The organism is Candidatus Margulisiibacteriota bacterium (genome assembly GCA_003242895.1).
GTDB lineage: Bacteria > Margulisbacteria > Riflemargulisbacteria > GWF2-39-127 > GWF2-39-127 > GWF2-39-127.
In genome coordinates this window covers 1-57,671 of sequence record QKMY01000045.1, presented here as the reverse complement: position 1 = coordinate 57,671, position 57,671 = coordinate 1, and the positions used below count along the sequence as shown (strand labels likewise).

The following is a 57,671-nucleotide window of genomic DNA, read 5'->3' as shown; positions in this document are numbered from 1 at the left end:
GACTCCAGCGCCTTCAGTGTATACTCTTCTTACTAAATGGCCTGGTCCTTTTGGAGCAGCCATAACTACATCGACATCTTTCGGTGGGACAATCTGGTTATAATGGATATTAAACCCATGAGCAAAAGCCAGTATATTTCCAGCTTTTAGATTTGGAGCGATGCTGTTCTTATAGATAGATGCTGCTGATTCATCCGGAACAAGCATCATAATGAGGTCCGCTGCCGCAGCAGCTTTATCAGTATCCATAACTTTAAGTCCGGCGGACGTCGCTTTATCTCGAGATTGGGAGGTAGGAGACAATCCTACGATTACGTTAACTCCGCTTTCTTTTAAATTTAATGCGTGGGCATGGCCTTGACTTCCAAAACCAATAATTGCTACGGTTTTGTTTTTTAATAAATCCAAATTCGCGTCTTGATCATAATACATCTTAACTGCCATAATTTTTCTCTCCTTCATTTTTTTTTATAAAGCTAATAATAGCTACTTCATTCCTCTGTTGAGAGCAATTTTTCCGGTCCTGACGATTTCAATGATACCGAACTTTTTAAATAAATCTATCAGTGCTTCGATTTTACCTTCACTGCCGGTTGTCTCAAGTGTAATCGATTTTGCAGCGACATCAACAACTTTTGCCCTAAAAATGTCTGCTATTTCTAATATTTCTGATCGAGATTGAGAACTGGACGAAACTTTAATTAAGACAAGCTCTCTTTCGACGAAATCTTGTGCTGCGGTCAGATCGATAATCTTTATTACGTCTATGAGCTTATTGAGCTGTTTGGTAATCTGTTCAAGAATTATATCATCGCCTTTTACCACGATTGTCATCCTTGATATAGATGTGTCGGTTGTTGGCCCAACTGCAAGGCTGTCAATGTTGTAACCTCTACGGCTAAATAATCCTGCTACTCGCGCGAGAACTCCGGGCTTGTTTTCAACTAAAATTGAAAGTACATGTCTCATAGGTATGTCCCTTTCTTGCTTTCTTCTAAGATCATTTTGTTCAATACTCCGCCAGCTGGTACCATAGGGAAAACATTTTCACCTCTGGCCGTCCTGAAGTCTACTATTACCGGACCGTTATGGGAGAAAGCTTTTTCTAACGTTTTTCTAACTTCTGACGGTTTGTCACAGTACAGGCCGAGTATCCCGTAGGCATCTGCCAGTTTGACAAAATCAGGCTGCATACCTTCAAGGTTGGTAAATGAGTAACGTTCTTTATAGAATAGCTGTTGCCATTGACGAACCATGCCAAGATGCTGATTATTAAGTATGATTATTTTTACCGGCAAATTATAATAAGCTGCCGTTGATAATTCTTGTATGTTCATTTGAATACTGCCGTCACCCGCAATATCGATAACTAATTTGCCGGGATTGGCAACTTGTGCTCCAATTGCAGCAGGGAATCCGTAACCCATTGTTCCAAGCCCGCCTGATGATGCGAAGGTCCTGGGCTTTGTATAATCAATGTATTGAGCCGCCCACATCTGGTTCTCTCCGACTTCAGTTGTAATAATTGCGGTGTCATCTATTAGCTTGTTTATCTCCTGAACAACAAATTGAGGTTTAATAACGTCGGCACTGTACTCGTAAGCCAATGGATAACTTATTTTTAGTCCGCTAACATGGCTTAGCCAGTCTTTCTTGTTTTCAGTAAGATCAAGCGCTTCTTCTTTGATTTTGGATATTAAATCATGGAGTACTGATTTAATATCTCCGACAATCGGAACATTTACCGGTACACATTTTCCAATTTCTGCCGGATCGATATCAATGTGTATTATTTTCGCATGTTTTCCAAACTCAGAGAGTTTTCCAGTAATTCTATCATCAAATCTCATTCCAATTGCGAGGATAAGGTCTGATTCGTATATTGAATAATTCGCATAGGCTGTTCCGTGCATCCCTGGCATTTTAAGGCTTAATGTATGTGTGTCAGGGAACGAGCCAAGGCCCATCAGTGTAACGGCAACAGGACTTTGGATCATTTCGGCAAATTCTAATAGCTCCGTTGAAGCCCCGGAAGCAATAACTCCCCCTCCGGCAAGTATGACCGGTTTTTTTGAAGATTGAATTAACGCTATTGCGTCTTTAATCTGCTTTGGATTTCCTTTATAAGTAGGTTTATAACTTTGAATGTTTGGCTCTGGCTCCGGGTTGTAATCAGCTTGCAGGAGCGTGACATCTTTCGGTATGTCAACGAGCACTGGTCCGGGCCGTCCTGACCGTGCAATATAAAAAGCTTCTTTTATTGTACGCGCAAGGTCTTCTACATCTTTTACGAGATAGTTATGCTTGGTGATCGGGAGTGTAATCCCTGTCATATCTGCTTCTTGAAAGGCGTCTTTGCCAATAAACGGAGTGCCCACTTGCCCGGTAAACGCCACCATTGGGATAGAGTCCATATATGCTGTAGCTATTCCAGTTACTAAATTCGTAGCACCTGGACCAGATGTAGCCAGACAGACACCTACTTTGCCGCTGGAACGTGCATAGCCGTCTGCTGCATGGGCAGCGGCCTGTTCATGGCGGACGAGGTAGTGTTTTATATCGCTATCGTATAATTCGTCATAAATTTCAAGTACAGACCCGCCGGGATAGCCGAAAATGTGCTCAACATTTTCCGCTTTTAATGATTCTATAAATATTTTTGCGCCCTTATATTTCATAACCGAATATCCCCTTTATGGTTGTCGTAGCACAGCCCCTGTGTTCGCAGAGGTAACAAGAGAAGCATATCGTCCGATAACTCCGTCTTTAATCGGACATTCCGGATGCTGTACTTGTTGTAATCGTTCTTGTATTTCGCTATCACTTAATTTAACATTCAGTGTTTTTTCCTTGATATTAATAGAAATAATATCTCCGTTTCTTATTGCCGCGATCGGTCCATTTTCTTTGGCCTCCGGCGATACATGTCCAATCGACGCCCCGCGTGTTGCGCCTGAGAACCGTCCGTCGGTTATTAAAGCAACATCTTTGTCGAGTTCCATTCCTGCTATCACTGCTGTTGGCGTGAGCATTTCGCGCATGCCAGGGCCACCTTTTGGTCCCTCATAACGGATAATAACAACGTCGCCTTTTACTATTTTCCGGTCGAGAATAGCTTTAACTGCCTCCTCTTCGGAATTAAATACTTTTGCCGGACCTTCGTGTATAAGCATGGCATTATCTACTGCTGCAGCCTTAACCACAGATCCGTCGGGAGCAAGGTTTCCGAAAAGAGCTACCAGTCCACCTGTTTGATGATAGGCATTTTCCAGCGGTCTAATGACATCTGTATTAAATGTTTTAACGTTGGAAATGTTTTCCTCAATGGTTTTCCCAGTGACGGTCAAACAGTCAATGTTAATGATGTTTTTTCTGCTTAGTTCTTTCACTAATGCGGGGATGCCTCCGGCAGTATCAAGATCTTGTATATGGTAATGTCCTGCGGGACTAAGAGAACAAAGGTGAGGGGTAGTTTCGCTTACCTCGTTAATGGCTTTCATCGAGATTTCTATTCCTGCTTCGTGGGCTATCGCGGGCAAATGAAGTGCAGTATTTGTAGAACAACCCAGTGCCATATCTACTGTAAGTGCGTTTTGAAAAGCTTTTTTCGTAAGTATGTCACGTGGCTTGATATTTTTTTCAAGAAGTTCCATGATTTTCATGCCTGAGTGTTTTGCTAATCGAATTCGGTCTGCATAGACTGCCGGAATAGTTCCATTACCAGGAAGAGCTATTCCTAAAGATTCAACGAGGCAATTCATGGAATTCGCAGTAAACATTCCCGAGCAAGAACCGCATCCTGGACAGGCTTTCTGTTCTATTTCGCAAAGTTCGGTATCTGATATTTTCCCGACGCTATGTGCGCCGACAGCTTCAAATACGTTATCAAGCCCTATGTTTTTCCCTTTGTAATTACCGGCAAGCATAGGTCCTCCGGAAATTACTATGGCCGGAATATTTACCCTTGCAGCTGCCATTAGCATGCCGGGAATAATCTTGTCGCAGTTCGGGACCAATACGATAGCATCGAACGCATGTGCGTTAGCAACGATCTCAACAGAATCAGCAATGATTTCTCTGGATACCAGGGAATACTTCATCCCTTTATGACCCATGGCAATCCCGTCACAAACCCCGATTGTTGAGAATTCTACCGGCGTTCCGCCAGCCATTCTGATGCCGGTTTTTACCGCCTCAACGATTTTATCAAGATGAATGTGCCCCGGAATGATTTCATTAGCTGAATTAGCTATCCCGATCAAAGGACGTCTGATCTCTTCATCTGTATATCCCATAGCATAGAAAAGTGACCGGTGTGGAGCTTTCTCCGGTCCTTTTTTTACTATATCACTTCTCATAATCCCCACCTCTTTTATTGCCAAAATATTTGTTTGAAACGTGGTTTGTGGTTCCCATGAAATCTATTATAGATAATTTAAATCGAAAAATATTTATTCGAAAAGGAAAATAAGAAAAAGTATAGTATATTCAATAATGTTCGTCAATTGCCTAGAAACATTCTGAATAAATCTCCTGTTTAATTTTTTGAAAAATTTACCTGATGAAATTTATAATAATATATTACGATAAAAACTATGAATATCATGTAAAATTCATTTTTTATCATCTTAAATATATGAGAATTATAATTAAAGAAAGCGGACATTATGAAGAAAAAAATAATTCATCTAAATAAGTTGAATCAAATAAGGGTACTCGGAGAACAATCCTACGCAAAGGATTTTTATGTTTTTGTTGATAAGCACTATAGAGATCTTGATAGTAAGACTTTAGAAAATCTTATCAAGCTGGAGCCTTTTATTTATGACTTTAATCGAAAATTCACATCATTTTTGGATATAAATAAAAAAGCTCCTCTTGAAACGAATAGCAAGTTTTATAATAGATTAGAAGAAATATATGCTGGGATTATTGACCATGCAGATAATTTTGAAAGCCTTGTGTTCTGGCTTTTAGAACAACGAGTTGAGAGACCTGGGCAGTTAATATTCCCTTTTAAACCTTATAATGATGATTATGACCGTATTTCTAGGGGATTAGAAGTCTTAACGAGTCTCATTAAGACTATTGAACTTGAGAGCAAAGAAGTCTATGAAAGATTACTCGAACATGTAAGAACTATTTTGATGCCTACTATTAATGAGGAATTAAATCAGCTGGCTAAGAGATTAGCCGATGAGTTACTGGTAGTACTTGATAAGAATAATCCAGTGCCGATGAAGGAACTAAAAGAGAAAATTGCCGGCTTAAATAAAATGTTAAAAGACGAATTTATCGGGACGAACAATTTCCTTTTGATAAACCAGTATGTTAAAACAATTAATGAAAGATACAAGCTTGATTTGCCGTTATTAGAAAAAGGTAAGCAGCCGGAGTTTATTCGTATACACGCCTTTGAATGCATTACAAAACTTCAATTGCGAAATGAGAAAGCGATTAAATTAGCACTACAGTTCATGAATGGGTTTGAGTCAGAAATAGTAAGGAAAGAGGCAGCGAATGTTCTTCAACGGAGCATGAAAGAAGTGAAACAATATTTCTATAAATGCATAAAACTGGAACCTGACTATAAACAGAAACTCATTATTTCGGCCAAACATGACGAGATATTTGGTAATGTAAATGCAGATGAGTTAGTTAATATCCTTGGTTATGATTATAATGAAGCCCTTCATGAACTTAACAGTATTTTAAACAATAATACCATTAACCTAAGCGGGTTTCTCCGGTCAGCTTATCTGAAAATGTCTACAAAGCCTTTAAATAAAAAAGATTTTCCCAGTAAATATTCAGCGGAACTGTTTAAGAAATTAGAGGAAAAAGGGTATGTTGAGCTTGTCGGCAATAAAAAAGATAAAATCATAGTAACCGAAAAAGTTGGGTTGGAATATAGCTCTTTTGGTAATGAACTGGAAGAAATATTTAACCAAATCATTACATTGAAAACAAATAATGCACATATACTACAAGATAGCGCTGTTATATATTGGGAGACCCCCAAAATGAGCGATATTAAAGATATCAAAGAAAGATTGTTTGAACATTACGAGATTCAAAGAATTCAGCAAATAAAACATTTCAGCAAAGTTAATGCTAGTATTAACAATTTTAAAGATTTTATTGAAGGTATAAGTCCGGGTACATTTGAAAACCTTTTTCAAAAATGGGGAATAGAAGCAATTGTAGCCTGGGCAGTCTCTGATTATGAAAAAGAGGAAAGACTTTTTCAGCTTATAGTTCAGACGGCGATTGATAATGTTCAAAGTATTGGTAAGTCAAGCCAGGTTTCGATGAACGATATTATCTCGATATTGCTCCAAGAGCCAGATGCTAAAAATCTCATCGGAAAGTTCATGGAACTTCTCTTAAATTCTAAAATATCTTTTAGTTATGAAATTTTTCGTTCTTTATTGCAAGTTGTCGCCCAACGGGAGCTGCAATTACGAGGGGGAGCAAAAATCGTTGATGGGTTCCAACTTAAGATGGTATCCTTTACCGATGAGAATGTCTTTGAGCATAATGAGAGTAAAGTTCAAGGTAAATTTCCACTCAATGACCCGGATCTGTTTAGGCCAATATACGTTTTTCTTATAACTGCACTTAACCTCAAATTAATTGAAATACCACCGAGTGCTTTTGTTGAGACAGATATTAGTTTTTTTATAAACTCGCTGGCTCTTCATAAAAAACGAGATTTGGGATATAAAATGTATCTCGCGCACAAGCTTATTGAGAGCATCCCGCATTCCATAGTATGGAATAAACATGAGAATTTTATCAGGAAAACGATAGCTGATTTGGACGGAGATTTTTCTGAGGAAAACACTTTAATTCACTATTTGCGCATAAAAATACACCGATATCCATCAAAGGTGGACTTGCCGTATTGTTTAACTATTCTTGAAGGGTTATCATCGCAAAACACTGAACAGCTATTAGAAGAGCTGAAGCAGTTAATGAAAGGTGTAGGAGAAAAAGCTATACCTGACCTGGAGAACTTTTTTAATCAAAATAGCAATAAACTTAAAGAATGGGGAGCAGCATTAAACCTGTTCAAAGATTATTACCCGAATGTTGCCTGGCAAGATATTGCGGAGCAACCGGACCTAAAAGAGAAAATTAAGCTGGCGGCAGGAAACAATGGGGTGGCACATAAAGTAATAGAGGCATTGGTTAACCTTGCCAATGGACTTGCTAATCATTGGACATATAGAGCGAACGAAGACTTTATTAAATCACAATTTAATAATGAAAACTGGATTGTTTGGCAGCAATCAGATTTGCGTACACAATTGCGCATGGTAAGAGAAAGGCGAGAAAGTATTGCGACTAATTTGTTTCGTTACGATGAGAATCTTTCTCCTTATGAATATATTTTTTTGAAACGGCATGTTGCGATGACAGACTGGGAATTCCAGGTGTTCGGTTTTTGGCCTGTCTACAAAGAACGGAAATTCGAACTTTATAATAATGATAGGCAATTAGCTCTCTTAGAGAGAAAATTACTAGAAGAGTCTGTCGCGAAAATTACTGCAAAGAACGACATAGAGTCATTCGGGGTTTTTATCAAAGAGCCGGAAATAAATTTATTACCTTTATTAAGAGAGAATATGAAATGTCTTGCTGACATAATGGTTCATGCCTCCGATGAGGGACTTGCACCATCTCAGGTTTTTATTGATGCAATTGATATTTTGAAAAAAGATCAATTAACGGTTTCTCAGCTTCGGGATATTGTTCGTATGCTTTCTAATCGGGAACTCTATAATATTGATTCGTTTTTAGCCGGAACGTTTGCAGACCTCCCTTCAAAAGTAGCGAAAATACTTGGAAAGGATAATTTAGATTACGGCGTTAACGATCTTAAAACTATTGATAACTCATTATTTTATCACCATATTCAAGAGAAAATGATTGGTGATTTCAGGGCCACAGCCCATCCTCTCCCGCTTTTAGAAATGCAAATAAACAATATGCAAGAGTTGCTTAACGAAATTATTCTCTCTGCTCGAGGAAACAATTTGAGTATCGAATCTATGGCGATTTTTCCCGAAGGAGTTCGTCCGGGGCGTGAAGACTCTCCAATCAGTAGAGGGACTAAGGCGAATAACCTTTTTCACTCTCTGGAAAATGGGCTTAATGTGCCTCCATTTATTAACTTGAGCACTAATTTTTTTGCTTCCCGGCGTGAGTTGCTGGACCCCCAAAATCATAATCTTCTAAAGAATGAACTTATTGAGCATCTGTTAAAACTGGAAGAAAAAACTTCGCAGTTATTCCCATTTAAGAAAGAAAAATTAACTGAAGAACAATGGAATTTAATACAAGATCGCAGAAGTAGCTTTAAATTTGATATCTCAAAGGCTCGAGAGCTCGTAATATCTGTAAGAAGTGGATCATATTTTTCAATGCCGGGTATTTTAGGTACGATCATCAATGTAGGCTTCGATGATATTGCGATGCTGAATAAGTCAGGCAATACTCCTGAACAGGTCCATTTTACTCTGGATAGCTATCGAATGTTCTTGACGACCTTCGGGAATGTTGTGTTCAACATTGACGAAACAGAATTTTCTAAAAAAATTGATGAATTTAAGCAACAGTGTTCGCAAGGACTAAAAAGGTCAGCAAAATGGAAAGATCTGACTAATGAAGATTTAATGAGATTGATAAATGAATTCAAAGTTATCATTGAAAAAGCTAATCAAAAAACCGAACGGAAAAACGAATTAATACTGGATTGGGACGACCCATTGAGTCTGGTGGCACATGGAGTGAGAGGCGTGAGAGAATCCTGGGATACTGCGCCTGCAATCAGACTTCGGGAACAGACGAATGTTTCTGGTGATTGGGGTACCCCGGTGACTTTGCAGGTTATGAAGTTTGGCAATTTAAATGCGGAGTCTTTTAGTGCAATTTTTGTCGCTGAAGCTGACAAAACTGTTGGTGATGTTTTGTTTGGCCGTGCTGGAGAAGATATTGCATCTGGTCTGGCATCAAAAGGAATTCCTTTTGAATATCTAGAGAAGATATCCCCTACACTTTTTTATCAGATCAAAGATATGATAAAAAACGTAAAGGAAAATCTTGGTGGTATGGGTGTTGATATCGAGATCGTCGGAGAATACGATCCTAACAAAAAGCAGTACGATGTTTTTCTCTTACAAGATAGGCAGCTTGGCGGAGGGAAAAAGGGAGAAAGCGAAGATTTTGAGATCAATCCCTCTCCAAATGACAAACCAGTTACCAAGGGAAAGGGTATCGTCGGTGGAGCTCAGCATAATGTTTGTGTTGACGGTACTGTACCTTATGACGAGTTGCTTAAAACGGTTCAGCATGTTCGAGAAACCCTTGATACGGATAGTAACTATATAGGAAAAAATATTAAGATTCACTTATTGATGGAATACGTTACCCCGGAAGAAGCATTAAAAATTAATATTCCGGGAGTTGACGGAATATGGACTTCAAAAATAGGAACTTCAAGTCATGCATCAATCTCTGCAAGGCGAAAAGGAATTATGTTTTTGAGCGAAGTACAAATGAAAAAAGAAAATAGTTCTTGGACTATCGGGAACGGGCATATAAATTTAGCTACTGTGAACAACTTTGATGTTTTTACTACTGTCGGAAATTCTCCGATTTATGGCGGGAATATTTTCAAAGGAGAAATTCCACTTAAAAATCGTAAAAAACAAGAAGTCGACGAAGAAAACTAACAGGGGATATCCGAGGCTATTACTTTATACCAAAAGTAAGGGTTTTTTTATCTTGTGGCAACGTGAAGCTATGCAATCTTCCAATTCTTAATCTTGTTCCATAGAAAGCTGCTTTAATTAATTTTTTTTTCATACTATAATTTTTATCAGCAAATCAATAACATTATCGCTTGATATTGTCGGGAAATCTACCCTGGTTTCATAAATAAAAAAGTAAAAAGGTTAATTATGACGAGAATATTACTTGTTAATGACGACGGAATCAAAGCTCATGGAATTAGGGCGTTGTATGAAGTAGCGAAAGAATTCGGAGAAATAGTAATTGTGGCACCGCTTGAGCAGCAAAGTGCTACGTCTCATTCGATAACCATAGAAAAGCCGCTTGTCTATGAAAAGGTGGATTTTGATGGCAAGGTGGTGGCCGCATATGCAGTTAACGGAACTCCGGTTGATTGTGTGAAAATAGCTTTAAATATTATTTTGGAAGCAAAACCGGATATCGTTTTATCCGGTATAAACTGGGGGGCTAATCTCGGCGCCAGCGTTATTTATTCCGGGACAGTAGGTGCAGCCTTGGAGGCCAGTTTTCATGATCTGCCTGCGATTGCTTTTTCCCTTAAATCTGAAAAAAAAGAGGATTATACCTTTGCCCAAAAAGTCGTCAGAGAAATTCTTCGAACCTTCAAAATGAACGAATCATTTCATCCCGGAGTATTGAATGTTAATATCCCTTACATAAAAGAAAAAGATTTTAAAGGTTATCGTGTAACCCATCAAACTAATTCTTCCTGGCACGAAGAGTATATTATAAAAACATCTAATACCGGGGAGAGATTTCATGTGTTATCCGGCGAATTATTACCGATAAGTGATGATAAAAATGGCGATATTCTCGCACTGACCAACAACTATGTCTCCATTACGCCCATTACCCCTGATTTTACCGACTATAAGAGCCTGGAAAAATTAAAAGAGGTTTTCTGAATTGCACAGATCACTAAAGATCGCGATTATTCCATCATCCAATCCAATTCTGGAATGCATGGAGTTAGCTCTTCGTGACTTGGGCGTATCCCTTCTGGCTATCTCTGTCGTCAAAGAGAATAATTCCTTTGTAATCAACAATAGCGAAATAGAAAAATTAGTTCAGTTTAAACCGGACTTTGTTTTTTTTATTGCAAGGACAGGCTTGCTGCCCATAAATCGAGAAGGAGGGTTAACCAATCATCTCCTTGATGAACTTCAAATCCGTTATGTTATTTTCTATTTCGATTTTCCTCGCTGTATGCCTCAGCTTTGTGCGTATTCTCATAACTTTCTCCAGCATATCTTCACATGGGATAGGACCCATGTTGATATTTTTAAATATTATGGTTTTTCCCGGGTATCATTTCTTCCGCTCGCTTATTCTACTCAATACTTTAGTGCTCCTGCTAGTAGAGAAAAAACCTATGATATTTGCTTTATCGGATTTTTGTTCCCCCCCAAAGATATTACACAATTTTATAATTCGCTGAATGCAAGGTTAAAGCGAAAAGCTGATGAACTTCTAAACAAAAAAATTAAAGAGGAAGCCTATAAAATATTTGTGCTGGACAATATGCTTGCTTCAGAGCAATTGGATCAATTTACTCATTATTTTAATTACATAAACTATCGATACAATAATTATAAGAGAAAATCCTACATCTCTTATCTCTCGAAATCTAAAGATGTCCACGTGTTCGGGGACGAGCTTTGGCGCGAAGTAGCTGGCATAACAGTACATAGTCCGGTAAATTATAAAGAGGCTATTGTTTCAGTATTTGCGAACTCAAAGATCAATCTTAATTTTACTTCGGCGCATAATACTACTGCACTAACCCAACGCATCTTTGATTGCTTTGGAAGTGGCGAGTTTTTGCTTAGCGATCGCCAGGACGATAATGCGTATCTCTTTTCCGTAGATAATATAGAAATCCCAACATTTTCCTCAAAATCAGACCTGGTGGATAAGGTGAATTATTTTTTATCTCATCCGGAAGAAAGATTTGAGATTGTACAAAGAACCCAGAAGGTCGTTTTGGAAAAACATACCTGGGAATGCAGGATGAAGACAGCCTTAGATATCCTTCTGAAAAACTAAGGCTTATTTTCCCATTTATAATAAATCAGTTTTCATGTAAAATTGAATTGTAATTCAAAAAAATGTTCTAGCTAAGCAAATTTTAAGTATGGGAAATTGGGAAAGGATCTGACAATGGTTGTAGATAATCAAAAAATTACCTCATTACTCAATAACAAGCACTTCTGGAAGGTGCAGGAGATGTTGGTGAGCGAAAAGAATGCATTGAAAGATCAGCAGGAAATAGCCGCTATTCAGGCACGGATTGACGAAGTTTTTACGTTAATCAAGAAACAGGCGGAGACAAATAGTATGCCTGCTAAGTTAACCTTTGGAACTTCCGGGTGGAGGGCTATCATTGGAGAGGATTATACTGTATCGAATGTTGAGCGTGTTACCCAAGCGGTCGTTGATATGATGAAAACCGACGAGTTTCTTAAAGAAATCGGTGTAACTTCCTTCGAAGAAGTCCAGTCGATGGGCGGGCTCCTTGGATTCGATTCCAGGTTTATGGGGCATGAGTTCGCAACCGCAGCAGCTCAGGTGCTCGCCGGGAACGGGATAAAAATATACTACGCTGGTATGGCTACGACGCCGGAATTATCGGCTGCAGTTGTCGAGCTCAAGTGTGCCTTTTCTATTAACCTTACCCCAAGCCATAACCCATTCCAGTGGGCCGGATACAAATTTAATCCTTCTGACGGCGGTCCTGCAGGGCCGAACCTGACGGAAATTATCGAACAGAAGTATTCCCTGATTTTAGAAACTGCTAAGGTAATTGGCGACAAGCATTTTGCCTGGCAACAGGTTGATACAATCGACCTGTATAAACAATTTTTATTGAAAAGGAATAGCGTTGTCATCCTGGATGATTTGGTCAAAAAAATTAACAATAGCGATATCTTTCTGGCCTTTGATAATGTAAATGGTGCTACGAGAGGCAGGCTTGAACGGCTTCTTAATGGCGTTGATCCAAGAAAAATATCATATTTACGAACAAACACCGATTACCTTTTCGGTGGAGTGAAACCGGAACCATCCTCTGGGAATATGCAGCTGGTGATGAATGAACTTAAGCTTCATAGCAACAAGTTTAAGATTGGCGCGATAATGGACCCCGACGGAGATAGGGTGCGAGTGACTGACGGGGTGGAAGAGATCGAAATGAATTTTTTTGGCGCAATGGTGCTGTACTATCTCCATAAAGTAAAGGGTTTACAAGGAATCCTGGCCAAATCAGTCGCAACCTCGAATTTCGCAAATGCCGTAGCTGATCGTTTTGGTTTGGAAATAAGGGAGACTGCAGTCGGGTTCAAGGAGTTTCGTCCTTACCTTAAGGAAGATGCGAGGGAGAAAGCTATCGTTGCCTTCGAAGAGAGCGATGGCATTACCATGCAAAATCACACACTGGAAAAAGATGCCCTTATCGGTGCACTTCTGGCGATTATGATGGTCATAGATATAGGGAAAAGCTTGTCCGAAATTCGAAAAGAAGTACAGGATTTTGCTGGGACCTATTATCCGGGACGTGGCGGGAAGGAAGTCGATCGGTCGCTATCCGGCTTACCGCTTCAGGAGAAGCTTAGATTGTTGAATAAATACAAACCAGGGAAAACAGTTTTGGTAGATTCTAAAGAAAAAACAATTAAAAAAGATCTGACGCTCGATGGTTATAAATTTGTATTTGAAGATAATAGCTGGCTGCTGATCAGACCATCGGGAACAGAGCCTAAAGTCAGGTTTTATGTGGAAGGGCGCTCAGAAGCTGAAATGGAAAAGTTATTTCATACGGCCGAACATCTTCTTTCCGAGTGTCTTTCATCCTGAAATCATATGATTAAAAAAATTGATCACATCAATATAAGCGTAACGAATTTGGAATCGGCAACGGCATTTTTTTGTCAGCTGGGATTTTCTATTGAGCGGGAGCGAGTCCTGGAAGGTGAATGGATTGATCGAGTCGTTGGTATGGAAAACGTCAAAGCAGCGTTTGTAAGCCTTTGTTTGCCAGGAGCAGAGACCAAGATTGAGTTGCTTCAGTATATTTCTCCGAAAGGCGAGAGCAATCCGGAGATTGACAAGGCGAGTCAAATTGGTTTTAGACATGTCGCTTTTTCTGTTGATGATGTGCAGGAGTTGTACGATCAGCTAAAAGAAAAGAACATTAATTTTTTTAGTAATATCCAGACCAATCCATATGGAAAGAAAATGTGTTATTTTCATGGTCCGGATAATATTATTTTAGAGTTGGCAGAATTCTAACGTAATGTGAAAGTCTATGCATTTTTTATGATATGGTGTAGTATGAAGTCATGAATTTTAACAACAGTTTATTTGCGTTTATAAAAATAGTAGTTATCCTTATTACTATTTCGCTCATCAGTTCCTGCAGCTCGAAGAGCAATACGAATACCTTTTCTGTCTTCAAGAATACCATCCCCTCAAAAGAAAAGATGAATACTAATGGCAGCTTGATTATGACCCTGGCAGGAGATCCGACATACTTTAATCCTATATTATATACTGATAGCGAGTCTGGTTCGGTTGTAGGGCTCTTATTTAACGGGTTGATCAAAGTAAACGAAGACTTGGCGATAGTGCCCGATCTTGCTGAAAAATGGGAAACAAAGAACAATGGTAAAGAGTGGATTTTCCATCTGAAAAAAGGCGTTCTTTTCCATGACGGGATAGAGTTGACTGCTGATGATGTTGTCTATACCTTCCAGAAAATACTTGACACAACAACCAATACCGTGCGAAGAAGCGACTATGTAATCAATGGGAAACCGATTGCCTTTAAGAAAATAGATAAGTATACAGTTAGGTGCGTGCTTCCAGAGACGTTCGCACCCTTTCTTTTGAGCATGGGTATGGGTATTATTCCAAAACATTTGCTTGAAAAAGAGAACATCAACACTGCGGATTTTAATCGTAATCCTATCGGTACAGGGCCTTTTAAGTTCAAAACTTATAAAACTGCAGATAATGTTTTATTAGTCAGGAACGACACTTATTTTGGCAGAAAACCGTTGCTGGCGAAAATATATTTTAAGATTATTAGCGAGGCAAATGTTCGTTTGATTGCACTGCGAAAAGGTGAGATCGATTATGCTACGGTCCCACCCAAAGATTTTGAAAAAATTAAAGCAGAAAATAAAGTTAATGTGTTTGTTTATGATCAGCTTGCCTATACCTACCTAGGGTATAACTACCGTAAACCACCGTTTTCTGATGTTCGTGTTAGACAGGCAATTGCCTATGCTGTTGATAAAAGATGGCTTATTAAATCAATCATGAAAGATCTTGCTACTCCTGTTTACAGCCCATCGCATCCTCTTTTATGGTCGCATAATGATAATGTGAACAAATTTCTTTATAGTCCTGAGAAAGCAAAACAATTATTGAGTCAGGCTGGATGGAAGTTAAGTAATGGTATTTTGAAAAAAGACGGCAAGCCATTTGTTTTTGATATTTATATGTCCAAAGGCAGCACTACTGCCGAGAAAGCTGCCACCAAAATCCAGCAAGACCTGAAGAAAATGGGGATTACCATGAATTTGCGGGTTTTGGAGTGGAGTTCGTTGCTAAAAATTATTAATGCCCCAAAAGATCCGAAAGGGTATGATGCAGTTATGATGGCGTGGAGCCTCGGTCTTGATCCTGATAGCTATGGGATATGGCATTCTTCGGAATACCCTAAAGGATTTAATCATAACGGGTATAAGAACAAAGAAGTTGATAAACTCTTGGTGAAAGGGCGGCAAGTAATTGACCAGGCTGCTCGCAAGAAGGTATATGCTCGTATTTATGATTTGATCGCACAGGATCAACCTTACCTGTTCTTGTGGTCACCCAAAGATGTTGCCGGAGTATCAAGAAGAGTTGGCGGCTTATCAAAACCAGGACCCGCCGGATTATTTGTTAATATCGAAGATGTATTTGTTACGAAATGATAAAAGATATCCTTGTTAAGCGATTGCTACTTCTTTTTCCACTACTGCTTGGAATTACCTTAATATCTTATTTTCTCATGGTACTGGCACCTGGAGATCCTTCTTCCATGATGCTTGATCCTAAAATCAAACCCGCTGATTTAGTAAGAATTAAAGAAAACCTTGGACTCAACAAGCCGGTTATCGTGCAGTACTTTTATTGGTTAAAAAATGTTACCCAAGGTAATTTCGGCTATTCCTATATTAATGGACGTCCTGTTTTCCAGGTAATAGTTGAAAGATTGCCTGCTACCTTGATCCTTATGTCCGCGAGCTTATTTCTCACTTTAATCCTAACCGTGCCATTAGGAATTCTTGCCGCAGTCTATAACCGGAAACATATCGATAATGTGATAACAATTTTTACCTTTGTTGGTATGTCGATTCCTGCCTTTTGGCTTGGATTAATGTCCATCCTGTTTTTTTCCCTGATTTTAGGCTGGTTTCCTTCTTCCGGCATGCTTGATCCCATGAGGATCAATGATTCTATTATTGACCGGATCAAAGATATTTCGCTTCATTTAATACTACCTCTATTAACGATGACAGTCGGTAATCTGGCAGGCCTTACGAAATATATGAAGACAGGAATGCTTAATGTTCTGAATCAAGATTATATTTTAGCCGCACGATCCAGGGGGTTCAGTGAGTTTTTTATCCTTTGGAAATATGCATTCAAAAATGCGATTTTGCCAATTATAACGATTCTCGGATTATCATTGCCTAATCTTGTTGGCGGTTCTTTTATCATAGAATATATTTTTGCCTGGCCTGGAATGGGGCGGTTAGGGGTAGACTCTATTTTTATGCGCGATTTTCCGGTAATAATGGGCATTATTTTGGTATCCTCCGCCCTTATTATTTTAGGAAATTTGTTGGCAGACATTTCTTATTATTTAGTTGACCCGAGAATCTCTTATACAAAGAGAAGTTAAACGGTCCCGGAATACTTTTGAGAGAATAAAGATGTGGAACCATGAGAAGAACAGTTAAACAGATAAGCAAGGATCCATTTATTGTCGTTGGAATAATAATTGTCGGTATGGTATTGGCGATGGCATCTGTTGTGCCGCTTATTATTTCCGGCGATCCTAACCATATTGCTTATGTCAGTGAGCCGCAACCTCCATCCTTAACTCATCCGTTTGGGACGGATGATCTTGGCCGGGACACAATGCTGCGTATAATATTCGGCGCAAGAATCTCTTTGATAGTTGCTTTTGTCTCAGTGCTGATATCACTTTCGATTGGAACGCTGATAGGCTCTATCGCCGGATTCTATGGCGGGGTTGTCGACGAGATTATTATGCGGGTCATAGACGGCCTGATGGCGATCCCGACTATTTTTCTATTACTGACGATCCAGGTATTGCTTACGCCTAGTATATATAATGTCATAATAATTATCGGGGTCACCAGTTGGATGGGGGTGGCGCGGATCGTGAGGGCCGAGGTGTTGGCGCTTGCAGCACGTGATTTTGTAAAAGCTGCACGCTCCTTCGGGTTTGGTAATTCTACCATTATTTTTAAGTGTATTTTGCCAAATGCTTTAGGCCCGCTTTTTGTGACTGCTGTTCTTTCTATGGGAGGTGCGATACTCACAGAGTCTGCCCTGAGTTACTTCGGACTTGGAGTCCAGCCTCCTCAACCGAGTTGGGGCAATATGCTTTATAATGCCCAGGATTACTTGCTTGATGCCTGGTGGATGACTTTTTTCCCGGGAGTTTTTATTTTGCTGACGGTGTTGGCCTTAAATTTTATTGGAGATGGAATGTATCGGATATTTAATCCAAAAAGTTAAAAGGAGCAGATCATGCTGGAAGTATATGACCTAAGAGTGTCCTTTAAAGCCGGTAAAGATGTAGTTCAGGCGGTGGATGGGGTTACCTTAAAAGTGGATAAGCAACAGATTGTCGGGATTGTCGGCGAGTCAGGGTGTGGCAAAACCGTGACGGCTTTATCATTACTAAAATTACTTCCTCCTGATAGTGCAATCAGTGGAAAAATAGTGTGGAACGGGAATGATATTCTGGCTATGGCACCGAAAGAACTCCGTACAATAAGAGGTTCTCAGATTTCAATGATTTTTCAGAATCCGGTATCATCGCTTAATCCTGTATTCACCATTGGGAAACAGCTTATTGATGTGGTCCTTCTTCATCGTAAGCTATCAAAAGCGGATGCACAAAAAGAGGTTATCAAGCTATTACATTTAGTCAAAATACCTGCGGCAGAAAAACGCCTCAATGATTATCCGCATCAGTTCAGTGGGGGAATGTGCCAGCGAATAATGATTGCTATGGCGATTGCAGCCCGGCCTGATTTGTTGATTGCAGATGAATCAACCGCTTCTTTGGACGTTACCATCCAAGCCCAGATAATTGAGCTTCTCAAAGAGCTTAACGAAGAACTTGGGATGTCGATAATCATGATTTCTCACGATCTGGGAGTAATCTCTCAGATGTGCAATTATGTTGCCATAATGTATTTAGGCCGCATCGTTGAATATGGGCCTATAGACGCTGTTTTTCGCAATTCAGCGCATCCATATACGGAAGCATTACTTAATTCTATTCCGGTTACTGATCCCAGCAGAAGAAAAAAGATGGAGATACTTAAAGGCGATATTCCAAGCCCTATCAATCTGCCGGATGGATGCAGATTTTCTGGGAGATGCAAATATAAGCAGGCGCTATGCATAACTGAGTATCCTCCGATTCGCAGTAACAATGACGGGCATGAAGTCGCCTGTTTTTTCCCTGTTCATTAATTCCCCAATCGGGTTAACGTGAAAATCATTCATAGAAAAAAAGCATGTTTTAAAATCCTGCTAGAATAATAATGAATTATATGAGAATATACCTAAACATTGTTCAGGCAAGTTGATTTAGAAAGTTATAGTGTTTTCGGTATATTTCAGGGTTTCTGCGTTATTTGATTATGTATTATTGTGTAAGATGAGAAATATTAACTGTTGACACATTAATCACTTCATGATAGATTTTTACACTGTTTCGTGTGGAAGTCTTAATGCTTGAGTTCGAAGCATATATAAATAATTTTTGTAAACGAGGAGTGTTTACTTTGAAAGTTTTAGTAACGTTAGAATGTACAGAATGCAAAGAAAGAAATTATTCTACCAGCAAGAATAAAAAGAATACCACTGAAAGAATTGAGTTAAAGAAGTATTGTCCGCGATGTAGAGTACACAGAGCACACAAAGAAACAAAATAAAAGGTTCTTAGGTCTGTAGCTCCAACTGGTAGAGCGGCGGTCTCCAAAACCGTAGGTTGACGGTTCGAATCCGTCCAGGCCTGCCAAAATATAATAAAAATGACAAAAGCGAAAATAAATATAAATATGAAGAAAATAAATAAAAAAGATTTAGAAACAGTGCAAAAAGAGACCGTGACAAAAGAAAACAATTCTTCGCGACGTAAAGGTTTCGTTAAGTCATTTAATGAGTTTGTTGAAGAAACAAAGTCAGAGTTAAGTAAAGTAACTTGGCTCGACAGGAAAAAGCTTTTTGCTTATTTTGTTATTGTACTGATTATTACATTCGCAATAACTTTTTTTGTGTCCGCGATAGACGTTGTTATATCAGAAACATTTAAGCTTTTAAAATCTACAATTTAAGATGGAGTAATGTTCTACAATGAGTGAAGAAACTATTAATTCTGGAGAAGAAAAAGCAAATCAACCTAACCCTCAGACGGAAGAAATCAATAGAGATAAAGGGCAGTGGTTTATTTTGCAAACCTATTCGGGGCATGAGAAAAAGGTTAAGCAGTCTCTTCTGCAAAAAATAATTAAGCTAGAGCTGCAAGACAGAATCCATGAGGTCTTAATCCCTGAAGAAGAAACTATAGAAATAAAAGATAATAAACGAGTAGAAAAAATAAAGAAAATGTTTCCCGGGTACATTTTTATCCGTATGGATCTCGATGATGAAGTATGGTACCATGTGAAAGTTATTCCAGGTGTATCAAAATTCATATCATCGAAGACCAGGCCAACTCCAGTAACCGACAAAGAGATGCTTAGGGTCTTAAAGCAAGTTGGAGTGAAAACGCCGAAGATTGAAGTTGATTTTGAAATCGGCGAGGTGGTAAAAATCATTGCTGGACCTTTTAGAGGTTATTCTGGCCCTATACAGGAAATTACACCGGAGAGGGGTAAACTGAAATCGTTAATTGCGATATTTGGTCGAGAAACTCCTGTGGAACTTGATTTTGAACAAGTAGAAAAACAACGATAGTACGGGAGGTTGAACTAAATTGGCTAAGGAAGTTAAGACAGTAATAAAGTTACAAATCACAGCAGGTAAAGCAAACCCTTCACCACCAATAGGTCCTGCTTTAGGCCAGCATGGTGTGAATATTATGGAATTTTGTAAAGCTTATAATGAAAAAACAAAAGATAAAGGGGATCTGGTAATTCCTGTAGAAATAAGTGTTTACACAGATCGTTCATTTTCGTTTGTTCTAAAAACTCCACCTGCAGCAGTGTTAATTAAAAAGGCTGCGAATGTTGCGAAAGGTTCTGCGGAACCAAATAAGAACAAGATAGCAACTCTTACGAAAGATCAAATTAGAGAGATTGCTGAGGTGAAAATGCCTGATTTAAATACAAAGAATATAGAACAGGCAATGAAGATTATAGAAGGTTCTGCACGAAGCATGGGCATCATGGTAAAGTAAATGGAGGTAATTTCCGTGGGAAAGAATTATGATAATAAAAAACAGTTAATAGATAAAGAAAAAGATTATGATATAAAAGAAGCAATGACTCTGGTGCGCGATTTGAGCTATACCAAATTTGATGGAACAGTAGAAGCGTCTTTTAAGTTAGGAATTGATGTTCGGCACAGCGATCAGCAAGTCAGAGGGACATTGACACTGCCTCATGGATTAGGCAAGAAAATTCGAGTTGCAGTAATCACGAAGGAAGATAAAGTTGCTGAAGCGAATGAAGCTGGTGCTGATGTCGTAGGCGGAGATGATTTAATTGAAAACATTAAAAAAGGATTCCTGGATTTTGACGTCCTTATAGCAACTCCAAATATGATGAGCAAGACAGGTCCTCTAGGAAAGATATTAGGTCGAAGAGGTTTAATGCCGAATCCTAAAACCGGAACTGTAACAACTGATATTAAGAAGGCTGTAAAAGAATTTAAAGAAGGAAAAGTAGAATATAGAGCAGATAAATTTGGAATAATACATATGCCAATAGGCAAGGTTTCTTTTGCTGCTGAGAAATTACTTGATAATTTTCGAATTGTATATGATACTATTGTACGAGTTAAGCCTTCATCGTCAAAAGGGCAATATATGAGAAGTATAGCTTTAGCGCCTACAATGGGGCCAAGCGTAAAGGTAGATACGCAAAAAGTAAAATTTTAGATTTATATAAACCGAAGAAATAGGTGCCACAAAAGGCTTAATATCCTATGGAGGTTGGATACAGAGTGATGGATTATATGAACCATCGGTATTCAGCCGATGGTTTTTTTATTTTCAGATAGACTATGAGGAGGAGTTACTATGGTAAGACCGGAAAAAGTAAAGGTAGTTGACGAAACAAGAAGTATTATTGATGAGAGTTCAATAGCCATTGTTGCTGATTATCGAGGTACTAATGTTACGAAACTAAACGAACTGCGAAACAAATTGAGAGAAAGTGATACGGTATGTAAGGTATTAAAGAACACATTAGTGAAGATAGCTCTTACAGAAGCAAAAGTTCCGTTCAACGAAGAGTTGTTTGTCGGACCATCAATTTTTATTTTTGGAAAAAGCGATCCGGTAACTCCTGCAAAGGTTCTTGCCGATTTTGCTAAGAATAATGAATTCTTTAAGGTAAAAGGCGGGTTTTTAGATAAAAAGCAGATAACAATTGCTGATATTAAAAACTTAGCAAGCTTACCGAATAGAGAACAACTGATTGCCCAAGTAATTGGTACAATGAATGCACCGATACGTGGACTAGTTACTGTATTGTCTGGCCCTATGCGAAATTTCGCTAATGTAATAGAAGCGATAAGAAAGCAAAAGGAAGACGGTAATCAGTAATATTTTAAATAAATATAAAAAAAATTAGGAGGTGAAAAGAGTGTCAAATACTGAAATAATAGATCAAATTGAGAAAATGTCAGTGCTAGAGCTTTCACAGTTAGTAAAAGCATTAGAAGAAAAGTTCGGCGTAAGCGCAGCTGCCCCAATGGCCTTTGCTGCTGCTCCAACTGCTGCTCCTGCTGAAGAAGCTGTAGAGAAGACAGAATTTGAAGTGGTTCTTATAAGCGCTGGGGAGAAAAAGATCGGTGTTCTAAAAGTTCTAAGAGAGTTGACAGGGCTTGGATTAAAAGAAGCGAAAGCAATTGTTGATTCAGCACCGAAGTCTGTCAAAGAGAAAGCGACTAAAGAAGAAGCAGAAGATATGAAAAAGAAGCTTGAAGCAGAAGGCGCAACAATCGAAGTAAAATAAAGTTGTTGAAATATAATTATTATAGAGTATAATATTAGTTTGCGAATAGCAAGAGTAGTGTATGCTAACTCTTGCTATTCGCAATGTGCTTATTTCAAGCATGACAATTTAAAAACGAGGTGGTTTTTCTAGTGGCTATACACAACGCAACGAGAATTAATCTCCATCCAAATGCGAAACCCGATATACTACCAGTTCCTGATTTAGTTGAACTACAAAAAAGTTCGTATGAGCGATTTATTAAAGAAGGACTCAAAGAAGAGTTGAAAAGTATTTCGCCTATCATAGGATATAATGGCAGATATGAATTAGAATTTTTGGATGACTATTCTATTGGAGAACCTGAGTTCGATTTAGAGGAATGTAAAGTAAAAGAAATTACATACGCAGCTCCTTTGCGAGTATCCGTAAGGTTAATTGACAAGGAAACCGGTGAGGTTAAGGTTCAAGAAGTTTTTATGGGAGATATCCCGAAGATGACCGAAAAAGGGACCTTCCTAATCAATGGTGCAGAAAGAGTTGTTGTTAGTCAGTTTGTCAGATCTCCTGGTGTTTATTTTGGTGAAAAAATTGATAAACAAGGATTAAGAACTAGTCAGGCAACTGTTATTCCTAATCGTGGGGCATGGTTTGATGTAGAAATTGATAAGAACAAGGTTTTCTACGCGCATATTAACAAAATGAAAAAAATCCCGTTTTCTATTTTTCTTGGGGCAATCGGTATTAATGAAGCTGAGATGAAATCGGCCTGTAAAGAAGCAGAATTTATTGAAAATACACTTGAAAAGGGACCGGTAGAATCTCCAACAGATGCACTCTTAGAAATTTATAGAAAATTACGTCCAGGTGACCCTCTAACAATAGAGGGAGCAAAGTTATTACTAAGCAACCTGTTTTTTGATGACAAAAAATATGACCTTGGAAAAGTTGGAAGATATAAGCTAAATAAGAGACTCGGAGTTAGTATTGACAGGAATTGCTATGTATTAACCAAAGAAGATATTCTATCAATTATGAATGAATTGATAGATGTTTTTAATGGCGAGGGTTTCACAGATGATATTGATCATTTAGGGAATCGTCGTGTTAGATCAGTTGGAGAATTAATGCAGTTACAATTTCGAGTCGGGCTAGCTAGATTAGAGAGATTAATTAAAGAGCAGATGGCGATAAGTGAATCAGAAAAAATAGTTCCTCAGAATCTAATCAATATAAGGCCATTGGTTTCAGTAATGAGGGAATTTTTTGGATCCAGCCAGTTATCCCAGTTTATGGACCAGACAAATCCTTTGGCAGAGTTAACACACAGACGAAGGTTAAGTGCACTTGGTCCTGGCGGGCTTACAAAAGAGCGCGCAGGTTATGAAGTTCGTGATATACATCCGTCGCATTATGGTAGGATATGTGTTATTGAAACTCCTGAAGGACCAAATGCCGGATTAATTGGGCCATTGGGAACATACGCACGGACTAATGAATTTGGTTTTATCGAAACACCATATAGAAAAGTAGTAAATAAAAAAGTCACGAACGAGATAGAGTACTTAACTGCAGATATTGAAGACCGGTTTAGAATTGCACCTTGTGATGTACATATAGATGATAATAATAATTTAATTGATAAACAAGTGCCGGTCAGATACAAGAAAGAGTTTATTCTAGGGAAAGCTGAAGATGTAGATTATATTGGGGTATCTCCAAAGCAGCTTTTGGGTATAACAACAGCTTTAATCCCATTTCTTGAACACGATGATGCTAACAGAGCTCTTATGGGAGCAAACATGCAACGTCAAGCTACTCCACTGATCCGGCCTGATAGACCTTATGTTGGTACCGGTATGGAACGAGAAATTGCTCGATATGGTGGTGCTTTGGTTCTTGCGGAGGAAGAAGGATCTGTACAGAAGGTGACCTCAGATGAAATTGTTGTTGGCCGCGGAAAGAAGAAAAAAGTTTATTTATTGCATAAATATCAACGGTCTAATCAAAATACTTGCGTTAATCATAAACCTATCGTAAGAGTTGGTGATGAAGTTAAGGCTGGCGATGTATTAGCTGACGGGCCTTCATCCAAAGATGGCGAGCTTGCTTTAGGAAAAAATATTTTAGTTGCATTTATGCCATGGGAAGGCTTCAATTATGAGGATTCTGTCTTAATAAGCGAAAGAATGGTAATTGATGATACTTTTACTACGGTGCATATTAATCGATTTGAAGTAGATGTTAGGTCAACTAAACTTGGAGATGAAGAATTAACAAGAGAAGTTCCGAATGTATCCGAAGATGCGTTAAAGGAACTTGATGAAAAAGGTATCATTCGAATTGGTGCTGAAGTAAAAGCAGGAGATATCCTAGTTGGGAAAGTAACGCCGAAGGGTGAAACTGAGCCACCGGCAGAGGAAAAACTTTTACGCGCTATATTTGGAGATAAAGCTAGAGATATGAGAGATACTTCTCTAAGAGTGCCTTCAGGGGAAACCGGCAAAATAGTTGATGTTAGAGTATTTTCTAGAGAAAATGATGATAAATTACCCTCTGGTGTGAATGCTGTAGTGAGGATATATGTAGCTCAATTAAGGAAAATATCTATTGGGGATAAGGTAGCTGGAAGACATGGAAACAAGGGAGTTATTTCAAAGATACTTCCTGTCGAGGATATGCCAATGTTACCTGATGGAACTCACGTTGATATGGTTCTTAATCCATTAGGTGTTCCTTCACGTATGAATGTCGGTCAAATATACGAAACACTTCTTGGAAACGCTGCCTGGGCTAAGAATATACATTATGAAGTTTCACCTTTTGATGAATCCTTAGGAGAGGAAGCATCACGAAAGGCGATTGAACGAGAACTTAATGAATCAAGTAAAATACCTGGATTTGAATGGCTATCAAATGGCGGGAAAGTTAAATTAAGGGATGGTCGGACCGGTGAATATTTTGACAAGGAAATTACTGTTGGAAAAATGTATATGTTAAAACTTATTCACCTTGTTGATGATAAAATTCATGCACGATCTACAGGTCCTTACTCATTAGTAACTCAACAGCCACTTGGGGGAAAAGCCCAATTTGGTGGTCAGCGATTTGGTGAAATGGAAGTGTGGGCACTAGAAGCTTATGGCGCGGCACATTTACTTCAGGAATTGCTAACTATTAAGTCTGATGATGTAAGTGGTAGGGCTAAGGCGTATGAGGCTATTATTAAAGGTAAGCCAATCCAAAAATCTGGCACTCCAGAATCGTTTAAAGTTTTACTTCGTGAATTAAGAAGTATTGCTCTTGACGTAAGGGTGCTTGATGAAGACGGTACAGAGATTGATAACAGATAATTATCAATTTATAAAGAAAATATTGTTCCTAGTTGAAAGGGGATATAATTAATGTTAGCTACGAGTTCTAGCGGATTTAAAAAGATAAAAATCGGGGTTGCTTCGCCGGAAAGAATACGGTTTTGGTCTTATGGTGAAGTTGAAAAACCAGAAACGATTAACTATAGAACTTTTCGTCCTGAGAGAAAAGGACTTTTTTGTGAAAAAATATTCGGTCCGGTAAAAGATTGGGAATGTGCTTGCGGGAAATACAGGCGTGTTCGATATCGAGGGATTATTTGCGAAAGGTGCGGAGTTGAAGTTACCCATTCAAAAGTCCGAAGAGAGCGAATGGGGCATATTGAACTTGCTACTCCAGTATCGCATATATGGTATTTAAAGGGCATCCCAAGTTATATGGGTGTGCTGCTAAACATGACCGTCAGGACTTTAGAAGATGTAATCTATTATGATTCTTATATTGTAACGGATGTAGATGATGCAATTGCAGATCAATTACAAGAAAAGCAACTTTTATCAGAATCTGAATATTTGGAGTTAAAAGAAAAATTTGGAAATAAGTTCAAAGCGGATATTGGCGCAAAAGCAATTAGAGATTTGCTTGCGAAAATAGAGATCAATAAACTTATAGAAGAACTTCGTGAAGAGATCAAAAGTTCAAAAGGTCAAAAGAAAATAAAGGTTACTAAGAGATTAAGGATTGCTGAATCTTTCGGCAAAGCTGGGAATAAACCTGACTGGATGGTCATGGATGTTATTCCTGTAATGCCGCCAGATCTCAGACCAATGGTTCAGTTGGAAGGCGGTAGGTTTGCAACTTCGGATCTTAATGACCTGTATCGTCGAGTAGTAAACAGGAATAATCGACTAAAGAGGTTACTTGATCTTGGTGCACCAGGAATGATAATCAGGAACGAAAAACGAATGCTGCAAGAATCTGTCGATGTTTTGATTAATAATGGTAGTAGAGGCCGTTCCGTAACCGGATCTAATGGCAGGCCATTAAAGTCGTTAAGCGAAATCATCCAAGGTAAACAAGGCAGATTTAGACAAAACTTGCTCGGTAAGCGAGTCGATTATTCAGGTAGATCAGTAATTGTTGTTGGACCTCACCTCAAATTACATCAATGCGGTCTACCAAAAACTATGGCGCTGGAGTTATTTAAGCCATTTGTAATAAGAAGACTTGTTGAGAAAGATATTGTTCAGAATGTTAAGAGTGCGAAAAGAAAGATAGAAAGAAAAGATATTGTCGTTTGGGATGCATTAGAAGAGGTTATTGAGGGACATCCTGTATTGCTTAATCGTGCTCCAACGCTTCATCGACTTGGAATTCAAGCGTTTGAACCTGTATTAGTTGAAGGTAAGGCAATCCAAATTCCCCCACTTGTATGTTCAGCGTTTAATGCCGATTTTGATGGTGATCAGATGGCCATTCATATTCCTCTTTCAATAGAAGCACAAGCAGAAGCACGACTTTTAATGTTGGCAAGCAATAACATATTATCACCAGCAAATGGAAGATCAATTGTGACACCAACGCAGGATATGGTACTAGGCCTCTATTATTTAACTACCGCAAACAAACATTCTAAAAAAGGTGAAGGCATGGTTTTTATGAGCGATGAAGAAGCTATAAAAGCGTATGAGCTTAGAGCTGCAGATTTGCAAACAAAGATCACCGTGAGAAGACATGGGAAAAGAATAGAGTCAACCATCGGTAGAATAATTTTTAATGATTCAATAAATGTTATTATTCATGAAAAGAATGGGCTTCAGGAACATGATTTTATTAACGAAGTCGTTGGTAAAAAACAGATAGCTAATTTATTATTAAAATGGTTTAAGACATATGGTACCAAAGTTGCTGCAGAATTAGCTGATCAAATGAAAGATTTAGGTTTTAAATTTTCAACAACAGCCGGCTTCTCAATTTCTATTGATGATCTTGTAGTACCTGAAAGTAAAAAGGAAATCATTGCTCGATCAGAAGATGAGAGTGCACAAGTAGAAAAGCTTTATCAACAAGGCATCCTATCAAGCAGAGAAAAGAAGCAGAAAATTATTGAAATATGGAGAGGAACTTCAGAACGAGTAACTGAAGCAATGCTTGAAGGTTTCGATGAGTTAAATAATATTTTTGTTATGGCAAACTCTGGAGCTAGAGGAAGTGTTGACCAAGTTAAACAGTTAGCAGGAATGCGAGGTCTAATGGCTGATTCTCAAGGGAACACCGTAGATATTCCAATTAAGTCTAACTTTAGAGAAGGATTAACATTAACTGAATATTTTATTTCTTCGTACGGTGCTCGTAAGGGTTTGGTAGATACTGCTTTACGTACGGCAGACTCAGGTTATTTAACGAGAAGGCTTGTCGATGTTGCACAAGACGTAATTATCAATGAAGAAGATTGTCAGACAAAGAAAGGTATAATATTAACAGAAATTACTGGTATTATACCCTTAGCTGAAAGGCTTGAAGGAAGGACAACCCTTGATGATGTCATTAGCAGAAAAACAGGTCAGGTAATTTTAAAAGCCGATGAAGAAATTGATTATGATAAAGCAAAAGAGATTGTAGCTGCTGGCATAGAAGATGTACGAGTTCGCTCTGTTTTAACCTGTCGTGCAAAGGTAGGTATTTGTCAGAAGTGTTATGGCAGAGATTTATCATCTCATCAGTTGATAAGTTTAGGTGAAGCTGTTGGTATTATTGCAGCGCAGTCAATTGGAGAGCCTGGAACCCAGCTGACGATGAGAACCTTCCATACTGGTGGTGTTGATTTAAGTAAAGCATCTAAAATAGAATTAAAATCAACAAAGACAGGTACTGTGCGATTAAGCTCAGATATGCAGCTAAAGAAACTTAAAGATGAATTTGGAAGAGATATTGTTTTAGTTGTTAGAGAGGGTAAATTGCAGGTAAAAGGGAAAGAGCCAAACAATGAAGAAAGTATCGCAGTACCGAGGGGTGCGTTATTATTAATTACAAATAATCAGAAGGTTGATCCTGATACAGTATTAGCAGTTCACGATCAAACTTTTGAATACATTATTTCTGGTCATCGTGGGCAGGTGTATCTACTTAACTTAGACATTATTGAAAAGAAGGATAGTGCCGGTGCATTTGTAGGGTGGATATCTAAGAGCGATGGTGAAGTTTTATTAATTGATGTCAATAAAAAGTTAGATGTGGATATAGTAGAAGGTACCAAGATCAAAGTAAAAGTTGGCCAGTTACTAAAAAAAGGTGAGATACTTGCTGGTGAAGTTAAGTCTCCTATAGCAGGTGTTATATTTGATATAAATGCAAATAAAGTAATAATTAATCCTGGAGAATCATATCCAATTTCTGCTGGTTCCGATATTATGGTTAAAAATGGACAGGTAGTTGAAGTAAATGATATCTTGGCTCGTGAATCAGCCGGTTCAATGCTTATGCAAAGAGCAAGGGATATTGTTTCAGGTTTACCGAGAGTTGAAGAACTGTTTGAAGCAAGGAAACCTAAGTTGCAATCAATACTAAGTGAAATAGATGGTACTGTTGAAACTTCTGAAAAAGGTGGCTTGCGTCTTATTATTGTTCATGATCCTGTTACAAGTGAATCGAAAGAGTACAAAGTTCCATTAGGTACTAAGCTCAAGGTATATACAGGAAAAGAAGTTAAAAAGGGTGATTTGCTTACTGACGGCGTAATTAATCCTCATGACTTGATTATTATTTTAGGAGTACAGCAGGCACAAGAATATCTTCTAGAAGAAATTCAGAAGGTATACAGAAGCCAGGGTGTTACAATAAATGATAAGCATATTGAAGTAATTATGAGGCAAATGACAAAGCGTATCCAAATTGTCGAAATGGGAGATTCCGATCTGCTACCGGATGAAAAAATCGATATAATTGAGTTTGAGGAGATTAATAAACGCTTAAGAGGTGAAGGAAAACAACCAGCTCGAGGAACCAGGGTTCTTTTGGGTATTACCAAAGCATCTCTTAATACGGATAGTTTTATATCAGCCGCATCGTTTCAAGAAACCGCAAGAGTTTTGACTATGGCTGCTGTTCGAGGACAAATTGATGATATGGTCGCATTAAAAGAGAATGTAATAATTGGCAAATTGATACCGGCAGGTACAGGTTTCCCAAAATTCAGAAATATTGAGATCTCTATGAAAGATATTGTTGGTGAAGACAATGTTGTTGAAGAACCAGTACAAGACGTCATAGAGGAAATGGTTGAATAAATGTAGGTATTAATATTGTTGACAAAACAATATGCCTATACTATAATGTCGTCCGTTGTCTAAAAATAATGGAATGACATGGGAAATAATAGGAACATTGGAGGAAAGATAAGTGCCGACTATTAACCAATTAGTAAGCAAGGGAAGAAAAAAGAAAATTACCAAAAACAAGGTTCCGGCCTTGACTCAATGCCCTCAAAAAAGAGGAGTTTGTACGAGGGTTTATACAACGACTCCTAAGAAACCTAATTCAGCTTTACGTAAAGTTGCGAGAATAAGGCTAACAAATGGTCAGGAAGTTACATCGTATATTCCAGGAGAGGGTCATAATTTGCAAGAACACTCTGTTGTTATGATTCGTGGAGGTAGGGTTAAGGATTTGCCTGGAGTTAGATACCATATAATACGCGGAACATTGGATACTGCTGGAGTAGACAAGAAGAGACAAGCACGATCAAAATATGGGTCGAAAAGGGCTAAGAAGAAATAGAGGAGGAAAGATTTATGCCGAGACGCAGTAGAACGTTAAAGAGAAATGTAGTTATAGATACTAAATTCAATAGTACGTTAGTTGGACAACTCATAAACAGAGTTATGTGGGATGGTAAAAAAGATATAGCAGAGAAGATTGTTTATGGAACGTTTGATGAGCTAAGTGCTAAGTTGGGAAAGCCTTCAATAGACATATTTGAAGAAGCATTAAAAAACATTGCACCAATAATGGAAGTTAAGTCTCGTAGAGTGGGTGGGTCAACGTATCAGGTGCCTGTAGAAGTAAGAAAGACCAGAAGCATTTCGCTAGCTTTGAGATGGCTAGTGGGTAATGCACGAAAAAGAAGTGGTAAAACTATGGTAGATAAGTTAACTGCAGAAATATTAGACTCGTTCAATAAGACGGGCGCATCGATTAAAAAGAGAGAAGATACTCATAAAATGGCAGAAGCAAACAAGGCATTTGCACATTTTAAGTGGTAATTTAAAGATAACGATTAAATAGGGAGTTAGTTTTAATGTCAAATAATAAAGAAACATTAGATATATATAGAAATATTGGAATTGCTGCTCATATTGATGCTGGTAAAACTACATTAACCGAAAGAATTTTGTACTATACTGGTATTAATTATAAAATTGGTGAAGTCCATGAAGGTGCTGCAACTATGGATTGGATGGAGCAAGAGCAGGAGCGAGGAATAACAATTACATCTGCTGCAACGACATGCTACTGGAATGGCAAAAGAATTAACATTATTGACACACCAGGGCACGTGGATTTTACTGTAGAAGTTGAACGATCACTTAGGGTTCTTGATGGTATGGTTGCGGTATTCTGTGCAGTTGGCGGAGTCCAGCCACAATCCGAAACAGTATGGCGACAAGCAGTAAAATATCAAGTACCACGCTTAATTTTCGTTAATAAAATGGATAGAGTCGGTGCTGATTTCTTTTCTGTGGTAGAACAAGTTAAAGAGAAATTGCAGGCAAAAGTTGTTCCGGTCCAAATTCCAATTGGACAAGAAGAGAATTTTAAAGGTGTTGTAGATTTAGTAAAAATGAAGGCTTTAGTTTACCAATCGGACGAAATGGGAAAAACGTATGAGGTTATGGAGATTCCAGATGAATTAAGAGAAAAGGCCGAAGAGTATCGGAGTGCAGTCATCGAGGCAGCTGCAGAGGCAAACGATGAATTGATGATGAAGTATTTAGAAGGCGAGGAATTAACTGAAGAAGAGATAATGTCCGGGTTAAGATCTCTAACAATAGTAAACAAAATTGTACCGATGTTTTGTGGTACAGCTTTTAAGAATAAAGGAGTTCAGCCCTTACTTGATGGTGTTAGTGATTATTTGCCATCACCATTGGATGTGCCTTCAGTGAAAGGTGTAAATCCAAGTAATGGAAATGAAGATATTAGAAATGCTGCAATAGATGAACCGTTTGCTGCTTTAGCTTTTAAAGTAGCCACTGATCCGTATGTAGGTAGACTTACTTTTATAAGAGTGTATTCTGGTAAGTTAAGTTCTGGCACCTATGTATATAACTCAACAAAAGGAAAACGTGAAAGAATTGGAAGATTATTGCAAATGCATGCAAATTCAAGGAAAGATATTGATGCAGTACATGCTGGAGACATTTGCGCCGCAATTGGACTGAAAGATACAACTACTGGAGACACGTTATGCGATGAAAAGTTGTCTATCATTTTGGAATCTATGACGTTTCCTGAAACTGTTATATCGGTTGCTGTAGAACCTAAAACAAAAGTAGACCAGGAGAAGATGGGCGAAGCATTGCAAAAGCTGGCAGAAGAAGACCCGACATTTAAGGTAAAAGTGGATCATGAAACAGGGCAAACAATAATTGCTGGAATGGGAGAGCTACATCTCGAAATTATCGTTGATAGAATGAAACGAGAATTTAAAGTTGAAGCTAATGTTGGAAAGCCACAGGTAGCTTATAAAGAAACTATTCGATCGAAAGTTGATCAAGAAGGAAAATTTATAAGGCAAACTGGCGGTCGTGGACAATATGGTCATGTTTATTTAACTGTTGAGCCATTAGAGGCAGGAAAAGGTTTTGAATTTGTTAATGACATAGTCGGTGGAGTTGTACCTAGGGAGTATATCCCCGCAGTTGAAAAGGGAGTCAAGGAGTCGCTAAATAGCGGTGTTATGGCTGGCTATCCTATATTAGATGTGAAAGTTACACTTTATGATGGCTCATACCATGACGTTGATTCATCGGAAATGGCATTTAAAATAGCTGCTTCAATGGCTTTTAAGGATGGTTGTGCAAAAGCTAATCCAGTATTGCTTGAACCATTAATGGATGTTGAAGTAACAGTACCAGAAATAAATATGGGGGATGTAATTGGAGATTTAAACTCGCGTCGAGGCAGGATTGAAGGTATGTCGGCGAAGTTGGGATTGCAGATAATTAAAGGAAAGGCTCCATTGTCTGAAATGTTTGGGTACGCTACAGATTTAAGGTCATTGACACAAGGACGAGGTACTTATACAATGCAATTCGCGGAGTACCAGGAAATTCCAAAGAATATAGCCGACGGAATTATTGAAAAAACTAAAGGTGCGGGTAGATAATCAAGTAATTAATTGATATAAATAAAAAGGAAAGAAAAGAAGAGGGAGGATATATAAAATGGCAAGAGCAAAATTTGAAAGGAACAAGCCACACGTTAATGTTGGTACAATAGGACACGTTGATCATGGTAAAACAACATTGACCGCTGCGATTACCTTTGTATTGGCAAAGAAGGGTCAAGCGACTGCTAAAAAATTTGATGAAATCGATAGTGCGCCTGAAGAAAGAGAACGAGGTATCACTATAGCAACTGCGCACGTAGAATATGAAACACCTAGTCGACATTACGCACACGTTGATTGTCCAGGTCACGCAGATTATGTAAAGAATATGATAACTGGTGCAGCTCAAATGGACGGTGCAATATTGGTTGTATCAGCTGCTGACGGTCCAATGCCACAAACAAGAGAGCACATTTTGTTAGCAAAGCAAGTAAATGTTCCTTATATAGTGGTGTTCATGAATAAAGTTGATATGGTTGATGATCCTGAATTAATAGAATTGGTAGAAATGGAAGTTAGAGAATTATTAAGTAAGTATGATTTCCCTGGAGATGATATTCCAATAATTAAAGGAAGTGCATTAAAGGCACTCGAGAATCCGGAAGATGTTACAGCAACAAAATGTATTTTTGAGCTTATGGAAGCAATTGATTCTTATATACCTACACCTGAAAGAGATATTGATAAGCCGTTTTTAATGCCAGTTGAAGATGTGTTCAGCATTACAGGACGAGGTACTGTAGGAACAGGAAGAATTGAACGAGGTAAAGTTAAGGTTGGCGAAGAAATCGAGATAGTTGGGATGTCTACTGAGACAAGAAAAGCAACTGTAACTGGTGTTGAAATGTTTAGAAAGTCATTGGATGAAGGAATGGCTGGCGATAACATCGGGGCATTGCTAAGAGGCGTTAATAAGGAAGATTTAGAAAGAGGAATGGTACTGGCAAAACCAGGGAGTATTAAGCCGCATACAAAGTTTAAAGCGGAAGTATATGTATTAAAAAAAGAAGAAGGCGGAAGACATACGCCATTTTTCCCAGGATATAGACCTCAATTTTATATGAGGACAACTGATGTTACAGGAGCAATAACGTTTCCTGCTGGAGTGGAAATGGTAATGCCTGGCGATAACATTAATATGGACGTTGAAATGATTGTGCCAGTAGCAATTGAAGAGGGATCAAGGTTCGCGATAAGAGAAGGCGGTAGAACAGTAGGCGCTGGTGTTGTAACGTCAATAATAGCATAATATTAAATGACATATAATCCACCAATACATTATATTGGTGGATTATAATGTTAACTTTCAAGTAGGGAAGGTTTTATAGAATGGTAGTACAAAAGGCAAAACAAAGAATCAGGATTAGATTAAAGTCGTTTGATCATAATATATTAGATCAATCAGCAATGAAGATTGTCGGAACAGCAGAGCGTTCTGGAGCAAAAGTAGTAGGTCCGGTGCCATTACCGACAGACAAAAAGATATGGACGGTACTTAAATCACCGCACGTGAATAAAAGAGGTGGAGAGCATTTTGAAATTAGAACACATAAGAGATTAATTGATATAGTGGATCCACCGGTATCAACAGTTGATGCTTTAATGAAATTAGACCTGCCAGCTGGTGTAGATATTGAAATAAAGTTGAAATAAATTAATTAAGGTGTAGAACAATGAAAGATAATGAAAAATTTATTATAGGAAAAAAAATAGGTATGACTCAGATTTTCGATGAAGAGGGTAACCGTATTTCTGTAACTGTAATAGAAGCTGGGCCTTGTGTTATAGTACAGAAAAAAAATGTAAAAAAAGAAGGCTATGATGCTCTTCAAATAGGTTTCGAAGCAAGGAAAGTGAAGAATTTAAGCAAACCTATAGAAGGTCATCTTGCAAGTCATAAAATTGATGCGAAATTAAAAATATTTAAAGAATTTAAAGTAAAAGATATTTCTAAATATAATGAAGGCGATTTGATTAATGTAAATGTGTTTCAAGAAAACGATGTAGTAGATATTCATGGTGTATCAATAGGAAAAGGATTTCAAGGAACAGTGAAAAGATGGCATTTTAATGTGGGACCAATGGCTCATGGTTCGAAAAATCACAGGATACCTGGATCAATTGGTGCAGGAAGTGGGCAGTCAAGGGTATTGAAGGGTAAGAAGATGTATGGGCATATGGGTGACAGAAATGTTACTGTAAAGAGAATAAAAATAGTTAAGATAATGCCAGAAGATAATGTAATATTAGTAATGGGGTCAGTTCCAGGTAAGAAAAATAGTGTGGTAACTGTAACAGCTTAAGGTTCAAGGCGGAGGTAAATAAAGTGGTTATATTGCAAGTATATGATTTTAAAAAAGACCAGAAAGACATGATAGAAGTAAATTCTGATATCTTTGATGTGGTCGTAAAAAATGAAGTAATGCATCAAGTTGTGGAAGCATATTTAGCCGGTGGACGAACTGGAAGTGCTAATACAAAAAATAGGTCTGATGTTTCTGGTGGCGGGAGAAAACCTTGGAAACAAAAAGGAACCGGAAGAGCAAGGGCAGGTTCTACTCGATCTCCGCTATGGCGAGGAGGTGGCGTTATTTTTGGACCAACTCCACGTGATTTTGTGAAAAAGATAAATAAGAAAGTTAAACGGCTAGCTTTGAAAATGGCATTATCTGCTAAAAGAACCGAAACTTTAGTTGTTAGAGGATTTGAAATTTCAAATCCAAAAACGAATGAAGCAATAAAGTTGATGAAAAAGGCAGATATTAATAATTCATTGATAATAATGAATATGGTTAGTGACAATTTAGCTAGAGCAACCAATAATATAGCTGGAATAAAAGTAATAAGACCTAATGAAATTAATGTATACGAATTATTGAAATTTAAGAATATTTGTATAGATAGTGAAGCACTTTCAACTATTGATAAGGAGCTAACAAAATGAGTTGTATAATTAAACCATTAATAACGGAGAAAACGTCTCTACAGAAAGAGAATGGCAAGCTTTGCTTTAAGGTTAGAACTGATGCAAATAAGGTTCAAATTAAGCAAGAAATTGAAAAGACTTTCGGTGTGAAGGTTGATAAAGTCAACACCGTTAATGTATTGGGGAAATTTAAAAGAACTGGCAAAAGTATTGGAAGAACAAATGATTGGAAAAAGGCAATAGTGGTATTAAAGAATGATGAAAAGATTAAAGAGTACGAAGAGTTATTTTAATAAGAGGAGATATATATAATGGGAGTCAAGAAATTTAGGCCAACAAGCCCAGGAACACGTGCCAAGGTAATCTCGAATTATGATGAGATAACTACAACTGAGCCATGTAGCCAGTTATTAATAAAAAAACCAAATCGTGCTGGTAGAAATAATCAAGGAAAAATAACTGTTAGACATCAAGGCGGTGGAAACAAAAGAAGTTATAGATTGATTGATTTTAAAAGAGATAAGGATAACATACCTGCTAAGGTAGTAAGTATTGAATATGATCCAAATAGAACTGCAAGAATTGCATTATTAAATTATGTTGATGGCGAAAAACGTTATATTTTAGCTCCACTAGGATTAGGTGTGAATGAAATATTAATGAGTGGCGATAACGTGGAAATTAAAGTAGGTAATACATTGCCTTTAAAAAATATACCCGCTGGTTCAATAATTCATAATATTGAATTGTCTGCTGGTAAGGGCGGTCAATTAGTAAGAAGTGCAGGTGCGTCAGCGCAGTTAATGGCTAAAGAAGGAGACTATGCTGTAATTAAGTTAACCTCTGGAGAGCAACGCCTTGTCCGGTTAGAATGTAGGGCAACTATGGGGCAAATAGGAAATTTAGATCAAAGAAATATTAAAATAGGAAAAGCTGGAAGAAATAGATGGTTAGGTAAGCGACCGCAAGTTCGGGGCTCAGCAATGAACCCAGTTGATCATCCACATGGAGGAGGCGAAGGCTGCTGTCCAATTGGCAGGCCAAGTCCTTGTACTCCTGCTGGTAAACCAGCCCTTGGTTTGAAAACACGAAAACCAAAAAAACTTAGTTCAAAATTAATAATTAGACGACGTAAATAATGTAGGAGGCGTGCTATGGGACGATCAGTAAAAAAAGGACCTTTTGTTGATGATCATTTGATTAAAAAAGTCAAAGATATGCAACAAAGTGGAGAAAAGAAAATTATAAAGACATGGTCGAGGAGATCGACAGTGATACCAGACATGATTGGTCTAACATTTGCGGTTCATAATGGAAAGAAGCATATACCGGTGTTTGTATCAGACAATATGGTTGGCCATAAATTAGGTGAATTTTCTCATACTAGGACCTATCGTGGTCATGCAAAATCTAAAGTAAAAGAATAAGGGGTTAAGCTATGGAAGTAGTTGCAAAAGCAAAGTATTTAAGAATATCGCCAAGAAAAGTTAATAGAGTACTGGCCGTAATAAGAAATAAGGAAGTATCTGTAAGTATGAATATATTAAAATTACTTCCCCATGCTGCAGCACGAGTAGTTTTAAAGACATTGAAATCTGCCGTAGCAAACGCAAAGAATAATGCAGATCTAACAGTTGGTAATTTGGTAATTTCGCAAGCCATCGTAGGTGAAGGATTGCGTATGAAACGATTTCAACCTATGGCTCGAGGCAGTGCCGGTGCTATATTGAAACGAACTAGTAATATTACGATAGCTGTTAAGTCTAGGGAGGTAAAATAATGGGGCAGAAAGTTAACCCGGTAGGAATTAGATTAGGAATCAATAAAGAGTGGGATAGTGTCTGGTATGCTGATAAGAAATATAATAAGTTGATATTGGAAGACTATACAATTCGCGAGTTCATAAAAAAACACTTAAAAAAAGCAGGAATAGCTTCTATTCGGATTAAAAGAAGAGCTAAGCAAGTTGAGATAGATATATATTGTGCGAGACCAGGCTTGATAATTGGTAAAGGTGGTCAGGAATCAAGTAAAATCAAGGATCAAATTGAGGCAAAAATTCAACAAAAGGTTGCTTTAAACATCAAAGAGCAGGAAAAAGCTGAGTTAAATGCAGCTTTATTATCTCAGAGCTTAACAATACAATTAGAGCGACGGGTAGCTTTTAGAAGAGCAATGAAACAAATCGTAAATGTGGCTCTTAATGCCGGTGCACTAGGAATTAAAGTTTGTTGTTCAGGAAGATTAGCTGGAGCCGAAATTGCAAGACGAGAATGGTATAGAGAAGGAAGAGTGCCTTTGCAGACATTTAGAGCTGATATTGATTATGCCTTAGCTGAAGCTCATACAGTATATGGAAAAATAGGTGTTAAAGTATGGGTATACAAAGGTGATATTATCAAAGAAAAGGGCAAAGTTGAAGAAGTTTTAATCGAGGAGGCTATTTAATATGTTAATGCCCAAGAAAGTAAAATACAGAAAACCACATAGAGGTAGAAGATTAGGGATTGCAAAGGGTGGGACCGATATTGACTTTGGTGAATATGGTTTGCAAAGTGAAGAAAATGCTTGGATAACAAGCAAACAAATAGAAGCTGCAAGACGGGCAATCACTAGGTATATTAAGAGAGGTGGAAAATTATGGATAAGAATTTTCCCTGATAAAGCGGTTACAAAAATTCCAGCAGAGACCCGAATGGGAAAAGGTAAAGGTGCTCCGGAGTATTGGGTAGCTGTTGTTAAAAGAGGTAAAGTGTTATTTGAGTTATCTGGAATTAAGAAGGATCTAGCTGAAGAAGCAATGCGCTTAGCATCTCATAAGTTACCAGTAAAAACTAAGTTTATAAAAGGTACTGAGGAGTTTTAGAAATGACAACTGTAATAAATGATTTATTGAAAAGTGACAATAAGGAACTAAAGATTAAACTTGAAGAAAGATATAAAGAACTTATTATAATGAAGTTTAAACTGGCTGCAAGTCAGTTAAAAGACACTTCTATTATTAAGAAGACAAAGAAAGAGATAGCTAGAATCAATACCGTACTTAAAATGATGAATAGGGAGGATTAGTACCTTGGAACGAAATAATAGAAAAGAACGAATAGGCGTCGTTAAAAGTAACAAGATGGATAAAACCGTTGTAGTAGTTGTTAATACGCTAATAACACATCCTAAATACAAAAAAATTATAAAAAGAAACGCTTCTTTTAAGGCACATGATGAAGCAAATACTTGTAAAATTGGGGATAAGGTAAAAATTGTTGAAACTAGGCCATTAAGTAAAGATAAAAGATGGAGAGTTACTGAGATTATAGGTAAAGAATCATAAAAAAGTGAGGTTTATGCAATGATACAGACAGAGACGAGATTAACCGTTGCAGACAATTCTGGAGCAAAAGAAATACTATGCATGAAGGTACTTGGGGGAACTAGACGAAGATATGCGTATGTGGGAGATATTATTATTGGAGTTGTTAAAAAAGCAAATCCTAATATGGGAGTAAAGCGTAGTGAAGTAGTTAGAGCTGTTGTAGTTAGGACATGTAAAGAAATTAAAAGAAGTGATGGATCACTCATAAGATTTGATGATAATGCAGCTGTTATTATTAATCAGCAAGGAAACCCAAAAGGTACGAGAATATTTGGACCTGTGGCAAGAGAATTGAGAGATAAAAACTTTATGAAAATAGTTTCTTTAGCACCAGAAGTGATTTAAGATGAACTTTAAGCATACGGAGGAACAATGCTGTGAAAAATATTAAAAAGAATGACGAAATAAAGGTTATTAGCGGAAAAGATAATGGCAAAGTCGGTAAAGTTTTGCAAGTATTAAATGATAAAAAAATAATTGTTGAAAAGATAAATATGATTAAACGGCATATGAAACGAAGTCAAACTTTTCAGGGTGGTATAGTTGATAAGCCTGCTGCGATTGATATTAGTAATGTAGCTTTATTGTGCCCATCATGTAAAGAGATTACTCGAGTTGATAAATCAAAAGTAATAAATGGAGAGAGAGTAAGAAGCTGTAAAAAATGTAGAGAAATTATTGATAAAGCCTAGGAGGTATTAGTTCTGTGGATAGTATTGAAAAAATATATAAAGACATGATAAAAAAAGGTATGAAAGAAAAATATAACTATACTAATGTAATGGAAGTTCCGGTAATAAAAAAAATTACAATTAATAGAGGGTTGGGAGAAGCAGTAACTAACTCTAAAGCTGTTGAAGATTCCGTTGCAGAAATAATGAATATTACAGGTCAGCGTCCTATTATTACAAAGGCGAAAAAAAGTATTTCTAATTTTAAATTGCGACAAGGTATGCCAATTGGCGTAAAAGTTACTTTGCGTGGTAAAAGGATGTATGAATTTATTAGTAAATTAATAAATGTTTCGCTTCCTAAGATAAGAGATTTTCGTGGGATATCGTCCAAAGCATTTGACGGTAAAGGTAATTATACTATGGGTTTAAAAGAACAGATAATTTTTCCTGAGGTAAGATTAGATAAAATTGATAAAGTTCGAGGAATGAATATCACAATAACAACTTCAGCAAAAAGTGATGAAGAGGCTTATGAATTACTTAGAATAATTGGAATGCCTTTTAGAAAATAATTAAGAAATATTTAACAGAGGAGTGCACGACGTGACGAGAAAATGTTTATTACATAGAAAAGAAGATCCTAAATTTGATGTAAGAGCTCATAATAGATGTAAAATCTGTGGTAGGCCAAAAGGTTTTTTAAGACATTTTGGTCTATGTAGAATACATTTTAGAGAATTAGCACATGCAGGTAAGCTACCTGGCGTAAAAAAATCATCGTGGTAAGTTATGATAATGGAGGAATTTTAAATGAGTTTGACTGATCCAATTGCAGATATGTTAACAAGAGTAAGAAATGCTATTAAAGAGAGACATGAGAGCGTTGAGTTCCCAACGTCGAAGATTAAACTTGAAATAATTAAAGTATTAAAAGAAGAAGGCTTTATAAAGAAGTATGAACACAAAGTGAATGATAATAAAAAGTTTTTAAAAGTAATTTTAAAGTACGGTCCTAATAATGAAAAGATTATTGATGGTATCGACAGAATAAGCAAGCCTGGCAAAAGAGTTTATGTGAATAAAGATGATATTCCTAAAGTTTTGAATGGTTTAGGTATCTCTATATTATCTACTAACAAGGGTGTTATGACTGGTAAAAATGCGCGAATCGGTAATGTTGGTGGAGAGTTAATTTGCAAAGTATGGTAAGAGTGAAAGGGGACTAATAACGATGTCTAGAATTGGTAGAAACCCAATTGAGATCAAAAACGGAATAAGCATTAGTATTGAAAATACGATTGTAACTGTAAAAGGGGAAAAGGGTGAGATGCGGCTTGAGGTAAGTCCTTTGATAGTAGTTACGCAAGAAGATAACAAAATTATCGTATCTCGTACAAGTGATCTGAAAAAAGTAAAAGCTTTACATGGTTTATATAGAGCATTAATTGCGAATATGGTAAAAGGTGTTAGCGAAGGTTTTGAAAAAGCTTTAGAAATTAATGGCGTTGGATATAAAGTACAGAAAAAAGGTAAAGGATTATTATTATCATTAGGATATTCGCATCAGATAGATTATCCTGAACAAATTGGTATAGAATTTGTTATAGAAAATGATACTAAGTTTAAAATAGTTGGAATTGATAAAGCAAAAGTTGGACAGGTAGCAGCAGAAATTAGAGAGTTGAGACCCCCTGAACCATACAAAGGCAAAGGGATAAAGTATGCTAATGAAGTTATTCGAAGAAAAGCTGGCAAGGCAGGTAAAAAATAGAAAGGGTAGGTTTTAGTGATGGTATACAAAAAAAAGAAATCATTACGTGCAAAAAATATATTTGGAAGTTCTGAAAAGCCAAGGTTGTGCGTATATAGAGGTGTAAAAAATATTGGCGCACAAATTGTAGATGATGAAAAAGGAATAACATTAGCGTCTGCTTCAACTAACGAAAAAGATCTTAATAAATATCAATCTAATATTGAGGGTGCTGAAAAAATAGGAATTGCTTTAGCTGAGAGAGCAGTCAAAGCTGGAGTAACTAAAGTAATTTTTGATAGAAGAGATTATATTTATCATGGAAAAATTAAAGCCCTTGCTGATGCAGCACGAAAAGGCGGACTGGATTTTTAAATAATTAAGATGAGCGTTGGAAGGAGACACTGTATTAATGAAACAAAATATTATGGCAAAAGTTAAAAAAGAATTAGCTGCAGAAACAATCGAAAAAGTAGTTCAGATAAAAAGAGTTAATAAGGTAGTTAAAGGTGGGAAACGTTTAGCTTTCAGGGCTACGGTAATAGTTGGCGATCAGAATGGTGGCGTTGGAGTTGGGATTGGAAAAGCGACTGAGGTTCCAAGTGCAATTAAAAAAGCTATAGATTCAGCTAAAAAAGGAATATTCGGTATAAATGTAACTGGTGAAACAATACCGCACGAAATAACAGGAGAGTTTAATGCCTCAAAAGTTTTTCTTAAACCTGCGCCTAAAGGAACCGGTGTTATTGCTGGGGGTGTAGTTCGAATAATTCTTGAATTAGCTGGAATAAAAAATATAGTAGCTAAATCGCAAGGTTCGGGAAATGCAATTAATTCTGCAAGAGCTACTCTTGATGGATTATTAAAATTAAAAAATGCGCAAGAAATTGCAAATTTAAGAGGCAAGGAAATATCAATTAAATATGTTGGTGATGATAAAATTACAACCTTTAAGCCTCAACAGGAAACCGTTAAACGAGAAGACGAACGAGAAACAAGAAAACATGAAAAAATTGAAGAAAAAACAAAGAGGACGGAAGTTCGAGAAACTACAAATGTACCAGTTGTGGAAACAGCTATAGAAGAATAGTTTCAGATAGTAATATATTATTCATCGCCTGATAACAGATAAAAAGAATATTACTATATAAGTAATATATAAAGGAGATCACGTAAAATGGTTAGATTAGAAGATTTGAAACCTGCAGAAAAATCAAAAAAAAACAGGAAACGTGTAGGTAGAGGAAATTCGTCAGGCACCGGAGGAACTGCAGGCCGAGGACATAAGGGTCAGATGAGTCGATCTGGATCATCAACAAGGCCAGGATTTGAAGGCGGACAGACTCCCTTGTATAGACGGGTACCGAAAAGTAGAGGGTTTAATAATATTTCAAAAAAGGATTACGCAATTGTTAATCTAGCTGACTTGGTTGATTTACCAGCGGGTGCAGAAATTACAATTGAGTATCTGAAAGATATTAAGATGGTGAATAACAATTACAAATTATTAAAGATTTTGGGTAACGGTGAAATTAATACAAAACTTTCAATTAAGGCACACAAGTTTAGTAAGACAGCTTTAGAAAAATTAGACAAGGTAAGTGCAAAGGTTGAAATTTTGAAATGATATCTAATATAAAAAATTTGTTTAGAATTAAGGAATTAAGAAATCGTGTTTTCTTTTCTTTATTAATAGTCATAGTATATCGAATTGGATCACATATACCTATAGCAGGAGTTGATCAAACCGCTTTGGATAATTTGTTTGGTCAGGGTGGTTTTTTTGGATTTGTCGATTTGTTTTCTGGCGGCTCTTTAAGAAGGTTTTCAATATTTGCATTAGGAATAATTCCTTATATAAATGCTTCAATAATAATGCAGTTACTCACAGTTGTAACCCCTCAACTAAAAGAAATGATGGAAGAAGGGGAATTAGGTAGAAAAAAAGTACAACAGTATACTCGATATTTAGCCATAGTGTTAGCCTTTTTACAAGCACTTGCGATGTCAGCTGGATTTCGGTCAATATTATCACCTGATACTAGTTTTTCCGTGTTTATGTTTACTTCTGTTTTTTCGCTTGTTGCTGGTACTTCCCTAGTAATGTGGTTAGGTGAGTTGATAACTGAGAGAGGTATTGGAAATGGTGCGTCGATTATTATTTTTGTTGGAATAATTTCTATGATTCCCTCTTATATTCTTAGTACTTATAGCTTAGTTCTTGGTGGCGCAAGTATTGTTAGTGTTGTTTTTCTATTACTAATTTTTTGCGCAGTTATCGTCGGGATAATTATAGTACAAGAAGGGCAGAGAAAGATTCCTGTTCAGTATACTAAGCGAATTGTAGGCCGCAAAGAACATGGTGGACAAAATACATATATACCTTTGCGTATTAATCAAGGGGGCGTGATTCCTATAATATTCGCTTCTTCCGTTTTGGCATTTCCTGCAACTTTAGCACAGTTTATTTCTCCGTTAAGGTTTCTTTCGGACTGGTTTAATCCTGGTGGTGCACTTTATATGTTGTTTTTTGCAGGGTTAATATTCTTTTTTACCTATTTTTATACTGCAATTACATTTAACCCAGTAGAGCTTGCTGACAATATTAAAAAGTATGGAGGCTTCATCGTAGGTGTAAGACCTGGAAGAGCAACCGCTGATTATCTTGAAAAAATAATTAGCAGACTGACATTGGTTGGCGCCGTTTTTTTATCGATCATAGCAATAACTCCTATGTTAGCTGCTAATATTACCAATGTAACAAGTTTTATTGGTTTAGGTGGAACGGCACTCTTGATTATGGTTGGAGTCGCAATAGATTTAATGAAACAGATAGAAACACATTTCGTAACAAGGCAGTATGATGGTATGCTTGAGTAGAAAGGATCCAATATGTCAATAAAGATAATTTTAATAGGTGCTCCGGGTTCTGGAAAAGGAACCCAGGCTAAGAAATTAAAAGATATGACTGGTTGCTTGCATATAGCAACTGGCGACATTTTGAGGGAAGCAATAAGAAGTAATTCAGAATTAGGAATTAAAGCGAAGGATTACATCGATAATGGAAAGTTAGTTCCTGATAATATTATTATTGACATGATGAAGGAAAAGCTTCAATCAATTAATTCAATTACAGGCTTTATACTAGATGGATTCCCTCGGACAATACCTCAGGCTAAGAGCCTCGACAATATTTTGGAAGAAATTGGAATAAAGTTAGATAAAGTTGTTTATATAGATGTTAGTCTTGATGAGATAGTAAAAAGAATGGCAGGAAGACTTACCTGTCCAACGTGTGGCAAATCTTATCATAAAATATTTAATAAGCCAAAACAGGATAATTTGTGTGATGTAGATGGGGCTGAATTAATTGTTCGAGAAGATGATAAAACTGAAGTTGTTATTGGTAGATATAATACCTTTGAATCTCAGACCGAACCATTAATAGAGTATTATGATAAAAATAAAATGCTTGCAAGTATCGATGGTGAAAAAGACATAGATGAGATATTTACAAATATTGTAAATAAATTAAAACTATAAATTTTCATTTGCAAATAATAAAAAAAGCTGATACAATTCTACCTCGTCATAAGAATATATTTAATGAATTAAGAGATAAATAATGAAAAAAGATATAATTGAAGTTGAAGGAAAGATTGTAGAGACTATGCCTAACGCAATGTTTAGGGTAGAACTTGATACAGGACAAGTAATACTAGCTCATGTGTCAGGGAAGATAAGAAAGAACTTTATTAGAGTGTTATTAGGGGATAGAGTAAAGATAGAGTTGTCACCTTATGATTTAACTAAAGGCAGAATAACCTATAGAATTAAATGATTTTATTATGGTGGTGTAAAAATGAAAGTAAGAGCTTCAGTAAAAAAAATTTGTACAAAATGTAAAATGTTGAGAAGGCACGGAGTATTACGTGTAATATGTGAAAATCCTAAGCATAAACAAAGACAAGGGTAGGAGGAAAGATTGTGGCGAGAATAGCTGGTGTAGACCTTCCAAGGGATAAGCGAATTGAAATAGCACTAACCTATATATATGGGATTGGTGTAAGAACAAGCCAAAAGATATTAAGAGATAAAGGAATTAATCCAGATCTTAGGGTTAAGGATTTAACAGAAAATGAAGCTGTAAAACTTCGAGAAGCTGTTAGTGAATATAAAATTGAGGGTGATTTAAGACGCGATGTGTCGATGAACATAAAACGTCTTATTGAAATAGGCAGCTATAGAGGGCAAAGGCATAAGAAGAATTTACCTTCCAGAGGTCAAAGAACTAAAACAAATGCTCGAACACGCAGGGCTGGTAAGAGAAAAACAGTTGCTGGAAAGAAGAAAGTAGCTAAGAAGTAAATGAGGACTGATAACTGATTTGAGCAAAAAGGAGAAATGGAATGGCTGAGAAAACTGTAAAAGTAAAAAAGAAAAAAATAAAAAAAGTTGTAACCACAGGTATCGCAACTATTAAATCCACATTTAATAACACTATTATCTCGATAACCGATATGAATGGAAATGTAATTTCATGGGGAAGTGCTGGTACTGTTGGGTTTAAAGGTACAAAAAAAGGAACTCCATTTGCCGCACAGTCAGCAGCTGAACTTGCATCTGAGAAAGCAAGAGAATTGGGAGTAAAAGCTGTAGATGTGCTTGTTAAAGGTCCTGGTGCAGGTCGAGAGACTGCAATCCGTGCGATACAAGCTTCAGGGATAGAAATAATGTCGATCAAAGATGTAACGCCTATACCGCATAATGGATGTAGGCCACCAAAAAGAAGAAGAGTTTAATGGTTTTTGAAAGGAGATATTAATGGGAAGATATTTAGGACCAGTATGTAAATTGTGCCGAAGAGAAGGAGAAAAGCTTTTTTTAAAAGGAAGTCGATGTGAATCTCCTAAGTGTTCGGTTGTAAAAAGAGCATTTCCACCAGGAAAGTCTGCTGCAGTAAGAAAGAAGCAATCTGAATATGGAATAAGGTTGCGTGAGAAACAAAAAGCAAAAAGATTTTATGGATTGTCAGAGAAACAGTTCAAAAATATGTATGATAGAGCAGTTCTTAAAAAAGGCATTAAGGGAGAGAATTTTCTAAGATCATTAGAGCTAAGGTTTGATAATGTAATAACAAGGCTTGGCTTGGCAAGTTCTCATAATCAAGCTAGAACATTAATAAGGCATGGGCATTTCATGATTAATAATGTTAAAGTGGATATACCTTCTTATGAACTTAAAGAAAAATTTGTTATCTCAATTAATGAAAAAAGCAAACCTCAGTTTTTGGGTGCTCTTGAATCAATTAGCAAGAAAAAATTAGCAAATTGGCTAGCGTTTGACATTAGTAAACAAGAGGGAATTATTACGAAAGAACCAGTGAGAGTAGAAATGGATGTGCCAGTTAACGAAAGACTTATCGTAGAATATTATTCGAGATAATTTAAGGAGGAATATTAGAGTGGGAAAACAGTCCTGGGTAAAATTTTTTTCGGAAGCACCAAATTATGGTAAGTTCATAGCAGAGCCTTTAGAAAAAGGATATGGTATAACGCTTGGAAACTCTTTAAGAAGAATACTTTTGTCTTCTTTGGAAGGTGCGTCCATAACTGCAATTCAGATTGAAGGCGTAAGTCATGAATATGAACAGATAAAAGGTGTCGTAGAGGATACCCTTGACATAATTTTAAATATTAAGGGAATTATTGTAAAATCGCACTCTGATACTGCCAAAGAATTGACGATAAGCGTAAAGGGAAAAACTGACGTAACTGCAAAAGATATAGAACATGATGATGAAATTGAAATTATTAATCCAGAACAACATATTGCAACGCTTAATGAAACCGCTAAGTTTAATGTTAAATTGTGGGTTGAAAAGGGTAAGGGATACGTTCCTGCCGAGGGTAATAAAAATGCAAGTCAGTCTATAAATGTTATCCCGATTGACTCGGATTTTTCACCGGTCAAGAAGGTGAATATCGATGTTCAGAACACTAGAGTTGGGAAGCAGACTGATTTTGATAAATTAGTACTAGAAATATGGACCAATGGCAGTATATCGCCTGAAAAAGCAATTAAAGATAGTGCTGAACTCTTAATCGATAATTTCAAAATGTTTATAGAATATAATAAAAAGCCTCAAGATGCCATTCCTCTAGAAGAAAAAGCGGAGGAAGCAAAAGCCGGTACTTTAGACTTAACCATTGAAGATTTGGAATTATCTGCTAGATCATCAAATTGTTTAAAAAAAGCAGGGATTAATACTGTAAGAGAGCTTCTTGAAAAAGATATGAAAGATTTGATGCAGATTAAAAACTTTGGTAAAAAGTCAGCTGATGAAATTAATGAAAAATTAGCTCAATATGGGTATAAGCTAAAAGATGAATCTAATGAAGAGATGAATGAAATTTAAAGGAGTATTCGTATGAGGCACAGGAAAGGTATTACAAAACTTGGAAGACCGACAGATCAAAGAATAGCTTTATTGAGGAACTTGGTTATATCATTGATTCAGTATGGTAAAATTGAGACGACTGAAGCAAAAGCTCGTGAAGCTATTAAAATGGCAGAAAGAGTTATTACGTTAGGAAAAAATAAAAGCGTATCGTCTATTCGAAATGTTTTAAAAATAATTCCTCACAAGGAATCAGTGAAAAAAATATTTGATGAAGTAAGCATTAATTATAAAGATAGAAATGGTGGCTATATTCGAATAACAAAAACAAGACTTAGACAAGGCGATGCTACTCAAATGGCAGTTATAGAACTAATAAAAGATTAAGTATGAATGTAAAGCTTATTGTTAGTTATGACGGAACTAGCTATAGGGGTTTTCAAAGACAGACGAGATGGTCTAATACGATACAAAATGTATTAGAAGAGTGTATAACGAAGATATTTGAAAAAAAAATAAATGTTTGTGGATCAGGAAGGACCGATGCAGGAGTTCACGCAATCGGCCAGGTGGTTAACTTTAGTATTGATACAAAAATTCCAGTAATTAAGATTCCTGAATTAATGAATAAAAGGTTGCCATTTGATATTAGAATAGTAGATGCTCAGCAAGTGAGGAGTGCATTTAACGCAAGAATCGATGCGAAGAGAAGAGAATATCGGTATTTATTCTACAAGGGCAATTGTGAATTTCCTGGTATTGACAGATTTTGTTGGAAACTTGATAATTTATTTGATTTAAAAATCGCCGCAGAACTATGTAGTAACCTTATGGGAACAAAAGACTTTAATGCATTTATGAGTTCGGGATCAAGTGCAGCAACAACAGTAAAAACAATATATAATTGCAGTATTCAGAAAGTTAACGAGTTTAATTGGATCTTTAGTAAAGGTAATTTTCAATTATATGAATTAACAGTGGAAGCGAATGCTTTTTTGTATAATATGGTAAGAATAATAGTAGCAAATATAGTAAGGGTAGCAACGGGACAAGAGGATAAGCACAATTTCTTAGAAATTTTAGAGAGTAAAAATAGGAAATTAGCCGGAAAAATGGCACCAGCTAATGGATTATACTTAACAAAAGTAACTTATTGATAGAGGAAGGGAATTTTAAATGAGAAATACAAAAACATTTTCAGCAAAACCGGATAGCGTAGATAAAAAATGGTATCTGGTTGATGCAAAAGGAAAAACTCTTGGAAGATTAGCATCACAAGTTGCAACTATTCTTCGGGGTAAAAATAAGCCTGAATTTACACCATCTATGGACACAGGTGATTATGTCGTAGTAATAAATGCAGAAAAGATAAGCGTTACCGGGAGAAAAGAAACAGATAAAATGTATCACCGTTATACAGGTTATGCCGGCGGAATAAAGACAGAATCTTTAATAACGATGAGAAAGAAACATCCTGAAAACATTCTTATGATAGCTGTAAAGGGGATGCTGCCGAAAAGTCCTATTGGAAGTAAGATGCTTAAGAAGTTAAAAGTATGTGCTGGAGAAAATCATTGTTATACTGCACAAAAACCACAAATGATTGAACTATAACGAATTTTTGGTGAGAGTTGAAGGGAGAGCCTGATGAGTGAAAAATTATTAAAAAAAGTGGATAATAAAGAGGGAAGTGCTCATAAAGTAAAATATTATGGTACTGGCAGAAGAAAAAGTTCTGTTGCAAGAGTATGGATATTACAGGGAAAAGGTAATATCAGCGTAAATGATAAACCTGTTAACGATTATATAGTTCGAGAGATGTTAGCGGAAAATCTAAAATTACCATTAAAGATAACGAATAACATGAATAGCTATGATGTTATTGCCTTTGTAAAAGGTGGTGGAATGGCTGGACAAGCTGGAGCTATAAGACATGGAATTACACGAGCATTATTAACCGTGAATCCTGATTTCAGAAAAATGTTGAAGCGAGAAGGATTAGTAACTCGAGATCCACGCGAAAAAGAACCTAAAAAGTATGGTCGTAAAAAAGCTAGAAAAGGCTTTCAATATAGAAAAAGATAAAATTATATATAAGATTCAACATGAAAAAGGCGCTCGAAGGAACGTCTTTTTTCATTTATTATTAATATTATTGTTCATCGGTAAATAGATATAGAAGATGTCAGTGCATACTAAACTTTTCCAACAAATTGCTAAATTGACAAATAAATAATTAAGATTTAAAATTAAATTGTTACAAAAATCACAATATATTTAAAGAGGGGAATCATATGTCAAGAATATATAACTTTAGCGCAGGGCCAGCTATGCTTCCGTTAGAAGTTTTGGAACAGGCAGCAAATGAAATGGTTGATTATAGTGGATCTGGTATGTCAGTATTGGAAATGTCACACCGTTCAAAACCATTTGAGGCTATAATTAATCAAGCCGAATCTTTACTTCGAGAAATCATGAACATTCCTGCAAACTATAAGGTTTTATTTTTACAAGGTGGAGCCTCATCACAATTCTCAATGATCCCTCTCAACTTATTTGGAAAGGTCAGAAAAGCAGATTATATCCTTACGGGAGAATGGGCTAAAAAGGCTATTCAGGAAGCAAAGCGATATGGGGAAATAAATATAGTTGCTTCATCTAAAGATAAAAACTTTAATTATATACCGCCAATAGATAAGTCAAACTTTGATTCGGAAGCAGCATACTTTCATATCACAACAAATAATACCATTTATGGTACTGTTATGAGGGACGTCCCTGAAACTGGAGACGTACCTGTTGTTGCAGATATGTCGTCTAATATTCTGTCGGAAGAAATTGATGTTAAAAAATTTGGTCTTATTTATGCAGGTGCACAGAAGAATATTGGACCTGCTGGTGTTACGATTGTTATAATTAGAGATGATTTAATTGGAAATGCCTTAGAAATAACACCGACGATGTTTAATTACCAAACGCATGTTGAAACAAATTCGCTCTATAACACTCCTCCAACTTATGCTATTTACATTGCCAAATTAGTATTTGAATGGATAAAAAACAAAGGCGGAGTTAAGTCGATAGCTAAAATTAATAATGAGAAGGCAAAAATGCTCTATGGCGCAATTGAAACGTCTAGTCTTTTTAAATTGACAGTCCCGAACCCAGCACATCGCTCAATAATGAATATTCCTTTTGTGCTTCCAGAGAAGGACCTTGAGGAAAAGTTTATTAAAGAAGCTGCAGCTTGCGGTTTGACAACATTAAGAGGTCATCGATCGGTTGGTGGGATGAGAGCGAGTATTTACAATGCTATGCCAATGGAAGGGATCAAAGCCTTAGTTGAGTTTATTAATGAATTTGACAAAAATAATAAATAGAGAAAGGTGCTATTGAATGTTTAAGATACAGACCCTTAATAAGATTTCATCTTTAGGTATACTGAGAATGTCCCCAGACACTTACGAAATAGCATCAGAATTTAGTAACCCTGATGCAGTGTTGGTAAGAAGTTTTAAAATGAATGATATGGAGTTTAATGCTAATTTAAAGGTTATAGGACGGGCTGGCGCAGGAGTTAACAACATTCCAGTTAGTCGCTGTACCGACAAAGGTATTGTAGTCTTTAATACTCCGGGAGCGAATGCTAACGCAGTAAAAGAACTAGTTTTGTGTGGTATGTTCTTAGCTTCAAGAAAAATTGTTGACGGGATAAATTGGGGCAAAACGCTCGAAGACCAAGGTGCCGAAGTCACGAAGATTGTTGAAAAAAACAAAGAACAGTTCGGTGGGAATGAAATCAAAGGAAAAACATTAGGACTAATTGGCCTTGGTGCCATTGGTACAATAGTTGCAAATGATGCCATTGAACTTGGAATGAATGTACTTGGTTATGATCCGTTTATTTCTGTTGATAAAGCGTGGCAGCTTTCAAGTAAAGTTAAGAAAGCAGCTGGACTTGATAGCCTATTAGCTAATTCCGATATTATTTCAGTCCATATGCCTTTGACTGATGATACTAAGAGTATATTAAACAGAGAAAAATTTGCACTGATGAAAAAAGGTGTAAAAATAATGAACTTTTCCAGATCAGAAATTGTTAATAACAATGACCTGAAAGTTGCGATTAAAGATGGAATTGTTGGTTGTTATGTTACTGATTTCCCTTCAGATGATTTATTGAATGTTCCTGGAATTATTTGTATTCCTCATCTAGGAGCTTCCACGCAGGAAGCTGAAGATAACTGTGCTGTTATGGTTGTCGATCAAGTAATGGATTTTTTAGAAAATGGAAATATTATTAATTCGGTTAACTTCCCAACTTGTTATTTAGAAAGATCTACTGGTGGATCTCGACTGGTTATTTCTAACAAAAATATACCTGCCATGGTTGGTCAGATATCAACCATATTAGCTGACGCAAAATTTAATATTATTGAAATGATAAATAAAAGCCGAAATGAGATTGCCTATACAATGGTAGACGTCGAAGGAAAGGTACCTGAAGAGGTTGTTTCTAGCTTACGTTCAATCAATGGTGTTATTAGTGTAAGAAATATTTAGCATTACTATTATTTATCAATTATAGCCCGCTTGATGCGGGCTTATATTTCTTGAAATAATTTACCTTTCGATAGTCTAATAAAATCTGTCCAAGAAATAATAGAAATCTAAATTGGTTCTTTTTCGATAGTAAGTTTGGCGCAAAAGAACATGTCATCCTATCCTTCAGGAAGCTTGAACTATTACTTCCTGTATGTAGATTTTTTGTAAAATAGTTGATAGCCTTTTTTTCTTCAGCTATAAATCGGTGCTCTATACAGAAATTATTAACTATTTCTAACCATAGAAATAATTTGTTCTTTTTACAATACGCGGATACCTCCGGTAAATAACTAACGTTGAATTTTGTCGTGAAGTAATAAACAATAGGCTGTATACCACAGGATTTAAGTTGATCTATGTTTGTTAAAAGCTTTTTGTAGGCATCTTTCTTTCCTACCATTTCGTCATGCTCATTTTCGTCAAAGCTTAAGAAATAGGCAAAAACATTGGTATTTAGCAAAGATGAAATATTATCTGGTAGCATTAATAGTGGTGTAAATATGTTGACAATTCGTTTTCTTTTAAGGAGAGTATCTAATATTTGGGGCAGATGCGGTGATAAGAGCGGATCCCCACCAATAAGGTTAATAATCGGAAATTTTGGTATTATTGAAGATTGCGGTGCGTTTGGTATTTGAATCTCATTGTCTGGCGGGTTAGGATTTGCAGCGCAAAATGGACAGTTAAGCTGACATTTTTCAAAAATAACGCTGGTTGCATACAGACTTAAGTTCTGCTGATTCATAAGTGGCAGTTCAATTGGTTGATACAATTCTGTCTGAAATATTATTACTTATTTTCGTCCGCTACTTTTTTATAGTAGCTGACCAGTTGTTTCATATAACTGCTTATCTCGTATTTCGATGCAAGAGTGTCGGATTCTATCTGCCATTTTTTAAAGAACTCTCTGTCACCGAAAAGTTTCTTAATAATTTCAGTAAAATCAGTTGCGTTTTTACCTTTTAGATAATGAGTAAACAATGAGCTAGGATACTCGACATTATCTCTAAGAACGAGCGGGAGCTTGACCGAGCTTGCCTCGATCGTTGCAAAAGCAAAATTCTCTTGAAATGATGGCATGAAGTAAACATCAGCCATGGCGTAATAGCTTGGCATATCATCGAAATCGACAGCTCCGGTAAAAATGACATTTTTAGGAGCATTTTCAACCGCTGTAGTTAAACTATTGAAATCTGCAGTTAGTTTTCCGTATGGACGGCCTCCAACCCATACAAAAATTATGTCTTTAAGGTTTTTTGCCGCTTCTAGAAAATCATAAATACCTTTTCTTGGCTGTATCTGTCCAACGCATAGGACAACGAAGTCTTCTTTTTTAATATTAAGCTTCTGTCTGAACTTGTCTCGTGATTCATTATCAGCTTTAAATTTTACTCGGTTTACGCTGTTACAGAGAACGTTAATCTCAGTTTTGATTCCGATTTTCTCTAGCTCAGTCTTAACAACGGGAGATACAGCTATTATCATTCTAGCCCTGCTGTAAACGTATTTCAGATACCACTTTGCCATAGGCCGCCAGAGTTCGCTGAGAATGAGGCTTCCAATGAATGAATCTGGAACGACATGTGCTGAAACAAGTAATTTGTTTTTATACTTGAATGATTTCAGGATATATTCAAAGCCAATAGTATGAGAATGAACTACGTCATAGTTGTCACCTTTGCCATTGACGGTAAGTTCTATGTCATTAATTTTTTTAATAGATTCGACAGACTCCAGGTAGGCGGTATATACACCGTTCGCAGTACCAATAAACTTTTCTGCAATAAGATTGAGTTTCATACGCTTTTCCCTCCCTAATGAGATATTATTATACTATTGTAGCACTTTAATAATTTTTCTGTCATATTTTCTGCGGACCATTCATCAGCGCGATGTGTTGCTTCCTCTGATTTTTGCTCCAGAAGGACTGGGTTTTGCAGCAGGTCAACTATTTTATCTGAAAACTTAGAGACGTTATCCGGGGTTAAGATGCCCCCGTAGTTACCTTGCAGAACATCTGATACACCCATCGCGTCAACAGCAACCACAGGTGTTCTCATCGACATAGCTTCAATAAGGACCAAGCCCTGCGTTTCTGTCGTAGAGGCGAAGATAAAGATATCTGACATTCTCACTATACTAAAAACAATTTTCCGGTCGACATAGCCTGTAAACGTAATATTATCTTGTATCTGAAGCTTTTTTGCCAATTTCTGGAGGGGAATTTTTTCAGGACCATCCCCAACAATAATGAGCTGGGTATTTTTTACGGAGATCAATATACTTGGCATGGCATTAATAAGAAATTCTATGTTTTTTTCTTTGCCAAGTCGGCCAACAAAACATAAGAGCCTTCGATTGGTCGGGATATTGTATTGCTCTTTCAATGCGTCTGCTTTCACAAGCAAGGAAGTATCTATGGATTCTATTCCGGTTGGGATTATTTCTATCGGTGAAGCAACCCCGTATTCTTTTAGTTCCTCCAATATTTTAGCTGAAGGAACGATAATCAGGTCACATAGATTGCAATATCGTTTACTAGCCCATTTGACAACATTTTTAAAAACTTCGCCTTCAAGTTTAATGTAATGGAGATATTCAGTGAACAAGGTATGGTAGGTGTGCACAAGGGGTATTTTATATTTTTTGCTGAGATAAGCCGCAAGTAAACCCATGGAAAACGGTGTTTGGCTATGAATAATGTCTATTTTTAGCCGGTCGAATTTGTTGAGTATTCGAGAGTATGGGAAGACCAGTCTGTGTTCCCGTTGGAATGGATATGTAACCGAATTAAATCTAAAAACTCGCTTCAGCCTTTTGTTCTCACCTGGGAGCATCGGCGCAAAAATAAACACTTTGTGCCCTTTTTTTTCAAGTTCTTTTCGAAAAATTTCTATGGAAGTTACAACTCCGTTAATCTGGGGTTTATAGGTATCGGTGAATATTGCTATTCGCATCGTTAATTAAAGAGTCCTTGCTTTCGGAATTATAACATTTATTAGACCGACAATCAGTACTAGGATCCCTAATGAGTAGAATACCATGGAAGTGCTCAAAATGTTAGCAAGATAGCCACCAATAACTACCGGAATGGTAAATGCTGAGTTAACAATCATGTTTTGTATCCCAAAAACTCTTCCTCGAACATGCTTTGGTGTTTTTGCCTGGATCGTTGTTTGAATCGGAATAGTAATATATCCGTTACCTACGCCAAGAAAGAAAATGAGTACTAAAGCCATAATAACTGTATTGGTATACGATAGAAATATTAAAATAATGCCGGTTATCAAGAATCCGATGGAAATTAGTATTCCTCTTTTTAGTTCATTGAAAATATTTATGGTAATTATTCCAAAAAACATTCCAACTCCTGATAATGCAATAAAGTAGCCGAAATATGTTTTTTGAATGCCTATAATAGAGGCTACAAAATCTATTGCCAATTCACTTAATATCGCCAGGACCGTTGTAGCTACAAAAAGGTTAAATAGAGTTATTCTTACAATGAAATTTCTTCTAATGAATTCCAACCCTAAGGTAAGGTCTTTTATTATTTGTTGATAGCTGTGTTCTGCACAAGTTGAATATTCCGGGAAATGCATTAATGACGCAATAATTGCGGCTATTGCATAAAATATCGCGGTAAAGACATACATATTTTCTAGTGTTAGCTGGAAGAACGCCAAGACCGGGATTAATGCAAATCCAACTACTGTCGATCCCATCCAGGTTACCATAAATAACGAGTTTGCAGCAGTAAGATCTTTCTTCTTAACAAGAAGGGGAATTGAACTGGTTTCAGCTGGAAGGAAAAACTGGGCAACCGTAAAGATTAAAAAGCTGACAATAAATAAATAGACGAGGGAATTGGTTGTAAATGGCAGGAAAATAAATATCGATATTAGTACAATTCTTATGAGATTCGATACGACCAGAATCATTTTTTTCTTCCACCTATCAACATATACGCCGGCAATTAAGCTGAATATCAGTGCGGATATCCCGAATGAGAGCATAGGAATTGCTAACCCTAGCTTATTTGTTGTTAGATTATGTACTTGGAGAAGCAATACTCCCACCAACATTCTATCAGCAAGCTGTGAGAACGTTTGTGAGAACCAGAGAAGTAAAAAATCTTTAGTCTTAAAAACTTCTTTAAAACTTTGCATAATGGTCACGAATAATTATAGAGAATTTTATCGAATTCATCATCAGTATTTATATTGTCTCCTGTTCCAAATCCTTCAATTTCCAGAAACTTTTTTTGAAATAATCTTTTTATTTTATCATAGTCTGTATGAAGTGTTAATAATTTAAGTAGTTCGCTTAAAAGATTATATAATTCAGTTGATTTCAATGCCGGTAAGGTTATTTTATTTATTGTTCTAGCCATATATGATGCAAGTATTATTTTGTCGAAGTTTTTGTGGATATCATAATAATTTTCTATAATATCGGCCTGATTAATTATATCGAAGGTCTTTCCTTCAGATAGAATAAAATTGTTACGGCAGAATAATTCTATACGTCCAGACAACTTGCTTTTTGTTTTTCGGCTGCCTTTAGCTATTGATTGTATCTTTCCATAATCCTTTGAATAAATAATAACTATTTTGTCTGCTTCACCTAATGGGGTGATCTTGGTAATTATGCCTTCAGTTTTATATAACATTTTACCTTATACTATTTATTTTTCATATACTGAATACTTGATGATGAAAAAATAAATAATTAATTGCGAATAATATTGCATACTTCTTTCGTGTAGATACTAGCATTACACTGAAATAGTTGTACCCTAATGTAGCATATTTTGATTTTATTTTAAAGAGTTCTTGCTTTTTAGACAGTAGTTCTAATTATAAAGAGCAAAGGTTAACAGAAATAGTTAGTGAGTTAAAAAAATAAACAGGCTAGCATCAAGTAATCATAAAAAAACATCTCCA

At 36.7% G+C, this 57,671-nt stretch carries 64 protein-coding genes, 1 tRNA gene and 1 pseudogene (1 of these 66 running past the window's edge); 57 read left to right on the top strand and 9 right to left on the bottom strand.

The window, feature by feature from the left end:
- The 4 genes in view from DKM50_06495 to ilvD are tightly spaced (at most 54 nt apart) and all read right to left on the bottom strand, a layout consistent with a single transcriptional unit that may run on beyond the window.
- Positions 1–432: the start of a ketol-acid reductoisomerase gene (locus DKM50_06495; GenBank protein PZM80020.1), read on the bottom strand. It extends 552 nt beyond the left edge of the window; 432 of the gene's 984 nt are visible here — the first part of the coding sequence; the start codon lies at positions 430–432; its stop codon lies off the left edge, out of view.
- A gap of 54 nt (positions 433–486) precedes the next feature.
- Positions 487–969 (bottom strand): acetolactate synthase small subunit, encoded by a 483-nt coding sequence (locus tag DKM50_06490; protein ID PZM79826.1) that lies wholly within the window; start codon positions 967–969, stop codon positions 487–489.
- Positions 966–2,678 carry a biosynthetic-type acetolactate synthase large subunit gene (gene ilvB / locus DKM50_06485; protein PZM79825.1) on the bottom strand — a complete coding sequence of 571 codons (1,713 nt, stop codon included), beginning with the start codon at positions 2,676–2,678 and terminating at the stop codon, positions 966–968. Before ilvB ends, DKM50_06490 begins: the two co-directional genes overlap by 4 nt.
- 15 nt (positions 2,679–2,693) lie before the next feature.
- Positions 2,694–4,358 (bottom strand): dihydroxy-acid dehydratase, encoded by a 1,665-nt coding sequence (gene ilvD, locus DKM50_06480; GenBank protein ID PZM79824.1) that lies wholly within the window; start codon positions 4,356–4,358, stop codon positions 2,694–2,696.
- A 309-nt stretch (positions 4,359–4,667) separates the two neighbouring features.
- On the opposite strand from ilvD, the gene DKM50_06475 reads away from it, so the two are divergent.
- The 57 genes from DKM50_06475 to DKM50_06195 all read left to right on the top strand — a co-directional run bounded on the left by DKM50_06475 (position 4,668) and on the right by DKM50_06195 (position 52,683).
- Positions 4,668–9,740, top strand: a complete 5,073-nt coding sequence (locus DKM50_06475; protein ID PZM79823.1) for a hypothetical protein — start codon at positions 4,668–4,670, stop codon at positions 9,738–9,740.
- A 228-nt stretch (positions 9,741–9,968) separates the two neighbouring features.
- A complete protein-coding gene (gene surE / locus DKM50_06470; GenBank protein ID PZM79822.1) occupies positions 9,969–10,724 on the top strand; it encodes a 5'/3'-nucleotidase SurE in 756 nt (251 codons plus the stop codon).
- Between the two features lies 1 nt (position 10,725).
- Positions 10,726–11,865, top strand: a complete 1,140-nt coding sequence (locus DKM50_06465; protein ID PZM79821.1) for a hypothetical protein — start codon at positions 10,726–10,728, stop codon at positions 11,863–11,865.
- Between the two features lie 114 nt (positions 11,866–11,979).
- Positions 11,980–13,671: a phosphomannomutase gene (locus DKM50_06460; protein PZM79820.1), complete on the top strand. Its 1,692-nt coding sequence runs from the start codon at positions 11,980–11,982 to the stop codon at positions 13,669–13,671.
- 6 nt (positions 13,672–13,677) lie between these two features.
- Positions 13,678–14,106 carry a VOC family protein gene (locus DKM50_06455; protein PZM79819.1) on the top strand — a complete coding sequence of 143 codons (429 nt, stop codon included), beginning with the start codon at positions 13,678–13,680 and terminating at the stop codon, positions 14,104–14,106.
- A gap of 50 nt (positions 14,107–14,156) precedes the next feature.
- The gene (locus tag DKM50_06450) at positions 14,157–15,797 is read left to right on the top strand and encodes a peptide-binding protein (protein ID PZM79818.1); all 1,641 of its coding nucleotides are present in this window, start codon (positions 14,157–14,159) and stop codon (positions 15,795–15,797) included.
- Positions 15,794–16,771 (top strand): hypothetical protein, encoded by a 978-nt coding sequence (locus tag DKM50_06445; GenBank protein ID PZM79817.1) that lies wholly within the window; start codon positions 15,794–15,796, stop codon positions 16,769–16,771. Before DKM50_06450 ends, DKM50_06445 begins: the two co-directional genes overlap by 4 nt.
- Before the next feature lie 41 nt (positions 16,772–16,812).
- On the top strand, positions 16,813–17,637 hold the full coding sequence (locus DKM50_06440) for a peptide ABC transporter permease (GenBank protein ID PZM79816.1): 825 nt from the start codon (positions 16,813–16,815) through the stop codon (positions 17,635–17,637).
- A 12-nt stretch (positions 17,638–17,649) separates the two neighbouring features.
- Positions 17,650–18,606 carry an ABC transporter ATP-binding protein gene (locus tag DKM50_06435; protein ID PZM79815.1) on the top strand — a complete coding sequence of 319 codons (957 nt, stop codon included), beginning with the start codon at positions 17,650–17,652 and terminating at the stop codon, positions 18,604–18,606.
- 260 nt (positions 18,607–18,866) lie between these two features.
- On the top strand, positions 18,867–19,070 hold the full coding sequence (gene rpmG, locus DKM50_06430; GenBank protein PZM79814.1) for a 50S ribosomal protein L33: 204 nt from the start codon (positions 18,867–18,869) through the stop codon (positions 19,068–19,070).
- A 9-nt stretch (positions 19,071–19,079) separates the two neighbouring features.
- Positions 19,080–19,156, top strand: a tRNA-Trp gene (locus DKM50_06425).
- Between the two features lie 13 nt (positions 19,157–19,169).
- On the top strand, positions 19,170–19,472 hold the full coding sequence (gene secE, locus DKM50_06420) for a preprotein translocase subunit SecE (GenBank protein ID PZM79813.1): 303 nt from the start codon (positions 19,170–19,172) through the stop codon (positions 19,470–19,472).
- A 19-nt stretch (positions 19,473–19,491) separates the two neighbouring features.
- Positions 19,492–20,094 (top strand): transcription termination/antitermination factor NusG, encoded by a 603-nt coding sequence (gene nusG / locus DKM50_06415; GenBank protein ID PZM79812.1) that lies wholly within the window; start codon positions 19,492–19,494, stop codon positions 20,092–20,094.
- Positions 20,095–20,113: 19 nt separating this feature from the next.
- Complete coding sequence (gene rplK / locus DKM50_06410; GenBank protein PZM79811.1) at positions 20,114–20,536, top strand: 50S ribosomal protein L11; 423 nt, start codon at positions 20,114–20,116, stop codon at positions 20,534–20,536.
- Positions 20,537–21,238: a 50S ribosomal protein L1 gene (locus tag DKM50_06405; GenBank protein ID PZM79810.1), complete on the top strand. Its 702-nt coding sequence runs from the start codon at positions 20,537–20,539 to the stop codon at positions 21,236–21,238.
- Between the two features lie 141 nt (positions 21,239–21,379).
- Positions 21,380–21,907: a 50S ribosomal protein L10 gene (locus DKM50_06400; GenBank protein PZM79809.1), complete on the top strand. Its 528-nt coding sequence runs from the start codon at positions 21,380–21,382 to the stop codon at positions 21,905–21,907.
- Between the two features lie 40 nt (positions 21,908–21,947).
- Positions 21,948–22,319: a 50S ribosomal protein L7/L12 gene (rplL, locus tag DKM50_06395; GenBank protein ID PZM79808.1), complete on the top strand. Its 372-nt coding sequence runs from the start codon at positions 21,948–21,950 to the stop codon at positions 22,317–22,319.
- Between the two features lie 155 nt (positions 22,320–22,474).
- A complete protein-coding gene (gene rpoB, locus DKM50_06390; protein ID PZM80019.1) occupies positions 22,475–25,651 on the top strand; it encodes a DNA-directed RNA polymerase subunit beta in 3,177 nt (1,058 codons plus the stop codon).
- A gap of 51 nt (positions 25,652–25,702) precedes the next feature.
- Positions 25,703–29,896, top strand: a complete 4,194-nt coding sequence (locus DKM50_06385) for a DNA-directed RNA polymerase subunit beta' (protein PZM79807.1) — start codon at positions 25,703–25,705, stop codon at positions 29,894–29,896.
- Positions 29,897–30,008: 112 nt separating this feature from the next.
- Positions 30,009–30,386: a 30S ribosomal protein S12 gene (locus DKM50_06380; GenBank protein ID PZM79806.1), complete on the top strand. Its 378-nt coding sequence runs from the start codon at positions 30,009–30,011 to the stop codon at positions 30,384–30,386.
- 14 nt (positions 30,387–30,400) lie between these two features.
- Positions 30,401–30,871, top strand: coding sequence for a 30S ribosomal protein S7 (locus DKM50_06375; protein PZM79805.1), 471 nt, complete (start codon positions 30,401–30,403; stop codon positions 30,869–30,871).
- A 35-nt stretch (positions 30,872–30,906) separates the two neighbouring features.
- Positions 30,907–32,997, top strand: a complete 2,091-nt coding sequence (gene fusA / locus DKM50_06370; GenBank protein ID PZM79804.1) for an elongation factor G — start codon at positions 30,907–30,909, stop codon at positions 32,995–32,997.
- A gap of 58 nt (positions 32,998–33,055) precedes the next feature.
- A complete protein-coding gene (gene tuf / locus DKM50_06365) occupies positions 33,056–34,249 on the top strand; it encodes an elongation factor Tu (protein ID PZM79803.1) in 1,194 nt (397 codons plus the stop codon).
- A gap of 80 nt (positions 34,250–34,329) precedes the next feature.
- On the top strand, positions 34,330–34,653 hold the full coding sequence (locus DKM50_06360) for a 30S ribosomal protein S10 (GenBank protein PZM79802.1): 324 nt from the start codon (positions 34,330–34,332) through the stop codon (positions 34,651–34,653).
- Between the two features lie 20 nt (positions 34,654–34,673).
- Positions 34,674–35,303: a 50S ribosomal protein L3 gene (locus tag DKM50_06355; protein PZM79801.1), complete on the top strand. Its 630-nt coding sequence runs from the start codon at positions 34,674–34,676 to the stop codon at positions 35,301–35,303.
- Between the two features lie 23 nt (positions 35,304–35,326).
- A complete protein-coding gene (locus DKM50_06350; GenBank protein PZM79800.1) occupies positions 35,327–35,944 on the top strand; it encodes a 50S ribosomal protein L4 in 618 nt (205 codons plus the stop codon).
- On the top strand, positions 35,941–36,219 hold the full coding sequence (locus DKM50_06345; protein PZM79799.1) for a 50S ribosomal protein L23: 279 nt from the start codon (positions 35,941–35,943) through the stop codon (positions 36,217–36,219). The genes DKM50_06350 and DKM50_06345 overlap by 4 nt, the downstream gene beginning before the upstream one ends.
- An 18-nt stretch (positions 36,220–36,237) precedes the next feature.
- Positions 36,238–37,065: a 50S ribosomal protein L2 gene (locus tag DKM50_06340; protein PZM79798.1), complete on the top strand. Its 828-nt coding sequence runs from the start codon at positions 36,238–36,240 to the stop codon at positions 37,063–37,065.
- 15 nt (positions 37,066–37,080) lie between these two features.
- Entirely contained in the window at positions 37,081–37,353 is a 273-nt protein-coding gene (locus tag DKM50_06335) for a 30S ribosomal protein S19 (protein PZM79797.1), read from the top strand.
- A gap of 11 nt (positions 37,354–37,364) precedes the next feature.
- Positions 37,365–37,706 (top strand): 50S ribosomal protein L22, encoded by a 342-nt coding sequence (locus DKM50_06330; protein PZM79796.1) that lies wholly within the window; start codon positions 37,365–37,367, stop codon positions 37,704–37,706.
- Positions 37,706–38,374: a 30S ribosomal protein S3 gene (locus tag DKM50_06325; protein ID PZM79795.1), complete on the top strand. Its 669-nt coding sequence runs from the start codon at positions 37,706–37,708 to the stop codon at positions 38,372–38,374. The genes DKM50_06330 and DKM50_06325 overlap by 1 nt, the downstream gene beginning before the upstream one ends.
- Before the next feature lies 1 nt (position 38,375).
- Complete coding sequence (locus DKM50_06320) at positions 38,376–38,792, top strand: 50S ribosomal protein L16 (protein PZM79794.1); 417 nt, start codon at positions 38,376–38,378, stop codon at positions 38,790–38,792.
- 2 nt (positions 38,793–38,794) lie between these two features.
- Entirely contained in the window at positions 38,795–38,995 is a 201-nt protein-coding gene (gene rpmC, locus DKM50_06315; protein ID PZM79793.1) for a 50S ribosomal protein L29, read from the top strand.
- A gap of 4 nt (positions 38,996–38,999) precedes the next feature.
- Positions 39,000–39,254, top strand: a complete 255-nt coding sequence (locus DKM50_06310) for a 30S ribosomal protein S17 (GenBank protein ID PZM79792.1) — start codon at positions 39,000–39,002, stop codon at positions 39,252–39,254.
- 18 nt (positions 39,255–39,272) lie between these two features.
- Positions 39,273–39,641 (top strand): 50S ribosomal protein L14, encoded by a 369-nt coding sequence (locus DKM50_06305; GenBank protein PZM79791.1) that lies wholly within the window; start codon positions 39,273–39,275, stop codon positions 39,639–39,641.
- 14 nt (positions 39,642–39,655) lie between these two features.
- Positions 39,656–39,988 carry a 50S ribosomal protein L24 gene (locus DKM50_06300; GenBank protein ID PZM79790.1) on the top strand — a complete coding sequence of 111 codons (333 nt, stop codon included), beginning with the start codon at positions 39,656–39,658 and terminating at the stop codon, positions 39,986–39,988.
- Between the two features lie 14 nt (positions 39,989–40,002).
- Positions 40,003–40,542: a 50S ribosomal protein L5 gene (locus DKM50_06295; GenBank protein ID PZM79789.1), complete on the top strand. Its 540-nt coding sequence runs from the start codon at positions 40,003–40,005 to the stop codon at positions 40,540–40,542.
- A 31-nt stretch (positions 40,543–40,573) separates the two neighbouring features.
- Positions 40,574–40,756, top strand: coding sequence for a type Z 30S ribosomal protein S14 (locus DKM50_06290; GenBank protein ID PZM79788.1), 183 nt, complete (start codon positions 40,574–40,576; stop codon positions 40,754–40,756).
- 24 nt (positions 40,757–40,780) lie between these two features.
- Positions 40,781–41,179 carry a 30S ribosomal protein S8 gene (locus tag DKM50_06285; protein PZM79787.1) on the top strand — a complete coding sequence of 133 codons (399 nt, stop codon included), beginning with the start codon at positions 40,781–40,783 and terminating at the stop codon, positions 41,177–41,179.
- A 22-nt stretch (positions 41,180–41,201) separates the two neighbouring features.
- Positions 41,202–41,741 (top strand): 50S ribosomal protein L6, encoded by a 540-nt coding sequence (locus tag DKM50_06280; protein ID PZM79786.1) that lies wholly within the window; start codon positions 41,202–41,204, stop codon positions 41,739–41,741.
- Between the two features lie 18 nt (positions 41,742–41,759).
- Complete coding sequence (locus DKM50_06275) at positions 41,760–42,095, top strand: 50S ribosomal protein L18 (protein ID PZM79785.1); 336 nt, start codon at positions 41,760–41,762, stop codon at positions 42,093–42,095.
- 52 nt (positions 42,096–42,147) lie between these two features.
- Entirely contained in the window at positions 42,148–42,810 is a 663-nt protein-coding gene (locus DKM50_06270; protein ID PZM80018.1) for a 30S ribosomal protein S5, read from the top strand.
- A gap of 87 nt (positions 42,811–42,897) precedes the next feature.
- Positions 42,898–43,347, top strand: a complete 450-nt coding sequence (locus tag DKM50_06265; protein ID PZM79784.1) for a 50S ribosomal protein L15 — start codon at positions 42,898–42,900, stop codon at positions 43,345–43,347.
- On the top strand, positions 43,344–44,600 hold the full coding sequence (locus tag DKM50_06260) for a preprotein translocase subunit SecY (protein PZM79783.1): 1,257 nt from the start codon (positions 43,344–43,346) through the stop codon (positions 44,598–44,600). Before DKM50_06265 ends, DKM50_06260 begins: the two co-directional genes overlap by 4 nt.
- A gap of 18 nt (positions 44,601–44,618) precedes the next feature.
- Positions 44,619–45,263: an adenylate kinase gene (locus tag DKM50_06255; GenBank protein PZM80017.1), complete on the top strand. Its 645-nt coding sequence runs from the start codon at positions 44,619–44,621 to the stop codon at positions 45,261–45,263.
- Between the two features lie 79 nt (positions 45,264–45,342).
- Complete coding sequence (infA, locus tag DKM50_06250) at positions 45,343–45,561, top strand: translation initiation factor IF-1 (protein ID PZM79782.1); 219 nt, start codon at positions 45,343–45,345, stop codon at positions 45,559–45,561.
- 21 nt (positions 45,562–45,582) lie between these two features.
- Positions 45,583–45,696 carry a 50S ribosomal protein L36 gene (locus DKM50_06245; protein ID PZM79781.1) on the top strand — a complete coding sequence of 38 codons (114 nt, stop codon included), beginning with the start codon at positions 45,583–45,585 and terminating at the stop codon, positions 45,694–45,696.
- 11 nt (positions 45,697–45,707) lie between these two features.
- Positions 45,708–46,088: a 30S ribosomal protein S13 gene (locus DKM50_06240; protein ID PZM79780.1), complete on the top strand. Its 381-nt coding sequence runs from the start codon at positions 45,708–45,710 to the stop codon at positions 46,086–46,088.
- 41 nt (positions 46,089–46,129) lie between these two features.
- Entirely contained in the window at positions 46,130–46,522 is a 393-nt protein-coding gene (locus tag DKM50_06235) for a 30S ribosomal protein S11 (GenBank protein ID PZM79779.1), read from the top strand.
- 22 nt (positions 46,523–46,544) lie between these two features.
- Complete coding sequence (locus DKM50_06230) at positions 46,545–47,165, top strand: 30S ribosomal protein S4 (GenBank protein PZM79778.1); 621 nt, start codon at positions 46,545–46,547, stop codon at positions 47,163–47,165.
- 13 nt (positions 47,166–47,178) lie between these two features.
- Complete coding sequence (locus DKM50_06225) at positions 47,179–48,138, top strand: DNA-directed RNA polymerase subunit alpha (GenBank protein ID PZM79777.1); 960 nt, start codon at positions 47,179–47,181, stop codon at positions 48,136–48,138.
- Between the two features lie 12 nt (positions 48,139–48,150).
- Complete coding sequence (locus tag DKM50_06220) at positions 48,151–48,507, top strand: 50S ribosomal protein L17 (GenBank protein ID PZM79776.1); 357 nt, start codon at positions 48,151–48,153, stop codon at positions 48,505–48,507.
- A 2-nt stretch (positions 48,508–48,509) separates the two neighbouring features.
- Positions 48,510–49,277 carry a tRNA pseudouridine(38-40) synthase TruA gene (locus DKM50_06215; protein ID PZM79775.1) on the top strand — a complete coding sequence of 256 codons (768 nt, stop codon included), beginning with the start codon at positions 48,510–48,512 and terminating at the stop codon, positions 49,275–49,277.
- Positions 49,278–49,296: 19 nt separating this feature from the next.
- The gene (locus DKM50_06210) at positions 49,297–49,734 is read left to right on the top strand and encodes a 50S ribosomal protein L13 (GenBank protein ID PZM79774.1); all 438 of its coding nucleotides are present in this window, start codon (positions 49,297–49,299) and stop codon (positions 49,732–49,734) included.
- A 33-nt stretch (positions 49,735–49,767) separates the two neighbouring features.
- Entirely contained in the window at positions 49,768–50,205 is a 438-nt protein-coding gene (locus DKM50_06205) for a 30S ribosomal protein S9 (GenBank protein PZM79773.1), read from the top strand.
- A 209-nt stretch (positions 50,206–50,414) separates the two neighbouring features.
- The gene (locus tag DKM50_06200; GenBank protein PZM79772.1) at positions 50,415–51,500 is read left to right on the top strand and encodes a 3-phosphoserine/phosphohydroxythreonine aminotransferase; all 1,086 of its coding nucleotides are present in this window, start codon (positions 50,415–50,417) and stop codon (positions 51,498–51,500) included.
- Positions 51,501–51,516: 16 nt separating this feature from the next.
- Positions 51,517–52,683 carry a 3-phosphoglycerate dehydrogenase gene (locus DKM50_06195; protein PZM79771.1) on the top strand — a complete coding sequence of 389 codons (1,167 nt, stop codon included), beginning with the start codon at positions 51,517–51,519 and terminating at the stop codon, positions 52,681–52,683.
- A gap of 19 nt (positions 52,684–52,702) precedes the next feature.
- On the opposite strand, the gene DKM50_06190 is transcribed toward DKM50_06195, so the two are convergent.
- From DKM50_06190 to recO, 5 genes and pseudogenes are all read right to left on the bottom strand, one after another.
- Positions 52,703–53,470: a hypothetical protein gene (locus DKM50_06190; GenBank protein PZM79770.1), complete on the bottom strand. Its 768-nt coding sequence runs from the start codon at positions 53,468–53,470 to the stop codon at positions 52,703–52,705.
- Between the two features lie 44 nt (positions 53,471–53,514).
- Positions 53,515–54,525, bottom strand: a complete 1,011-nt coding sequence (locus DKM50_06185; protein PZM79769.1) for a glycosyltransferase family 1 protein — start codon at positions 54,523–54,525, stop codon at positions 53,515–53,517.
- 14 nt (positions 54,526–54,539) lie between these two features.
- Positions 54,540–55,682, bottom strand: a complete 1,143-nt coding sequence (locus tag DKM50_06180) for a glycosyltransferase family 4 protein (GenBank protein PZM79768.1) — start codon at positions 55,680–55,682, stop codon at positions 54,540–54,542.
- 6 nt (positions 55,683–55,688) lie between these two features.
- Positions 55,689–56,894, bottom strand: a complete 1,206-nt coding sequence (locus DKM50_06175) for a hypothetical protein (protein ID PZM79767.1) — start codon at positions 56,892–56,894, stop codon at positions 55,689–55,691.
- Positions 56,895–56,899: 5 nt separating this feature from the next.
- A pseudogene (recO, locus tag DKM50_06170) lies at positions 56,900–57,397 on the bottom strand (DNA repair protein RecO).
- Between the last annotated feature and the right edge of the window lie 274 nt (positions 57,398–57,671).

What these genes read in the sequence shown, in the direction of transcription:
- DKM50_06270 (PZM80018.1), top strand. Translation starts at nt 42,148, where the DNA reads ATGGCAAAAGTTAAAAAAGAATTAGCTGCAGAAACAATCGAAAAAGTA.
- nusG (PZM79812.1), top strand. Translation starts at nt 19,492, where the DNA reads ATGAGTGAAGAAACTATTAATTCTGGAGAAGAAAAAGCAAATCAACCT.
- DKM50_06330 (PZM79796.1), top strand. Translation starts at nt 37,365, where the DNA reads ATGGAAGTAGTTGCAAAAGCAAAGTATTTAAGAATATCGCCAAGAAAA.
- DKM50_06405 (PZM79810.1), top strand. Translation starts at nt 20,537, where the DNA reads ATGGAGGTAATTTCCGTGGGAAAGAATTATGATAATAAAAAACAGTTA.
- DKM50_06435 (PZM79815.1), top strand. Translation starts at nt 17,650, where the DNA reads ATGCTGGAAGTATATGACCTAAGAGTGTCCTTTAAAGCCGGTAAAGAT.
- DKM50_06180 (PZM79768.1), bottom strand. Translation starts at nt 55,682, where the DNA reads ATGCGAATAGCAATATTCACCGATACCTATAAACCCCAGATTAACGGA.
- DKM50_06175 (PZM79767.1), bottom strand. Translation starts at nt 56,894, where the DNA reads ATGCAAAGTTTTAAAGAAGTTTTTAAGACTAAAGATTTTTTACTTCTC.
- DKM50_06335 (PZM79797.1), top strand. Translation starts at nt 37,081, where the DNA reads ATGGGACGATCAGTAAAAAAAGGACCTTTTGTTGATGATCATTTGATT.
- ilvB (PZM79825.1), bottom strand. Translation starts at nt 2,678, where the DNA reads ATGAAATATAAGGGCGCAAAAATATTTATAGAATCATTAAAAGCGGAA.
- DKM50_06460 (PZM79820.1), top strand. Translation starts at nt 11,980, where the DNA reads ATGGTTGTAGATAATCAAAAAATTACCTCATTACTCAATAACAAGCAC.
- DKM50_06185 (PZM79769.1), bottom strand. Translation starts at nt 54,525, where the DNA reads ATGAAACTCAATCTTATTGCAGAAAAGTTTATTGGTACTGCGAACGGT.
- DKM50_06200 (PZM79772.1), top strand. Translation starts at nt 50,415, where the DNA reads ATGTCAAGAATATATAACTTTAGCGCAGGGCCAGCTATGCTTCCGTTA.
- DKM50_06400 (PZM79809.1), top strand. Translation starts at nt 21,380, where the DNA reads ATGGTAAGACCGGAAAAAGTAAAGGTAGTTGACGAAACAAGAAGTATT.
- DKM50_06385 (PZM79807.1), top strand. Translation starts at nt 25,703, where the DNA reads ATGTTAGCTACGAGTTCTAGCGGATTTAAAAAGATAAAAATCGGGGTT.
- DKM50_06210 (PZM79774.1), top strand. Translation starts at nt 49,297, where the DNA reads ATGAGAAATACAAAAACATTTTCAGCAAAACCGGATAGCGTAGATAAA.
- DKM50_06375 (PZM79805.1), top strand. Translation starts at nt 30,401, where the DNA reads ATGCCGAGACGCAGTAGAACGTTAAAGAGAAATGTAGTTATAGATACT.
- rpmC (PZM79793.1), top strand. Translation starts at nt 38,795, where the DNA reads ATGACAACTGTAATAAATGATTTATTGAAAAGTGACAATAAGGAACTA.
- rpmG (PZM79814.1), top strand. Translation starts at nt 18,867, where the DNA reads ATGCTTGAGTTCGAAGCATATATAAATAATTTTTGTAAACGAGGAGTG.
- DKM50_06440 (PZM79816.1), top strand. Translation starts at nt 16,813, where the DNA reads ATGAGAAGAACAGTTAAACAGATAAGCAAGGATCCATTTATTGTCGTT.
- DKM50_06325 (PZM79795.1), top strand. Translation starts at nt 37,706, where the DNA reads ATGGGGCAGAAAGTTAACCCGGTAGGAATTAGATTAGGAATCAATAAA.
- fusA (PZM79804.1), top strand. Translation starts at nt 30,907, where the DNA reads ATGTCAAATAATAAAGAAACATTAGATATATATAGAAATATTGGAATT.
- DKM50_06450 (PZM79818.1), top strand. Translation starts at nt 14,157, where the DNA reads ATGAATTTTAACAACAGTTTATTTGCGTTTATAAAAATAGTAGTTATC.
- DKM50_06205 (PZM79773.1), top strand. Translation starts at nt 49,768, where the DNA reads ATGAGTGAAAAATTATTAAAAAAAGTGGATAATAAAGAGGGAAGTGCT.
- DKM50_06235 (PZM79779.1), top strand. Translation starts at nt 46,130, where the DNA reads ATGGCTGAGAAAACTGTAAAAGTAAAAAAGAAAAAAATAAAAAAAGTT.
- DKM50_06305 (PZM79791.1), top strand. Translation starts at nt 39,273, where the DNA reads ATGATACAGACAGAGACGAGATTAACCGTTGCAGACAATTCTGGAGCA.
- DKM50_06445 (PZM79817.1), top strand. Translation starts at nt 15,794, where the DNA reads ATGATAAAAGATATCCTTGTTAAGCGATTGCTACTTCTTTTTCCACTA.
- DKM50_06490 (PZM79826.1), bottom strand. Translation starts at nt 969, where the DNA reads ATGAGACATGTACTTTCAATTTTAGTTGAAAACAAGCCCGGAGTTCTC.
- DKM50_06280 (PZM79786.1), top strand. Translation starts at nt 41,202, where the DNA reads ATGTCTAGAATTGGTAGAAACCCAATTGAGATCAAAAACGGAATAAGC.
- DKM50_06340 (PZM79798.1), top strand. Translation starts at nt 36,238, where the DNA reads ATGGGAGTCAAGAAATTTAGGCCAACAAGCCCAGGAACACGTGCCAAG.
- DKM50_06220 (PZM79776.1), top strand. Translation starts at nt 48,151, where the DNA reads ATGAGGCACAGGAAAGGTATTACAAAACTTGGAAGACCGACAGATCAA.
- DKM50_06475 (PZM79823.1), top strand. Translation starts at nt 4,668, where the DNA reads ATGAAGAAAAAAATAATTCATCTAAATAAGTTGAATCAAATAAGGGTA.
- DKM50_06195 (PZM79771.1), top strand. Translation starts at nt 51,517, where the DNA reads ATGTTTAAGATACAGACCCTTAATAAGATTTCATCTTTAGGTATACTG.
- DKM50_06320 (PZM79794.1), top strand. Translation starts at nt 38,376, where the DNA reads ATGTTAATGCCCAAGAAAGTAAAATACAGAAAACCACATAGAGGTAGA.
- tuf (PZM79803.1), top strand. Translation starts at nt 33,056, where the DNA reads ATGGCAAGAGCAAAATTTGAAAGGAACAAGCCACACGTTAATGTTGGT.
- DKM50_06345 (PZM79799.1), top strand. Translation starts at nt 35,941, where the DNA reads ATGAGTTGTATAATTAAACCATTAATAACGGAGAAAACGTCTCTACAG.
- DKM50_06360 (PZM79802.1), top strand. Translation starts at nt 34,330, where the DNA reads ATGGTAGTACAAAAGGCAAAACAAAGAATCAGGATTAGATTAAAGTCG.
- surE (PZM79822.1), top strand. Translation starts at nt 9,969, where the DNA reads ATGACGAGAATATTACTTGTTAATGACGACGGAATCAAAGCTCATGGA.
- DKM50_06285 (PZM79787.1), top strand. Translation starts at nt 40,781, where the DNA reads ATGAGTTTGACTGATCCAATTGCAGATATGTTAACAAGAGTAAGAAAT.
- DKM50_06190 (PZM79770.1), bottom strand. Translation starts at nt 53,470, where the DNA reads ATGAATCAGCAGAACTTAAGTCTGTATGCAACCAGCGTTATTTTTGAA.
- DKM50_06455 (PZM79819.1), top strand. Translation starts at nt 13,678, where the DNA reads ATGATTAAAAAAATTGATCACATCAATATAAGCGTAACGAATTTGGAA.
- DKM50_06275 (PZM79785.1), top strand. Translation starts at nt 41,760, where the DNA reads ATGGTATACAAAAAAAAGAAATCATTACGTGCAAAAAATATATTTGGA.
- DKM50_06215 (PZM79775.1), top strand. Translation starts at nt 48,510, where the DNA reads ATGAATGTAAAGCTTATTGTTAGTTATGACGGAACTAGCTATAGGGGT.
- DKM50_06265 (PZM79784.1), top strand. Translation starts at nt 42,898, where the DNA reads ATGGTTAGATTAGAAGATTTGAAACCTGCAGAAAAATCAAAAAAAAAC.
- DKM50_06355 (PZM79801.1), top strand. Translation starts at nt 34,674, where the DNA reads ATGAAAGATAATGAAAAATTTATTATAGGAAAAAAAATAGGTATGACT.
- DKM50_06245 (PZM79781.1), top strand. Translation starts at nt 45,583, where the DNA reads ATGAAAGTAAGAGCTTCAGTAAAAAAAATTTGTACAAAATGTAAAATG.
- ilvD (PZM79824.1), bottom strand. Translation starts at nt 4,358, where the DNA reads ATGAGAAGTGATATAGTAAAAAAAGGACCGGAGAAAGCTCCACACCGG.
- DKM50_06230 (PZM79778.1), top strand. Translation starts at nt 46,545, where the DNA reads ATGGGAAGATATTTAGGACCAGTATGTAAATTGTGCCGAAGAGAAGGA.
- secE (PZM79813.1), top strand. Translation starts at nt 19,170, where the DNA reads ATGACAAAAGCGAAAATAAATATAAATATGAAGAAAATAAATAAAAAA.
- DKM50_06260 (PZM79783.1), top strand. Translation starts at nt 43,344, where the DNA reads ATGATATCTAATATAAAAAATTTGTTTAGAATTAAGGAATTAAGAAAT.